Genomic DNA, 54,141 nt, shown 5'->3' with positions numbered 1-54,141 from the left:
CGCGGCGACCGCCTGGTGCCCCGCGGGCGCGAGCGGCGCGCAGCGGCTGGTGATGTAGTAGGTGCCCGGCACGTCCAGTCCGAGCTCCGCGCAGCCGTCCACCGCCACCGGGTCCCAGTAGATCCAGCCGATCAGCCGGTGCGAGGCGAACGACGCCCGCGCGCTGAGCGCCGCCCAGTCGGTCACTCCCCGGCCCCGGTGTCGGGTCCGGTGTCGGCGCTCTCGGATGCCTCGCGCTCGAGCACCAGCCGCACCATCTCGCGCGCCACCATCGGCCCGGCGTTCTGGTTCTGGCCGGTCACCAGGTTGCCGTCGACCACCCAGTGGTTGGCGAGCGGGTCGCGGAACCGCGAGCTCGACTCGAACAGCGCGCCCTTGGCGCGCAGCTCGGTCTCGGGGTGCATCGGCGTCGAGGTGATCCTGAGCTCGCGGACCTGCTTGTCGGTGACCGCGCTCAGCCGGCGGCCCTCGACCAGCGGGCGGCCGTCCGGGGCCGTCGCGTTGAGCAGCCCGAGCGGGCCGTGGCAGACCCCGCCCATCACCAGGTCGGCGGCGGCCGCGGCCGACATCTGCTCGGCCAGCGGCTCGGAGACGCCGAGGTCGAAGGCCGCGCCCCACCCGCCGGCGAGGTAGACGAGGTCGTAGTCGCCCATGTCCAGGTCGCCGACGGGGAGCGAGTCCTCGAGCTTGGAGTGGAGGACGTCGTCGCCCAGGTAGCGGTCGTCGGCCTCGGTGCGCAGCACCGGCTTGAGCGACAGCGGGTCCACCGGGATCCGCCCGCCGAGCGGGCTGGCGACGTCGACGTACATGCCGGCGTCCTCGAAGGCGTAGTAGGGCACGGTCAGCTCGGAGGCGAACACGCCGGTCGGGGTGCCGTCGCTGAGCGTGTCGTGGTTGGTGGCGATGACCAGGGCCCGGCGGCCGGGCGCCTCGAGCGGCGCGGCCTCGGGGTCATCGGGGTGCATGCCGAGGCGCTGCGCCAGCCGGCGCAGCACCCGCTGGGGCGGCCGCGGGCGGACCAGCTCCGGAGCGCCCTGGGGGCGGCGGACGTAGGGCCACGGCCGGTTCCGCTCGGGGACGCTGCGGCGCTGCTCGTCCTTGAGCCGCGCCTGGAGGTGGGCGAGCACGTCGCGGCACTCCGGGTCGTCCCACCGGTTGCGGGACTCGACCGGGTCGGCGTCGAGGTCGTAGAGCTCCCACTCGTCCGGGATCGGCTCGGTGCGGTACTCCGGTCCCGCCGGCCCGTTGGCCGCCAGGTGCCGGCGGCCGGGCTCGGTCCAGGTCGCGGGGTCGTCGAAGGTGCGCACCAGCTTCCAGAGGTGGCCGGCGCCGCCGTGCTCCTCGTCGACCCGGGTGACCACGGCCTCGAAGTTCGACGCGACGTGGGCGGCCACCTGGATCCGCAGGGGGGCCGGCGGCGGCGAGGTGCGTCCGAGCCGACGGGCGAAGCCCGACAGCCCGGTGTCGCCCTCGAGCATGTTGTCGCGGGTGATCAGGTAGACGGCTCGGTCCGGGTCCGCCGTCGCGGGCTTCGCGACCACCGGCATCAGGTCGCGGCCGGGGAGCGGGTGCACCTCGCTGAAGTCGTCACGCAGCTCGCGCGCGACGGCGTCCTGGTCGATGCCGGCCGCGCCGAGCAGGGTCGGGACCAGGTCGACGTGCGACGTGGGGACGCGGACGGTGCCCGGCGCGGTCGGCCGGCTGCCGACCCGGGCCACGAGGAACGGCACCCGGGTCGCCTCGTCGTACAGGTTGAACCACTTCTGGTGCAGGCCGCCGTGGGCGCCGAGCAGGTCGCCGTGGTCGGAGGTCCGGACCAGCACCGCCTCGGTCGAGCCGGCGGTGACCGCCCGGCGCACGCGGTCCAGCGGCCCCTCGGCCTCGGCGTGCAGGCGGTAGTAGAAGTCGCGGTACTCCTGGGCCTTGCTGCGGTAGATCCGGCCGATCGCCGAGGCCGGGCCGTACGCCGAGGGGTAGGACTCACGGAAGGCGATCTGCGCCGCGGGCTTGAGCCCGAGGTCCTCGTTGTACGTCGGCGGCTCGGTGACGTGCGGCGGGTCGAGCGGTCCGGGCTTGATCGGCATCCGGCGCGCCCAGGCCGGGAACAGGACGATGTCGTGCGGGTTGACGAAGCTCGCGACCAGGAGGAACGGCCGCTGCGCGTCCTCGTCGCCCGCGGCCCGGCGGGCGTAGCGGTCCTCGAGCCAGGCCACCACCCGGTCGGCGATGAGCGGGTCGCGGCGCAGGCCGCTGTCGGCGATCGCGGCGCCGTGGGGCTCGGGGCCGACCCAGCCGGAGAAGCCGTAGGGCCCGAGCGGGTCGGCGTCGAGGTAGGCCTGCACGTGGTCGGGGAGCGGCTCGCCGTCCGGGGTATTCGTCTCGACGCGGCGACCCTGGTCGTCGTGCAGGTCGGCGTGGCTGATGTGCCACTTGCCGTCGTAGTGGGTGTCGTAGCCGGCCGCCCGGAACCAGTGGCCGAGCGTGGGCACCTCGCCCTGCGGCAGCCAGCGCATCCGGCTGTCCGCCGCGGTCTTGCCGAGCCCGTCGGTCTGCGTGACGCCGTGCACGTCGGGGAACTGCCCGGTGAAGATCGTCGGCCGGGACGGCACGCACGCCAGGGACCCGGTGTAGTGGCGCTCGAAGGAGACCCCGTGCTCCCGGAACCACCGGGTGCCGGGCAGGGTGCGCTCCCGCCAGGCCTTCAGCTCGGGGCCCTCGTACGGCGGGGCCGCCCGCTCCTCGTCGGTCATCAGGATGACGACGTCCGGACGGACCGCCTTCCGCCTGCTGCTGCGGGTCATGCCTGCCTCCTCGCCACGCACGCCGCCAGGTCGGCGACGAGCTGGTCGTTGGTGCGGCCCAGGCGGACCGCCACGAGCCGGGCCGGCACCGGACGCCGGGTCTCGACCTCGCCGGTCAGCTCGACCGCGGTGCCGGCGCCCTCGGGGCGCAGCACCCAGGTGTTGTGGGCCGCGGTGACGACTGCCGGCAGCCCCTCGATGGTGTAGCCGAGCCGGCGCTCCGGCTCCCAGATGTCGACCGTCTCGCGCAGCGCCGCCCGGCCGACCTGGACCCGCCGGGTCGTGCCGGTCCCGGGCGGGCCGGCGGTCAGCAGGCTGCTCTGGTCGACGGCGCGGGCCCACCGATTGATGTCGGCGAAGCGTGCGAGCGTCGCCCACACGGTCTCGACCGGCGCGGGAACGGTCACTCCTGACGCCGTGGTGGCCATGGCCCGATTCCTATCATTTGTCACTAACCTTGCCAATAGTCGTTGACACCGCCCCCGGGCGTTCCTACCGTCGGCGCATGCCGTCGACCGATCACGAAGGTGCCGTCATCGGCCGCACCTTCGCCGACTCCACGCCCTCCTTCCCCGAGCCGGAGCGGGCCCGGTCCGGCTCGCCGAACGTCGTCTACGTGCTCTACGACGACCTCGGCTGGGCGGACTTCGGCTGCTTCGGGTCGGAGATCGCCACCCCGACGGTAGACCGGCTGGCGGCCGAGGGTCTGCGGTACACGAACTTCCACGTGACGCCGCTGTGCTCGCCCACCCGCGCCTGCCTGCTCACCGGCCGCAACCACCACGCGACCGGGATGGGCATGCTGCCGAACTTCGCGATGGGCTACCCCGGCTACACCGGCCAGCTGCACCACGAGACCGCGACGATCGGCGAGATGGCCCAGTCCCAGGGCTACACCACCCTCGGGGTCGGCAAGTGGCACCTGACACCCATGAACCACTTCACCGGGGCCGGCCCCTTCGACCAGTGGCCCCTCCAGCGCGGCTTCGACCGCTTCTACGGGACCCCCGACGGGATGACCAACCAGTGGCGCCCCGACCTGATCGAGGACAACCACTGGGTCGACGCGCCCGACGACCCCGACTACCACTTCACGCCCGACATCGTCGACCACGCGATCGACTTCGTGCGCGACCACCGCAACGGCGATGCCGAGCGGCCGTTCTTCCTCTACGTCGCGTTCTGCGCGCCGCACTTCCCCCACCACGTCCCGCGCGAGTACGTCGACAAGTACGTCCCGGTGTTCGAGAAGGGCTGGGACGCCACCCGGGCCGACCGTCTGGCCCGCCAGAAGGAGCTCGGCCTCGTCCCGCCCGACACCGAGCTGCCGCCGCCCAACCCGGGCGTCCGCGCGTGGGACGACTACGCCCCCGAGGACCGGGCGGCGATGGTGCGCCTGCAGGCGGCGTACGCCGGCATGGTCGAGCACACCGACGAGCACCTCGGCCGGCTGGTGGCCGCGCTCGAGGCGATGGGCGAGCTCGACAACACGCTCTTCGTGCTCTTCAGCGACAACGGCGCCAGCCAGGAAGGCGGCGAGGTCGGCTCGATGAACGCGATGAAGTTCTTCTTCGGCTACGAGTCGCCCGAGACCGAGCTCCAGGTCGTCAAGGACAACATGGACTCCGTCGGCACGTCACCGGACTTCATCAACACCTACTCGATCGGCTGGTCGATGGCCGGCAACACCCCGCTGAAGCGCTGGAAGCAGGACACCCACGCCGGCGGCGTCCGGTCACCCCTGGTGGTGCGCTACCCCGGCGAGATCCCCGACCCGGGCGGCATCCGCACCCAGTTCCACCACGCCATCGACATCACCCCGACCGCGCTCGACGTGACCGGGATGACGGCGCCCGAGCAGGTCAAGGGCGTCCCGCAGAAGCCGGTCCACGGGCAGAGCCTGCGCTACACCTTCGCCGACGCCGGGGCCCCGACGGTCCGGACCGTGCAGTACTTCGAGATGAACGGCCAGCGGGCGATCTGGCAGGACGGCTGGAAGGCCGTGACCCACCACGAGCCGATGCTGAGCCTGGAGCTGATGCTCACCGGCGACGCGGAGAAGGTCACCGACTTCGACGCCGACCGGTGGGAGCTCTACCACGTCGACGAGGACTGGAACGAGCTCGACGACCGGGCCGCGACCGAGCCGGAGCGGCTGGCCGCGATGGTCGAGCGGTGGTGGGAGGAGGCGGCGCGGTACGACGTGCTCCCGCTCGGCGCCTCGATCAACGGCATGAACGGCCCGCCGATCACCGGTCGGCACGGGCTGCCTCCCGAGGACCAGCCGGCGCACCCGTGAGCCCTTCACCCGGCCGGCGGAGCTGGACGCTCTACCCCGGTCACGCCCGGGTGCCGGACGCCGCGGCGCCGGACGTGCGAGCACGCTCCTACGCGATCGTCGCCACGGCCACCCTGACCCGCCCCGAGGAGGGCGGGGTGCTGCTGGCCCACGGGGACCGGCACGCCGGGTACGTCCTGCGGGTCGCCGACGGCCGGCTCGTGCACGAGTACGCGCAGGACGGCCGGCGCAGCACCGTGACGTCGGCGGACGTCGTACCGCTCGGCCGGCCGGTGCGGCTCGAGGTGCACGTCCGTCGGACGGGTGGCGCCGGTGTCGTGCGGCTGGTGGTCGACGGCCGCGACAGCGGGCACGGCACCATCTCGGCGCTGGCCCGCGCGCGCACCGGCTACACCGGGGTCGACGTCGGGTGCGACCGCGGGCTGACCGTCGGCGACTACGCCGCGCCGGCCCGCTTCACCGGGCGGCTCGACCGGGTCGAGGTGCACGCCGAGGACGACCAGTGGCTGGACCTGGCCGCGGTGTGGGAGATCGAGGGCGCGACCCAGTAGGTCCCCCCGGCGGGCGTCGCGGTCGCGAGTTTTGTCAGCCGGCCGACAAAACTCGCGGCGGGACGACAAAGTTTCGTCGTCCCGCGTCGGATTTCGTCGGCCGGCCGACGAAACTCGCACGGCACGGCACGGCACGGCACCCGAGCGACCGCGACAGTCCCTGACGTTCTCGCCCTCGGATCGGGTGGAACGGGGCGACAGGATCAGGGACTACCGCTCCAGCGCCCGCTCAGCCGATCTCGACGCGCAGCAGGTCGTCGCCCAGGACGACGTCGCCGTCGAAGTGTGCGGCGGCGCGCTCGCGCCACTCGTCCTCGGTGCCGGGCACCAGCGCCGGCACGTAGTGCGTCAGGACCAGGGTGCCGACGCCGGCCCGAGCAGCGGTCTGCGCGGCCTCCTCGACCGAGGAGTGGTAGTCGAGCACGTCCTGGAGCCGCGGGAGGGGCACGTGCTCGAGCACGTCCTTGCGGATCGCGGTGATCACCAGCGCGTCGGCGCCGGCGCAGAGCTCGTCGAGGGTCGCGCACGGCACGGTGTCGCCGGCGAGCACGACCGCGTGGCCGTCGTGCTCGATGCGGTAGGCGAGGGTGGGCTCCACCGGGCGGTGGTCGGTGGCCGCCGCGGTCACCACCACCTCGCCGTCGTCACGCACCGGCCCGGGACCCACCTCGAGCACGTCGACCGGCGGCGGGCCCTCCAGGTCGGCGTGGTGCGTGGTGCGGTAGCGGATGTCGGCGGCCAGCGACGCGAGCACGCCCTCGACCAGGGCACCGGTGCCCGGCGGCCCGACCACCGACAGCGGCGAGGGCGCGAAGGTCGTGATCCACCGCGTCGTCACGAGGTCGCCGACGTCGGTCGTGTGGTCGCTGTGCAGGTGGGTGAGCAGGACGGCGTCGAGCGCGTTGGCCCCGGACCCGGCGCCGGCGAGCCGCATCACGACGCCGCGACCCGCGTCGACCAGGAAGGTCCGGCCACCGGCGCGGACCAGGGTCGCCGGTCCGGCGCGTCCGGGGTCCGGCAGCGGGCTGCCGGTGCCCAGCAGGGTCACCTCGATCATGGCTCCTCCGTCTCGGCCGCGGTCGCCGCCCCGGTGTCGGGGACGGTGTCGGGGACGGGGTCGGGGACGGGGTCGAGGACCGGCTCCGCCTCGGCGGCGACCTCCTCGGCCTCGACCAGCTCGGTCTCCTCCTCGGCCATCGCCTTGCGACGCTTGACCCAGAAGCGCACCGACTGGATGGCGATCAGGACGGCCAGCAGGACCACGACGGCCGGGAAGAAGCGCTCCAGGAAGCGGTTCACCCCCTCGATGTGGTTGCCGGCCTGGATGCCGACGGTCACCCAGACACCGACCCAGATCGCGGCACCGATCATGTTCGCCGCGAGGAACCGCGGCCACTTCATCGGCGTGATGCCCGCGACGAGCCCGTTCAGGTGGCGCAGCAGGGGCAGGAACCGCCCGGCGGCGACGACCTTGCTGCCGTGCCGCTCGTAGAACGCCTCGACCTTGTCCAGCGCGGTGTGCGTCACCCCGAAGCGCCGGCCGAGCTTGAGGGCGAGCGGCCGGCCGCCGTACCTGCCGACCACGAAGGCGGCGTTGTCGCCGATCACCGCGGCGACGAAGCCGAGGACCAGCACCGGGACGAGGTGGAGGTCGCCCGAGACCGTGTAGATGCCGGCCGTGATCAGCGTGGCCTCGCCCGGCATCGGGATGCCGAGGTTCTCGACGAAGACCGCGACGACGACGGCCAGGTAGCCGTAGTCCTCGATGTACGGCGCGACCGTGCCGAAGACGCCCGGGAGGTCGGTGGTGAGCGCGCCGATCATGTCCGTGAGCATGGTGCCCCGTCGGGCCTCCGTCAACGAACTTCTGGCAATTGAGTGCCAAATGTTTCCTGTCACGACGGCTCGGACCCCTCGCGCCGGGACCCCTTCAGCACGTACCCTCCGGCCGTGACCAAGAAGGCTGACGGCCGCACCGCCCGGCGGGACCGCAACAGCGAAGCGGTCCTCGACACCGTCCACGAGATGTTCGTCGAGGGCAACTTCGCCCCGTCGGTCGAGGAGGTCGCGGCCCGGTCCGGGGTGTCCCTGCGCTCGGTCTACCGCTACTTCGAGGACACCGAGGACCTGCTGCGCCGTGCCATCGAGCGGCGGGTCGAGGTCGTCGGGGACCTCTACGCCCTCGAGGGCCTGGGCGAGGGCTCCCGGGAGGAGCGCGTCGAGACGCTCGTCGACCAGCGGCTCCAGCTGCACTCGAAGCTGGCCCCGACGATCCGGGCGGCGATGCTGCGCTCGTCGGACTCCCCCCTGATCGCGGACCAGGTCCGCAACCGTCGCCGGCTCCTGGCCGACCAGGTCGCCGCGCACTTCGAGGTCGAGCTGGCGGTCCTCGACCGGTCCCGCCGCCTCGAGCTGGCCTCCTGCATCGACGCGCTCTGCTCCTTCGAGTCCCTCGAGCTGCTGCGAGTGCGCTCGGGGCTCTCGCCCTCCCGGACGCGGCGGGCGCTGGTGGACGCGGTGACCTCGCTGCTGGACGGCGCTACCGCGAACTAGTGGCACGCCGTGTGCCACAACAACTAGTCTGGAGCCCCACGAGACCCCGCGGCGTGGTCGCCGCCCTGATCCAGGAGCCGCCGTGACCGAGAGCATCCTCCAGGTCGCCGACGACCTGTGGACCGGTGCCCGCCGGATCGAGGACACCCACCCGTTCTCCTTCATGGGCGAGGCGGAGGAGGTGGCCGAGGGCGTGGCCTTCGTCCCGTCGTTCGCCAACGTGGCGGCGATGGCGACCGAGGACGGGCTCGTGCTGGTCGACACCGGCAGCCCGCCGTTCGCCCAGCACAACCACGACACCCTGCGCCGGTGGACCCCGGCCCGCCTGCACACCGCGGTGTTCTCGCACGGCCACATCGACCACGTCTTCGGCGTCGCCCCGTTCGAGGCGGAGGCCGCCGAGCACGGCTGGGCGCCGCCGCGGGTGGTGGCGCACGAGGCCATGCCGGCCCGGTTCGACCGCTACGTGCTGACCGCCGGCTACAACGAGGTGGTCAACCGGCGGCAGTTCGGCCTCGACGACCTGGTCTGGCCGCGCGAGTACCGCTACCCCGACGAGACCTACGCCGACCGCACCGTGCTCGACGTCGGCGGTCTCGAGGTCCGGCTCACCCACGCGCGTGGCGAGACCGACGACCACACCTGGACCTGGGTCCCCGAGCGCAAGCTGCTCTGCTGCGGCGACCTGTTCATCTGGGCCTCCCCCAACGCCGGCAACCCGCAGAAGGTCCAGCGCTACCCGAAGGAGTGGGCCGTCGCGCTCCGCACCATGGCCGGCCTCGGCGCCGAGCTGATGCTGCCCGGGCACGGCGTCCCGGTGGTCGGCGCGGACCGGATCCGCCAGGCGCTCACCGACAGCGCCGAGCTGCTCGAGCACCTGCACGACGAGACCGTCGCGATGATGAACGCCGGCGCCCGCCTCGACGAGATCGTCCACACGGTGCGCGGGCCCCAGCACCTCCTCGAGCGGCCCTACCTGCGTCCGGTGTACGACGAGCCCGAGTTCGTCGTCCGCAACACCTGGCGCCTCTACGGCGGCTGGTGGGACGGCGACCCGTCCCACCTCAAGCCCGCGCCGGCGGGCTCGCTGGCGTCGGAGCTGGCCGCGCTCGCCGGCGGGCCCGGACGGCTCGCCGACCGCGCTGTCGAGCTCCTCGAGGCGGGCGACGACCGGCTCGCCGGGCACCTCGCCGAGCTCGCCGCCCAGGCTGCTCCCGACGACGCCGGGGTCCAGGCCGTGCGCGCCCGGGTGTTCGCGGTCCGCGCCGAGCACGAGGCCTCCACGATGTCCCAGGGCGTGTTCCGCTGGGCCGCGCGCGAGTCCGAGGCGCGCAGCCAGGAGGGGTAGCCCTCGGTCAGGCGGGCGCGGCCCGGCCGAGCCGCAGCAGGCACCAGCCGAGCAGGACGAGCACGATCCCCATGACCGCCACGAACGCCGCGACGCCGAACGCGACGACCGAGGTGAACAGGCTGGCCTGGAGGAAGGACGCCGTCATCACGGTCTGCCGGTTCGGGTCGTCCTGCGGCAGCTCGGCGTAGGTCTTGCCGCCCGCGATCTCCGTGGCGTGCTTGTTGATGGTGTTCGCCTGGGCGTAGGCCGTGAACGGCCCCCGGACGTCCCTGCCCGCGAAGTGGGCGGCGTCGTCCGAGACGGTGATCTTCTGGTCGGCGAGGGTGGCGGAGACGACGGCGTACGTCCCTGCTCCCGCGACGACGAAGAGCGCGCCGAGCACGATGACGATGAACCCGACGACCCGGACGCCCTTGCTGCCGCGCGTGGTGTGCTGTGCAGTGATCTCGCTCATGGCACATCAAAGCACCGGGACCGGCCGTCGTGGCGTCACCCACTCCGGAGCGACCCTCCCGTCCGGGGCTCCGGGAGTGCCAGACTCGGGTCGTGGACGCGAGTGCGTGGGACGAGCGGTACGCCGCCACCGAGCTGGTGTGGTCGGCCGAGCCCAACCGGTTCGTGGCCGAGGAGGTCGCCGGGCTCCCGCCCGGACGCGCGCTGGACCTCGCGGCCGGTGAGGGCCGCAACGCGATCTGGCTGGCCCGGCGCGGCTGGGAGGTGACGGCGGCCGACTTCTCCCAGGTCGCGCTCGACAAGGGCCGGCGGCTCGCCGGGGACACGTCGCTGCGCTGGGTGCACGCCGACGCGACCCGGTGGGACGAGCCGGCGGCGTACGACCTCGTCGTCGTCGCCTACCTGCAGCTGCCGGCCGAGGAGCGACGTGCGGCCGTGCGGGCCGCCTTCGCCTCGCTCGCCCCGGGCGGCACCCTCCTCCTCGTCGCCCACGACTCGACCAACCTCGCCGAGGGCACCGGCGGCCCCCAGGACCCGGCGGTGCTGATGACCGCCGAGGACGTGCTCGACGACCTCGCCGGTGCGGACCTCGAGGTGGTGCGCGCGGAGCGGGTGGCGCGGGTGGTCGGCGACGGGCACGGCGAGGAGCCGGCTCGGACGGCGTGGGACTGCCTGGTCCGCGTGGTGCGCCGCTGACCCGGGGTCAGCGGCGGTGGCTCAGGCCGGGTCCTCAGGACGCCGGTCAGGCTGCTCGACCTGCGGGTCGGCAGCGCGCCGCTCGGCCGGCTGCTCGACCGGGATCTCGACGCGCGGCTCCCGGTCCGAGGGGTCGTAGAGCCCGGCGTCCTCGGCGGCCTGCGCCTTCCGCAGCTGCTTGACCAGGCTGAACCCGAGGAACACCACCGCGAGGCCGAGCGCGATGAAGATCGCGAACGCACCCCAGCCCGCCTTCACGTCCTCGTCCTCGGGCATCTCGTCCGCGAGGGCGACCACGAACGTGGCGAGGTGCGGCACGACGCTCAGCAGCTGCATGTCCCCAGTCTCTCAGAGCGGGTCGGTGATCCCGGCGAACAGGTCGTCCTCCGGGGTCTCGCTGGTGACGTGGCTCTCGACCAGCTCGAAGTCCTCGGTCGGCCAGACCTTCTCCTGCAGCTCGCGCGGCACGGCGAACCAGAAGCCGTCGGGGTCGATCTGGGTGGCGTGCGCGAGCAGCGCCTGGTCCCGGACGCCGAAGTAGTCCGCGCACGGCACCCGGGTGGTGATCCGGGCGTCCCACTCGGGCTCGGGCTTCCACTCCTTGAGCCGCTCCTCCCATGGCGACTCGAGCCCGTGCTCGAGCATCGCCTCGTGGAGGGCCACCATCCGCGGCCGGTTGAACGAGTGGTGGTAGTAGAGCTTCAGCGGCTGCCACGGCTCGCCGAGCTCGGGGTAGCGCTCCGGGTCGGCGGCCGCCCGGAACGCCTCCACCGACACCTCGTGGCACTTGATGTGGTCGGGGTGCGGGTAGCCACCGCGCTCGTCGTACGTCGTGACCACGTGCGGCCGGAACGAGCGGATCAGCCGCACCAGCGGGGCGGCCGCCTCCTCCAGCGGCACCAGCGCGAAGCAGCCCTCCGGCAGCGGCGGCTTCGGGTCGCCCTCGGGCCAGCCCGAGTCGACGAAGCCGAGCCAGTCCTGGCGGACCCCGAGGATGTCGCGGGCCCGCTCCATCTCCTGGCGGCGGATCTCGCTGATGTTCTCGAGGATCTCCGGCCGGTCCATCTTCGGGTTCAGGATCGAGCCGCGCTCGCCGCCGGGGCACGTCGCGACGTGCACGTCGACGCCCTGGGCGACGTACATCGCGGTGCTGGCGGCGCCCTTGCTGGACTCGTCGTCGGGGTGGGCGTGCACGTGCATGAGCCGGAGCCCGGCGCGGGTGGGGTGCTGCGTCACCCGGCAATCCTAGATGCGACGATTCCGGGGTGACCGCCCAGACCGACCTCGCCGACCGGTACGGCGTGGGCAACCCGCGCAAGCGGGTCGCGCTGATCGGTGTCGTCGTCGTGCTCGGCGCGGCGCTGGCCGGCTGGGCCGCGTGGACGGTCTGGGAGCAGTCGAACCCCGAGGTGAGCTCCGAGCTGGTCGCCTACGACATCGTCTCCGAGCACAGCGTGGTCGCCACCGTCGCGGTCGACCTGGCCGACGACGACGTCGAGGCCACCTGCAAGGTGCGCGCCTACGCCGAGGACCACTCGGTCGTGGGCGAGGTCAACTTCACCCCGACGGGCAGCGGGCGCAGCGAGGAGACGATCCGCACCGAGCGTGCGGCGACCGCTGTCGAGCTGATCGGGTGCACCGCGCCCGGTCAGAGTCGCCCGCGCTGACGCTCGACTGCTCGATCCTGGCCGCGGTTGCTAAAGTGGACGGTCTGACCGTCCCCGCTGGGCCGCCGGACGAGCGGCCGCACGCGCTGACGTACGGCCGTTTCACCCACGGCCGCGCGGGGCACCACCACCCGACGAACGACGGATCCGGTCCGTCGTACCTCGAAGCAGCAGGAGCTACCCGATGACGCAGTCGACCGAGCAGGGCACCGTCTGGCTGACCCAGGACGCCCACGACAAGCTCACCGCCGAGCTGGAGCACCTCAAGGGTCCCGGCCGCCAGGAGGTCGTCGCCCGCATCAGCGCCGCTCGCGACGAGGGCGACCTCAAGGAGAACGGCGGCTACCACGCCGCCCGCGAGGAGCAGGGCAAGCTCGAGGGCCGGATCCGCCAGCTCGAGGACATGCTGCGCCGCGCCGAGGTGGGCGAGACGCCGCAGAACGACGGCGTCGTCGAGCCGGGCATGGTCGTCACCTACAAGTTCGTCGGTGACGGCGACGACGAGGTCGAGACGTTCCTGCTGGGTGCCCGCGAGATCGAGCCCGAGGGGCTCACCGTCTACTCCCCGCAGTCGCCGCTCGGCTCGGCCATCAACGGCCACACCAAGGGCGAGACGGTCAGCTACGAGGCGCCCAACGGCAAGCAGCTCGAGGTCGTCATCATGGACGCGGTCCCCTACACGGGCTGAGCGGGCTCGAGGCTGCTTCTCGCCTCACTCGTAGACGCGGTACCCGCGCTCGCGGAGGCGGGACAGGACCTGGAGGGCGTGCGGCTCGCCGCGGGTCTCGAGCTGGAGCCGGACCTCGACCTCGTGGAGGTCCAGCGACGGGGAGATCCGCTCGTGGACGACCTCGAGGACGTTGGCACCTGCGGCCCCGACCTCGGTGAGCAGCTGCGCGAGGCCGCCGGGCAGGTCGGGGATGCAGACCCGCAGGTTGAGGTAGCGGCCGGCCGCGGCCATGCCGTGCCGGATCACCTTGCCGAGCAGCAGCGGGTCGATGTTGCCGCCGGAGAGCACGGCGACGGCCGGCGTCGCGAAGCTCGTCGGGGCGTCGAGGACGGCGGCGACCGCAGCCGCTCCGGCGGGCTCGACCAGCATCTTGGCCCGCTCGAGGACCGCCAGCACCGCCCGGGAGAGCGACTCCTCCGAGACCGTGATGATCTCGTCGACGTGGTCGCGGACCGCGGCGAAGGTGACCTGGCCGGGCAGCCCGACGGCGATGCCGTCGGCCATCGTGCTCATCGACGCGAGCGGCACCGGGTGACCGGCCGCGAGGGACGCGGGGTACGCCGCCGCCTCGGCCGCCTGCACGCCGATCACCCGGACGTCGGGTCGCAGTGCCTTGACCGCGATCGCGATGCCGGCGAGCAGCCCGCCGCCGCCGGTGGGGACCAGCACGCTCCGGAGGTCAGGGGCCTGCTCGACGATCTCGAGCCCGGCGGTGCCCTGGCCGGCCACGATGTCGACGTGGTCGAAGGGGTGGATCAGGACCGCGCCGGTGCGCTCGGAGAACGCCTTCGCCTCCAGCAGCGCATCCTCGAGGTAGCGGCCGTGGAAGACCACCTCGGCGCCGTACCCGCGGGTCGCCTTCTCCTTGGGGATCGGGGCCCCCTCGGGCATGAAGATCGTGGCCGGGATCCCGAGCATCTGCGCGGCCAGCGCGACGCCCTGGGCGTGGTTGCCGGCCGAGGCCGCGACGACGCCGTGGGCGCGCTCGTCCGCGGAGAGCCGGGAGATGCGCACGTAGGCGCCGCGCGCCTTGAACGAGCCGGTGCGCTGGAGGTTCTCGCACTTGAGGTCCACGGTGCCGCCGGCCAGCGCCGAGAGCCAGCGGGAGGCCTCCATCGGCGTCTCGATGGCGACCCCGCGCAGGAGCTCGCGGGCGGCCTCGACGTCGGCCAGGCCGACGGTGGGGATCTCAGTCATCACGACCCTCCTCCGGGGTGTCCACGGTGGCCCCGGTCTCGACGTAGTCCTCCTCCAGCTCCTCCACCGGGTCGTCGCCGGGATCGGTGTTGGCGGCGAGGTGCTGGACGACCGCGTTGAGCGCCGCGGCGAGCGGTACGGCGACCAGCGCCCCGGCGATGCCGGCGACGATGACGCCGCAGCCGATGGCCACGATCACCCCGAGCGGGTGCAGCGAGACCCACCGTCCCATGAGGAACGGCTGGAGGATGTGGCCCTCGATCTGCTGGACCAGGATCACCACGCCGAGCATCAGCAGGGCGGTCACCGGGCCCTGTGCCACCAGCGCCACCAGCACCGCGACGGTGCCGGCGATCGTCGCACCGACCATGGGGACGAACGCGCCGAGGAAGACCAGCACGCCGATCGCGAGCACGAACGGCACGCCCAGCACGGCGGCGCCGATCATGATGCCCGCCGCGTCGGTGGCGGCGACGATCACCGTGGCCCGCACGAACTGGGTGAGCGAGATCCAGGCGACCCGGCCCGAGCTGTCGACGTGCGGCCGGGCGGCACGCGGGGCGATCCGCACCAGCCACGCCCAGATCCGCTCGCCGTCGGCGAGGAAGAAGTAGGTCGAGAAGAGCACGATGAAGAAGCCGGCGAGCACGTGGCCGAGGGCGGTGCCGACCTCGGTGACGTTGGCCAGGTCGACCCGGGAGCCGGTGTTCTTCAGCTCGTCCTGGGCGTTCTGGATGTAGTCGTTGATCTGGGAGTCGCTGGCGTGCAGCGGCCCGGTCTTGAGCCAGTCCTTGATCTGCTCGAGGCCCTCGGACGCCTGGTCGGCGAGGTCCTGCGCGCCGGTCGCGACCTGCTGGCCGGCGAAGGTGAGCAGCGCCGCCACGAAGCCGATCCCGAGGATCACCACGACCAGGGCCGCCAGGCCGCGGGGCAGCCCGACCCGGTGCAGGCCGTCGACGACCGGGACCGCGAGCGCGGAGATCAGCAGGGCGACCGCCAGCGGGATGGCGACCACCGCGAAGAAGGCCACCAGCCAGAGCAGGACGTACGCCGCCGCCGCGATCACCAGGAACCGCCACGCCCACGCGGCGGCCAGGTCGACCCCCCAGGGCACCTGCGCCCGGCTGAAGTTGGAGCGTCCGCCGGTGACGGGCTCGAGCTGCGCGGCCCGGCGGTCCCGGAGGGTGGCCCACTGGTGGGCCAGCCGGGCGGCGATGCCCTCCTCGGTCTCGCCCTGGCCGCCGGGACGCTGGCGCAGGTGGATGATCGGGAGCCGCCGACGAGTGCCTTCCGCCGGCGTCGTCGGGGGTCCGTCGACCGAGGGCTCGCCAGCGTCGTTGCTCACGGCGAGAGGCTATCCCGCGGCCGGTTGGGCCAGCGTCATCGCCAGGCGCCGGGCCGCCTCGGGGTGCTCGGCCGCCAGCAGGCCCGCCGCCGCGAGCACGTAGTCGCTGTCGACGACGACCCGCGGCCGTCGTGGGAGCTGCCAGCCACCCTCGACGTGGTCGCCGGTGCTGTCGCGCAGCACCCGGTCGGCCACGCCCGGCCGGCCGTTGCGCAGCACCCCACCGGAGCCCACCAGGAGGCCCACCTCGCGCAGGTCCTTGCCGGTGCGCTCGACGACGCGGCCGTCGGGGCCGACCACGACCTTCGACCGGCCGGCGTGGCGGCGCAGGGCGGTGCCGACGGCTGCCCGGGCGATGGCCTCGTCGACGTCCGCCTCCGCGGCGTCGGCGGGGAGGAAGCCGGGGTCGTCGTGCCGGCGCCGGGCGGCGTCGGCCAGCTCGGGCAGGTCGGCGACGGTCGTGAGCGCCGACCACCGCATGCCGAGGTCGCCCTCGACCGTGCGGGTGACCCGTGTGGTCGCGACCACCTCGCGGCCGATCGAGTCGGGGTCCAGGTCGACCACCGAGTGCACGTCGGTCGTGGCCCCGCCGACGTCGACCACCACCACGTCACCGGCGGTCTCGGCGAGCAGCTCGACCCCGGTGAGCACCACGTCCGGGGTGGCGCCGCGGACCATCGCGGTGAAGTCGGCACGGCGGCTGAGGTGCTTGCCGCCGATCACGTGGGCGAGGAACACCTCGCGCACCGCCGCCCGGGCCGACTCGGGGGCCAGCACCCCGATGCGCGGCACGACGTTCTCGGCCAGCACGTGGGGCACGCCGCCGAGGACCGTGCCGACCTCGGCCTGTGCCTCGACGTTGCCGGCGACGACGACCGGGCCGGTCCAGCCCCCGGCGACCAGGCCGCGGGCGGCCGCCAGCAGCACCTCGCTGTTGCCGCCGTCGGTCCCACCGGTCAGCAGGACGACGTCGGGCTCGCCGAGGTCGGCGAGGTCACCGCCGGAGGCCACCGCGACCACGGAGACCACCTTCCCGCCACTGGACAGCGCGACGCGGCGGCCGGCCTCGGCGGTCACCAGCTCCTCGGCGCCGACGACGGCGATCCGCAGGCCGCCGCCCGCGCTGGAGCAGGCCAGCACCTCGGCGGTCGCCGCCCGGGGGTCCTGCTCCGCGAGGGCGGCCCGGCAGGCGTCGTACCCGTCGAGGACGTCGCCGGCGCCGTCGGGTCCGGGGAGGGTCGTGCGGTGCGAGGCCGCGGCGACGATCCGGCCCGCGGTCAGGTCGACGAGGGCGGCCTTGGTGAACGTCGACCCGAAGTCGACGCAGACGGCGACCTCGGCCGCGGACGGCCGGGGCTCAGTCAAGTGCCCGCTCGAGGTCGGCGACCAGGTCGTCCGCGGTCTCGATGCCGACGCTGAGCCGGACCAGGTCGGCCGGGACCTCGAGGTCGGTGCCGGCGACGCTCGCGTGCGTCATCCGCCCGGGGTGCTCGATGAGCGACTCGACGCCACCGAGCGACTCCCCGAGGGTGAACACCTCGGTGCGCTCGCAGACCTGGAGCGCGTGCTGCTCACCGCCGGTGACGCGGAAGGACACCATGCCGCCGAACCGCTTCATCTGCCGCTGCGCGACCTCGTGGCCGGGGTGGGTCTCCAGGCCGGGGTAGATCACGTCGCCGACCTTCGGGTGGCTGACCAGGAAGTCGACGACCTTCTCGGCGTTGTCGCAGTGCCGGTCCATGCGCAGCGCCAGCGTCTTGAGGCCGCGCAGCGTCAGCCACGCGTCGAACGGCCCGGCGACCGCGCCCATCGCGTTCTGGTGGAACGTGAGCTTCTCCGCGAGGTCGAGGTCCTTGACCACGAGCGCGCCGCCGACGACGTCGGAGTGGCCACCGCAGTACTTGGTGGTCGAGTGCACCACCACGTCGGCGCCCAGGCTCAGCGGCTGCTGGAGGTACGGCGACGCGAAGGTGTTGTCGACGACGAGGAGCGCGCCCGCGTCGTGGGCGACGGCGGCCAGCGCCGCGATGTCGCCGATGTTGAGCAGCGGGTTGGTGGGCGTCTCGACCCAGACGAGCCTCGTCTCGCCCGGCCGGATCGCGGCGGCGACCCGGTCCACGTCGGAGACCGGCGCCGGGCTGTGCGCGAGGCCCCAGACCTGCTCGACCTTGTCGAAGAGGCGGAAGGTGCCGCCGTAGGCGTCGTCGGGGATCACGACGTGGTCGCCGGGGCGGCACAGGGCGCGGACCAGGGTGTCCTCGGCGGCCAGGCCGGAGGCGAAGGCGAAGCCGCGCTCCCCCTCCTCCAGGGCTGCGATGTTGCCCTCGAGGGCGGTGCGGGTCGGGTTCGCCGAGCGGCTGTACTCGTAGCCGCCGCGCAGGCCGCCGACGCCGTCCTGCTTGTAGGTGCTGGTCGCGTAGATGGGCGGGATCACCGCGCCGGTGGCCGCGTCGGGCTCGTAGCCGGCATGGATCGCACGCGTCTCGAAGCCCGACTTGCTGCGGTGCTGCTGGGTGCTCATTCCCCCGAGGCTAGCGGGGGTCGTCCGCGGGGTGTCGATCGGTGGTTGAGCCTCGGAACCACCCCGCCACGGGAACGGACCGGTGACCAGCGTTGTTACACACTGTGCAACGTCACTCCGACAGAAGGAGAGCCCGTGTTCCTCACCCGCAAGGCCCAGATGGTCGCCCCGGAGCAGACCCTGCCCGGCCGCAGCGAGCGCCGGTTCCCGATCGCCGAGAAGCACAAGGTCCTCGACGCGCCGGTCGTCACCGACGAGGTCCCCGAGGGCTACGAGGTCGCGCTGTTCGGCCTCGGCTGCTTCTGGGGCGCCGAGGAGATCTACTGGCAGGTCCCGGGCGTCTGGTCGACGTCCGTCGGCTACGCCGGCGGCACGACTCCGCACCCGACCTACGAGGAGGTCTGCAGCGGCGCCACGAACCACACCGAGGCCGTGCGGATCGTCTTCGACCCGAGCCGGGTCTCGTACGCCGACCTGGTGAAGACCTTCTTCGAGGTGCACGACCCGACCCAGGGCTTCCGCCAGGGCAACGACGTCGGCACCCAGTACCGCTCGGCGATCTACTGGACCACGCCCGAGCAGGAGCAGGTCGCCCGCGAGCTGACGAAGGTCTACGGCGACGAGCTGAAGCGCCGCCGGCTCGGCGACATCACCACCGAGATCCGGCCCGCCGCCCCGCTCGAGGGCGGGACGCCGTACTTCTACGCCGAGGACCAGCACCAGCAGTACCTCGCGAAGAACCCGTTCGGCTACCGCTGCCACGCCAACACCGGCGTGAAGTTCCCCGCCTCGGCCTGATCCGCACCGACGGGCCCCGCGTCACGGACGCGGGGCCCGTTCGCGCGTCCGCGGGTTCCGCCCGGTGACCGTGCGGGTCGTCGGTCCGTCGGGCCAGGCGGGAGGTTCCCGGCCGGAGGCTGTCGTACCCGGCCGCCACCGTTCGTGGAGTACAAGTAGGGGCGGACATCGGGTCCGTCCGGGCGAGCCGAGGAGCGCACATGACCGAGTACCTCATCTACTTCAACCAGCAGTGGGTCGGCGACCACAGCGAGGAGTGGTTCCGCGGACGCGGCCCGCTCGCGATGGCGGTCGTCAACGAGATGGAGGACGCCGGCGTCCTCGTCTACGCCGGCGGCCTGGTGGAGGAGGTCGAGGAGGCGTTCAGCGCCGACGCGACCAGCGGTGAGCTGCTGATCACCGACGGGCCGTTCGTCGAGACCAAGGAGTTCCTCGGCGGGCTCACCATCGTCAACGTGCCCGACGCGGAGGCCGCCCGGACGTGGGCCGGCAAGATCGCCGAGGCGTGCGGCTGGCCGCAGGAGGTCCGGGAGTTCAAGCCGCGTCTCGACGGTCGCGAGGCCCCGCGGCCCGCCGGCCGGTAGCCGGGAGGTCGACCTAGGCTGGGCTCGTGATCACCTCGGGTCTGGTCAACCTCTACACGCACGACATCGACGCGAGCGTCGCGTTCTACCGCGACCTGCTCGGACTCACCGAGACGTTCCGCACCCCGCGCGAGGGCACGCCGGACCACGTCGAGCTCGCGGCGGGCGGCTTCGTGCTGGGTCTGGGCTCGGTTGCCGCGGCGGCGAGCGTGCACGGCGTCGTGAGCACTCCCGGCGCGCCCGCGATGGCGGTCGTGCTGTGGTGCGACGACGTCGACGCGACGTACGACGCCGCGGCGGCCGCCGCGGCCACGGCCGTCCAGGAGCCACGCGACGCGGGCAACGGCAACCGGACGGCGCTGCTCCGCGACCCGGACGGCACCCTGGTCGAGCTGGTCGCCAAGCGCGACTGAGCACGGCTCCGGGCGATAGCTCGCGCGGGCCTGAGCCGACGTCGGACGAGCGGGTCGCCGGGACCACCGGAGCGGATGACGTCGCGTTGGGGGCGACCCGCCACAATGGACAGGTGACCGACGTCCCTCGCAAGGCCGTGGCGCGGACGGCCAGGCTGGCCGCGCTGCCACTGGGGTACGCCGGGCGCAGCGCGATCGGGTTCGGCAAGCGGATCGGCGGCAAGCCCGCCGAGGCGGTGATGACCGAGATCCAGCAGCGCACCGCCGAGCAGCTCTTCCGCACCCTCGGGGAGCTCAAGGGCGGCGCGATGAAGGTCGGCCAGATGCTCTCGGTGCTGGAGTCCGCCTTCCCCGAGGAGATGGCCGGTCCCTACCGCGACCACCTCACCAGGCTGCAGGACGCCGCTCCCCCGATGCCGACGCAGACCGTGCGCGACATCCTCGAGGACGACCTCGGCCCCGACTGGCGGCAGCGGCTGGTCTGGCTCGACGGCGGACCGACCGCGGCGGCGTCGATCGGCCAGGTCCACCGTGGCCGCTGGGTCGACGGCCGCGACGTCGCGGTCAAGGTGCAGTACCCCGGCGCGGCCGACGCGCTGACCTCCGACCTGCGCCAGCTCTCGCTGCTCGCCCGCACCGCGGCCCCGCTGGTGCCCGGCGTCGACCTTAAGCCGCTGGTGGCCGAGCTCCAGGCGCGGGTGGTCGACGAGCTCGACTACCACCTCGAGGCCGAGGCGCAGCGCACCTTCGCCGAGGCCTTCCGCGGGGACCCGGAGATCGTCGTCCCCGACGTCGTCGAGGTCGGGCGCACCGTCCTGGTCACCGAGTGGCTCGAGAGCCCTGCGTCGATGGCCTCGATCATCGCCGAGGGCACCCAGGCCGAGCGTGACCACTACGGCGAGCTGTTCGTGCGGTTCCTGTTCAGCGGGCCGGTCCGCACCGGGATGCTGCACGCCGACCCGCACCCCGGCAACTACCGGATCCTCCCCGCCGAGGACGGCTCGCCCGGTCGGCTGGGTGTGCTCGACTTCGGCGCCGTCGCCCGGCTCCCCGAGCGCGGGCTGCCCGAGGCGATGGGCCGGCTGCTGCGGATCGGCGCGAACGGCGACCCCGACGAGCTGGTCGAGGGGCTGCGACGGGAGGGCTTCATCAAGGACCGGGTGACCGTCGACAGCGCCCAGGTCCTCGACTACCTGGCGCCGTTCGTCGAGCCGACCAAGGTGGAGCGGTTCCGCTTCAGCCGGGAGTGGATGCGCGCCCAGTTCGCCCGCGTCAACGACCCCCGGGACCCCGCGTTCACGGTCGGCATGAAGCTGAACCTGCCGCCGTCGTACCTGCTCATCCACCGCACCTGGCTGGCCGGGCTGGGCGTGCTGTGCCAGCTCGAGTGCGAGGCGCCGTTCCGGCAGATCCTCACCGAGTCGCTGCCCGGCTTCGCCGGGGACTGAAGAGCCCGATCGGGCCATTGCCCCGGCCGCGGACCAGGCACATGCTGGACGGATGTCACTGTCCGACAGCGCGGTCGCGGTGATGCTCCCGACCGCGGACGCCTCGCGCGCCCAGGAGTTCTACGAAGGCCGGCTCGGGCTGCCCCACGACGGTACGAACGACGCAGGGGAGACCCTGTTCCGCCTGGCGGGGGGCTCGCAGCTGGTGCTGCGGACGCTTCCCGACGCCCATCCCTCCCCCAACACCGCGATGAGCTTCGCGGTCGGCGACATCGCCGCCGAGATCGCCGAGCTCGAGGCGCGCGGGGTCGTCTTCGAGGACTACGACCAGCCGGGCTTCACGACCGTCGACCACGTCTTCGACGACGGCTCGGTCAAGGCGGCGTGGTTCCTCGACCCCGACGGCAACATCCTCTGCCTGCACCAGACGGGCTAGAGGGGCAGGTGCATCACGTGCAGGCCGACCAGGCCGTGCGCGCGTGAGTCGAACGCCTCGGGCACGGTCCCGACGACCTCGAACCCGAGCGAGCGCCAGAGGCGTACGGCGGCGGCGTTGGTCTCGACGACCGCGTTGAACTGGATGGCGCGGTAGCCGGCGTCGCGGTGCCACTGCACGACGTGCTCGCCCAGCGCGCGACCGACGCCACGGCCGCGCGCGGACGGCGCGACCATGAACGACGCGGTGCCGACGTGGCTGCCGCGCCCGGGCCGGTTGGGACCCATGGTGGCGCTGCCGAGCACCCGGCCGTCCTGCTCGAGGACGACGGTCCGGCCCGGCGGGGCCACCGTCCACAGCACCCGTGCCTGCTCGGAGGTGAGGTCGAGCGGGTAGGCGTAGGTCTCACCGCCCTGGACGATCGGGTCGAAGAACTCCCAGACCTGCGGCCAGTCGGCCTCGGTCATCGTCCGGATCACGAGGCCCTGCCCTACTCGCCGACCTGGCCGTCGATCGACTGCCGGATCAGGTCGGCGTGCCCGTTGTGGCGCGCGTACTCCTCGATCAGGTGCAGCAGGATCCAGCGCAGGTTGAAGGGCTCGCCACGACGCGACCGCTTCGCCGCGACGTCGTCGAGCCCGGCACCGGCCAGGACGGCATCGGCGTCGGCGACCATCTCGTCATAGAGCGCCCAGACCTGCTCGGGGGTGTCGTCCTTCGCGCTGTGCCAGTCCCAGTCCCAGTCGGCGTCCCAGTCGACCGACCGCCACGGCTCGCTCAGGCCCTCGCCGAGGAACTTGTCGCGGAGCCAGGAGTTCTCCACGAGGGCGAGGTGCTTGACCATCCCGCCGAGCGTCATGTCCGACGGCGGCAGCGCGGTGTCGAGCTGAGCGGCGTCCAGGCCGCCGGCCTTCATCCGCAGGGTGTCGCGGTGGTACTGCAGGAACGCCAGCAGTAGGTCCCGCTCGTCGCCGGTCGGGGGCGGGTCGGTGCGCTCGGTCGAGGTCATGGCTTCCTCCGGGTGATGCAGTACGTCGTGCCCACCGGGTCGGCCAGCACGGTCCAGTGCTCGTGCCGCCGGACGACGGCGGCGCCGAGCGCGACGTGGCGCTCCGCCTCGGCCGCGCGGTCGTCGCAGCAGAGGTCCAGGTGGGCGCGCACGGCACCGTCCTCGTCGTCCAGGCGCTGGAGCAGCCAGCGCAGCGGCTGCTCGTCCGGCGGGTGCAGCCGGGCGAACTCCCGCGACACCGACGGCTCGTGCTCCCAGCCGGTCAGGGTCTGCCAGAACGCCACCTCGGCGTCGTACGACGCCCGCGGGATGTCGAGGCAGACCTGGTCGACCCGCGACCGGGTGCCGTCGGGCCAGGTGGCCGGGGCCGGCTTCCGCGACGCGGGGTGGGTGACGAAGCAGAAGACGAAGCCGCCCGGCGAGCGCAGCACGACGTAGCCGGCCTCGTGGCGGACCAGCACGTGGGCGCCGAGCTCGACGGCCGCCTCGGCGGCGTAGGTCGGGTTCTCGACGTGCAGGTCGAGGTGGACGCGGCCGTCGCCGTCGCCGAGCTCCTGGACGCGCAGGTAGTCGTCGCCGGCGGGCGGCACGAGGGTGGCGAACTCGCCGCCGCGACCGCGGCGCTCCGAGAGGCCGTAGCCGGTCACGCCCTGCCAGAACTCCACGCCGCGCTCGAACCCGCCAGGGGCGAAGTCGAGGAACGCACTGACCCAGAACGGGGAGGTCGTCACGGGGCCGGCTTGTGGAGGACGGCGCTGGTGGGGGTGATCCGGACGTCGTCGCCCTCGGCGGTGGCCGTGCCGTCGACGAGCAGGGTCATGCCCGGGTTCTCCAGCGGCGGGAAGAGGAGGGTGACCCGCGGGTTCGCGCCGACGTTGCGGACCGAGCCGCCGCCCGGTCCGGCGACCAGCAGCGTGCCGTCCTCCGGTGCCGCCCGCACCGCGACCGCCTTCACCAGGCCGTCGTGGCAGGTCAGCAGGTAGCCGCGGTCGTACTCGGTCAGTCGCTGCGGGACGTCCGCGACGTCGACGGGAACGCTCATCTCGGCGTCCCTGAGGAGGCGCGAGCCCGGCGAGCGGCTTCGTGGGGTGAGGTCATGTCGCGAGGCTATCGACCCAGCGCTCGCCGGCCACCCGGGTTTCGGCCGCACCGCCGGTCAGCTCGGCCACCAGGTGCGCCAGCCGGTCCTCCTGGTCCGGGGCCACGCCGAGCCGCAGGGTGACGTCCGCGCCCCCCGTGGTGTCCAGCACGGCGACGCCCCGCGTCCGCAGCTCGCTCTCGACCCGGCCGGCGTCGGCGTGGTCCAGCGCCAGCAGGTGCTCGCGGACGAGTGCGCGGCGCAGCGTGCCCGCGTCGTCGAGCGCGGCGCGGACGGCGTCGCCGTACGCCCGCACCAGGCCGCCGGCTCCGAGCAGGGTGCCGCCGAACCAGCGGGTGACGACGGCGACCACGTCGCTCACGCCCTCGCCCGCGTGACCCCGGAGCACCTCGAGCATCGGCGCGCCCGCCGTCCCGGCCGGCTCGCCGTCGTCGGAGGAGCGCTCGACCCGGTGGTGCGGTGGCCCGAGGACGAAGGCGGAGCAGTGGTGCCGGGCGTCCCAGTGCTCGCGCCGGAGCGCGTCGACGACCCCGCGGGCGGCGGGCTCGTCCTCGACCCGGCGCAGCGTGCAGAGGAACCGGGAGCGCTTGACCTCGGTCTCGGCTTCGGCGGCCCGGGCGATCGTCAGGTAGGTCGGCACGCCGTCAGCTCCACAGCCCGAGGACCTCGCCGCCGATGCGGACGATGAACGCGGAGACGACGACGATGAAGAACACCCGCACGAAGCGGGTCCCGTGGTGGACGGCGGTGCGGGCTCCAACGTAGCCGCCGACGACGTTGCAGGCGCCCATCACCAGCGCGACGTACCAGACCACCGCGTCGTGGGCGACGAACACGAGGATCGCGGCCAGGTTGGTCGCCCAGTTCGCGAGCCGCGCCTTGGCCGAGGCCTCGAGGAAGCTGTAGCCCATCAGGCCGACGAGCGTGAAGACGAAGAAGCTGCCGGTCCCGGGACCGAGCGCCCCGTCGTAGAAGCCGATCACGAGCCCGGTGAGCATCGCGGCGGCGAGGTGGCGGTGCCCCTGGAAGCGGAGGGCCGTCCGCTCGCCGAGCTCCGGCTTGAGCAGGACGTAGGCGCCGACCACCACCAGCACCACCAGCACGATCGGCTCGAAGAGGTCGCGCGGGATCCGGCTCGCCACGGCGGCGCCGGCGGCCGAGCCGAGGAAGGCGAGCGCCATCAACGGCAGGAACGTCCGGGGGTCCGGCCGGATCCGGCGGTAGTACGTCGACGCGCTCACCGACGTCCCGCAGATCGAGGCGACCTTGTTGGTCGCCAGGATCTCCACCGGGGCCGCGCTCGGCATGCCCAGCAGCAGCGCCGGGAGCTGGATCAGCCCGCCGCCACCGACGACGGCGTCGACGAAGCCGGCCGCGAGCGCAGCGAGTCCGAGCAGGGCCAGCACGGTCGCGGAGGGGTCGTCCATCGCCGCACATTCTGCGCCGTGGGCGGTCCGGCGCTCCAAGTCGGCTCCCAGCGGACCCCAAGCGGTCGGCCGGAGGGTGTTCCCACCGAAGCAAACCCCTACCGAGGAGAACACCATGCACCGCCGCTGGCTGACCCGGGCGCTGATCGCGCTCGCCGTCCCCGCCCTGACCGTCCCTGCGATCGCGTCGTCCGCCACCGCAGCCGCGTACCCGGACGTCCCCACCGTCGACGCCGTCGCGAAGATCTATGCCCACCTCGAGGGCGGCACCGCGACCGAGAGCACGAGCAAGGTCTACGGACCCGGGAAGAACTGCAAGCCCGGGAAGGCGATCAAGGGGGCCGGGGCACGCTCCGCGTCGTACTCGCCGGACTACACCTCCGGCGACCCCGACGTCTACGTGATCGACGGCGACCACCCGATGGTGTCGGTCACCGCGATGCAGTTCCCCAGCACGAAGTCCGCCATCGCCTACCTGCACGGCTACGGCAAGACCGCCTCGCACTGCGGCGGCGGCACCGGCGGCGGGGGCGGCGGCGGGGGCGGCACCTCCTGCGACACCAAGGCCAAGAAGATCAAGTTCGACCTCGGCGACGAGCGGTGGGGCTACCAGTACCGCTCCACCTGCAGGACCGGCGGGCAGACCAGCTCCTCGGTCATCAACACCCTCTTCGTCCGCAAGGGGAAGTACGTCGTCTACGCCATGGCGATGTCAATGGACAGCTCGGCACCGTCGATCCCGGCATCGGTGGACCTCACCGGGCTGGCGCTGAAGAGCGTCTGATCCCCCGTAACGGGTCGTGTGCCTGGCGCCGGTCAAGACCGGTCAGGCACACGACCCCTACAGTCGAGGGCGTGCGGATCGTCTCCCTGCTTCCCTCGACGACCGAGATCCTGTTCGCCATCGGGGCCGGCCCGGACGTGGTCGGCGTGACCTTCGAGTGTGACTTCCCACCCGAGGCACGCACCCGCAGGATCGTCTCGACCTCGGCGATGCCGGAGGGCCTCGGGCCCGCCGAGATCGACGCGTACGTCGCCGGCGCGGTGGCCCGCGGCGAGGACCTCTACCGCCTGTCCGCCGACGCGCTCGCCGAGCTGGACGCGGACCTGGTCGTCACCCAGGACCTGTGCGCGGTGTGTGCCGTGGACGTGTCGGTGGTCGACGACGCCCTCGCCTACCTCGGCTGCCGGGCCGAGGTGCTCACCATCGACCCGCACACGCTCGATGACGTGTTCGCGTCGATCTCCGTGCTCGGGCGGGCCACGAACCACGAGGACGAGTCGGCGGCGCTGGTCGCGTCGCTGCGGCTCCGGCTGGACCGCGTCCGCGAGCGCGTCGCCGGCCGGCCCCGACCGCGGGTGATGCTGCTGGAATGGACCGACCCGCCGTACGCACCCGGGCACTGGGTCCCCGAGATGATCGAGGCCGCGGGGGGTGAGTGCCTGCTGGGCAGGCACGGCGAGAAGTCCCAGCGGGTGCTGTGGGAGACCGTGCTCGATGCGGAGCCCGAGGTCGTGGTCGTCGCGCCGTGCGGTTACGACCTGACCCGCTCGCAGGCGATCGCGGCCGACCTCCAGGCGTCCGGGGTCCTGCCCACCGGGGTCACCGTGCATGCCGTCGACGCGAACGCCTCCTGGGCGCGCCCGGGCACCCGGCTGGTCGACGGGGTCGAGGAGCTGGCCGCGCTGTTGCACCCGCACCGACCGGGCCGCGATCCCGGCCGGGCGGCCTGGCGCACGCCCAGCACCGCGGCCTCGACTGTCGGTGGTGCCGACTAGACACGACCCATGGCTGACATGTCCGTGACCGACGAGGCCGCGCAGTACCTCGAGATGCTGGCTGACCCCGACAGCGAGCCCGGGCTGTACGAGTGCATCGCCTGCTTCGCGCTGCGCCGCGTCGAGGCGGTCGGCTGCGACCGGACCCTGCGGTGGGCGCAGTGGTTCCGCGACGTGAAGTCGCCGACGGCGACGGCGCTCGAGGCGCGGCTGCAGAGGATCGGCGTCTACTGCGACTGCGACCTGGCGGAGAACGGCTACCGGATGAACCGGATGCTGCTGGTCCGTGACCTGCGGACCGACGAGCTGCACGCCCCTGACGAGCTGCCGGACTGCGCCGGCGTGCGTCGTACCTCCACGAGGCCGTGTGCGAACTGGGAGCGCCGACCGCTCCGGGAGTGGCACCCGCACGACCACCGCTGACGGGGCCACTGCCGACGGCGCCGCGGGGACTGCCCGGAGGGCTGCCGCAACTGCCGTCGGGGGCCGATGCCGCCGGGAATGTCATGGGTCGTCGCGGTCCCGACGCCTGGTTCGCATGAGGTTCCGCAGGGCGTCATCCGTCGTGGTCGTCCCGGCCGCCAGGTCGCACGACGTCCTGTGCGGCGAACGGGTCAGTCACCGACCCAGAAGCCGCGACCGCCACCGCCGAACCAGTCGCCGTACCCGCCGCCCCACGACCCGCCACCGGGACCACGCGAGCCGAGGTAGGAGCCGACCACGGCCGCGCCGAGGTCGTCGAGCTCGGGCGCCACGACCCGGCCGTCGACGCGGCGGGCCATCTGGTCGATGAACCGGGCCAGCCCCGGGTCCTCGCCGAGCCGGAAGAACGTCGTCTGCGCACCGAGCCGCCCGGCGTTGTCGAGCTCGCGGACGGCGTACGCGACCGTCAGCGGGTGCGGCGGGTAGGAGAAGTAGACCTCGCCGTCCGGCTCGAGGTGGGAGGTCGGCTCACCATCGGTGACGACGAGGAGCACCGGCTGGGCGTTGGGGTGCCTGCGGAAGTGCCGGTTGGCCAGCAGCAGGGCGTGGTGCAGGTTGGTGCCCTTGTCCCACATCGCGTCGAGCGCGGTGAGGTGCTCGATCTCCATCACCTCGGCGTGCCGGCCGAAGCCGATCAGCTGCAGGTGGTCGCCGCGGAACCGGGACCGGATCAGCGTGTGCAGCGCGAGCGCGGTGCGCTTCATCGGCACCCACCGGCCGTCCATCGCCATCGAGAACGACGTGTCCACGAGCAGCGCGACCGCCGCCTGGGTGCGGGCCTCGGTCTCCTGCACCTCGACGTCGTCGATCGACAGGCGAGGTCCGGAGGGGTCCCCGGCGCGGCGCAGCACGCCGTTGAGCATGGTGCGCGGCACGTGCCAGGGCTCGGTGTCGCCGAAGGCCCACTCGCGGGTGGCGCCGGAGAGGTCGCCGGCCGCCCCCGCCCGCTGGAGCTCGCGCTGCCCCTGCCGGCCTGACATCCGGTCGGCGACGTCGCGGAGCAGCGCCTTCCCCAGCTGGCGCATCGCCTTCGGGGACAGGCGGTACTGGCCGCTGCTGTCCCGCTTGAGGTAGCCCGTGTCGCGCAGTGCCTGCTCGAGCCGCTGCAGGGTCCGGGCGTCGACCGCGGCGTCGTCGCCGAGCTGACGGGCGAGAGCGTCGAGGTCGAGGTCGTCCATCCGCGCGCCGCCGTACGACTGGGAGAGCTGCTCGCCGAGGGCGTCGAGCTCGGCGAGGTCCTGGAAGACGCCGGTGCCGTCACCGAGGCCGAGGCCCTCCTCCCCCGACATCTGCTCCGAACCGCCCCAGTCCTCGCCGGGACGCAGCGCCTGGAGGTTGGAGTCCATCCGCGCGAGCTGGTCCATCAGCTCCGGCGAGCCGAACGCCTGCTGCGAGAGCTGCATCAGCTCCTGGCGCTGCTCGGGCGTCATCGAGTTCAGCATCCGCTGCGCGGCGGCGGCCCGCTGCGCCAGGGAGTCGAGCAGCTCGTCGATGTCCGACGGGTTCTCCGGGAAGAAGTCCCCGTGCTTGTCCATGAACTCCGCGAAGTCCTCCGGGGTGTCCTCGCCGAGGCGGTGCTTCTCGAGCAGCTCGTTGAGGTCGGCGAGCATCTCGTTGACGGCCGCCCGGTCGGCGTCGGTGGCGTTCTCCAGCGCCTGCTTCATGCCCGCGAACCGCTGGTCGAGCAGCTCGCGGCCGAGCAGGTCCTTGATCTTCTCGTAGTCCTCGCGCGCCTCGCGGCTCTGCCAGTCGTACGACGACAGCTCGCTCACCGCCGCCGCGGTGCTCGGCGGCAGGCCCTCGAGCTGCATCTCGCGGAAGGCGCGGTCGGCGTCGTCCATCATCGCGTCGCGGGCCAGCTGCTTGCGCTCCTCGAGCAGCGCGTGGTCGAGGAGCTCGCGCACCTCCTGGAGGGTGCCGTCGAGGTCGTGCCGCTGGGTCAGCTCGCGGCGCCGCTCGGCCACCCGGCGGGCCAGGTCGTCCAGGCCCGTCTGGTCACGTCCGCCACGGCGCAGGAACTCGCGCATCGCGCGCTCGGGCGAGTAGCCGGCCATCACGTCCTCGCCGATGGCGTCGAGCGCCTCGGCCAGGTCGACGGGCGGCGCGAGCGGGTCGCCGCCGTCGTACCGCCTGAAGCGGGTCCGGTCCTTCATCGCGCGCTCACCGCCTGCTCACCGTCACCTCGCCGCGGACCACCCGCGGGATCTCGGCCACCGCCTCCACCTGCTGGACCAGCCGGTCGACGACCGCGTCGTCCTCGGGCGAGTCGACGACGACGTCCCAGCTGATGCTCGCGCTCGACCAGGTGTCGGAGTCGAACTCGCCGGCGGCGTCGACACGCGCGCCGTCGACCCGGACGCCGGGCCGGGCCTCGCGGTAGAGGTCGTTGAGCACGCAGCACGCCACCGCCGTCAGCAGCAAGTGCGCGCCGGTGCCGCCGCCCTCGACGGCGATCCCGGCGTCGGTCCAGGTGTGCGGCACGACGTACGTCGGCGTCACGTCGCCGGCGCGTGAGCCGGCGGCGACGCGGACGTCGACGTGCACGTCACCCATACACGGTCTCCGACCCGTCGGTGTCCTTGCCGATCTTGCGAGCCAGGTAGAGGCCCTCGAGCGCGAGCTCGATGGCGCCGGCGCGCTGGCCGTCGTTGGTCGCGCCCAGCCGGTCGCACACGTCGTCGTACAGCTCGGACTCGCCCAGCACCGGCAGGCCGGTCAGGAAGTCGCGGGCGCTGACCTGCTCGCCGGTCGTCACCATCGCGCCGTTCTCGATGGCCTGCACGAGCAGGCCGAAGTCGAGGCCGCGGAAGTGGCCGCGGACGGTCTCGGCGGTGGCGGTGCGGAGCAGGTGGGTGAGCACCTCGGTCTCGCGACCCTCTTCGCCGGACTCGAACTCGACCTTGCCGCCGAGCACGTCGACCGCGGTCTCGAGGTCGACCGGACGGGCCACCGCCACGTCCTCGCCCTGCACGGTGGCGCGGTGCAGCGCCGCGGCCGCGATGGTCTCGGCGCCCGCGATCGCGAACCGGGCGGAGACCCCGGAGCGCTGGTCGACCGCGCTGGACTCGCGCAGCTGACGGGTGAAGCGGGCCAGGATCTCGATGAGGGCGTCCGGGACGTCGGCGACCAGGGCGGCCTCCTGCCGGATCACCGAGACCTCGTCGTCGAGCTCGGTCGGGTAGTGGGTGCGGATCTCGGCGCCGAAGCGGTCCTTGAGCGGGGTGATGATCCGGCCGCGGTTGGTGTAGTCCTCCGGGTTGGCGCTCGCCACGACGAGCACGTCGAGGGGCAGCCGCAGCACGTAGCCGCGGATCTGGATGTCGCGCTCCTCCATCACGTTGAGCATCGCGACCTGGATCCGCTCGGCGAGGTCGGGCAGCTCGTTGATCGCGACGATGCCGCGGTGGCTGCGCGGGATCAGCCCGAAGTGGATGGTCTCGGGGTCGCCGAGCGAGCGCCCCTCCGCGACCTTCATCGGGTCGACGTCACCGATCAGGTCGGCGACGCTGGTGTCGGGCGTGGCGAGCTTCTCGGAGTACCGCTCGGACCGGTGCCGCCACGAGACGCGGAGGTCGTCGCCGTACGACGCGGCCGCGGCCTGCGAGGTGTGCGTGATCGGCTCGTAGGGGTGCTCGCCGAGCTCGGACCCGGAGATCACCGGCGTCCACTCGTCGAGCAGCCCGGCCAGGGTGCGCAGCAGCCGGGTCTTGCCCTGGCCGCGCTCGCCGAGCAGCACGACGTCGTGCCCGGCGATGAGGGCGCGCTCGAGCTGCGGGATGACGGTGTCCTCGAAGCCGTGCAGGCCGGGCCAGGGGTCCCGGCCCTCGCGCAGTGCGGCGAGCAGGTTGTCGCGCACCTCCTCGCGCAGCGACTTCTGGACGTGGCCGGAGGCACGCAGCTCTCCGACCGTGCTGATCTGCGGTGGTGTGGCGGGAGCAGTCACGTCGTCCACGCTACTCACGCCTCCAACAACCGGGGAAGGTCTCCGGTTCGGTCCGGCGCCGTAGGGTGCTGCTCGTGCCGCTCCAGGAGTCCTGCCCGTGCGGGTCGGGGACGACGTACGACGCCTGCTGCGGCCGGCTGCACCGCGGGTCCGCGCAGGCGTCGACCGCCGAGGAGCTGATGCGGTCGCGCTACGCGGCCTACGTCGTGGGCGACCTCGACCACGTCTTCCGCACCTGGCACCCCCGCACCCGCCCCGACGACCTCTCCCCCGACCCGGGCCTCACCTGGACCGGGCTGCGGATCCTGGGCTCGGGCGAGGACTGGGTCGAGTTCGTCGCGTCGTACGAGCGCGGCGGCCGGCCCGGCGAGATGCGCGAGCGCAGCCGGTTCGAGCGCCGTGCCGGCCGGTGGGTGTACGTCGACGGGGAGGTCGCGTGACGGCCGCTGCGCCGGGCCGTGGGCGGGATCGCCTCAGGTTCACCATGGTCTGCAGGTGAACCCGCACCTCCCACGGTGGGCAGCGCGAGGGAAGTGCAGGCTCGGCTGCATCCCATGGTGAACCTGAGGCGGCTGAACCTGAGGCGGCCGAACCTGAGGCGGTCCGGGCTCAGCGCTCGTCGGTGAACCGCGGCTCGCGGCCCTCACGCCGGGCCAGCGTGGCCTCCTCGAAGTTGCCGGTCAGCAGCCGCAGGTAGAGCTGGCCGATGCCCTCCGAGGACAGGTAGGTCTCCAGCGAGGTGGCCGCCTGGCCGGCGTGCAGCGACTTCTTCGTCAGCTCGGTCCCCGGCTGCGAGAAGCCCGCGATCCGCCGACCGATCCCGATGGCGGCGGCCACCACGTCGTCGTGGACCGACGAGACGAGGCCGATGCGCTCGGCCTCCTCGGCCCCGACGTCCCGGCCGGTGAGCATGATGTCGGCGGCGCGGGTCGACCCGACCGCGCGCGGCAGCAGGAACGAGAGCCCCAGCTCGCTCGCGGTCAGCCCGTTGTTGATGCCGGCCGCGCGGAAGTACGCCGACGGCGCGGCGATCCGCAGGTCGCAGGCGAGCGTGAGGCAGAGCCCGCCACCGACGGCCGCGCCGTTCACCGCAGCCACCACGGGCTGGTGCAGCCGACGGATGGTCAGCACCACCTCCTCGAGCGCCTCCATGGCCCGGAGCGCGTAGGTCGGGCGGGTCACGCCCGCCACCCCGGGCGGCACCCCGGCCGACTCCTGGTCGGCGCCGGAGCAGAACCCGGCACCGGCGCCGGTGACGACCACGGCCCGCACCGCGTTGTCCCGGCCGAGGTCGGCCAGGGCGTCGCGGAACGGCACCATCACGTCGTACGCCATCGCGTTCATCCGCTCGGGCCGGTTCAGGGTGACGACGGCGACGGCCGGGTCGGGGCGGTCGACGAGGACGAAGGGCATGGCGCCGGAGTTTGCCAGAACGGGCGCCGGATTTGCCTAATGATTCTAGGTAACTGCATAGTGCTGTTATGCCCCGCGCCGGACTCACCGCCGACCGCCTCGCCCGGGCCGGCGCCGAGCTGGCCGACGAGGTGGGGTTCGAGCACGTGACCGTGTCGGCGCTCGCGCGGCGCTTCGACGTCACCGTGCCGAGCCTCTACTCGCACGTGCGTGGCTCGCACGACCTGCTGACCCGGGTCGCCCTGCTCGCGCTGGGCGAGCTCGCGGACCGCGCCGACGAGGCGCTGGCCGGCCGCGCCGGGAAGGACGCGCTCGCGGCGCTCGGCGACGTGCACCGCGACTACGCCCGAGCCCACCCGGGCCGGTACGACGCCGCGCGCTACCGGCTCGACCCGGAGGCCGCCGCCGCCAGCGCCGGCGTCCGGCTCGCGCAGCAGATGCGCGCGGTGCTGCGCGGCTACGACCTCGACGACCCCGACCAGACCCACGCCGTCCGACTGCTGGGCAGCACGTTCCACGGCTTCGTCAGCCTGGAGCTGGCCGGCGCCTTCGACCACAGCGAGCCGAGCACCCAGACGAGCTGGGACCGCATCATCGACTCCCTCGACCTCCTGCTGAGGAGCTGGACATGACCCTCACCCCGGTCCCGATCACTGCCGACCTGGTGCGCGGCGCGCTCGAGCTGGAGCGCACCGAGCGCGGTCTGCAGCCGCACCGGCTGCCGGCCCGAGCCCGGGCCCAGTGCGCCGACCCGCAGCTGGCGATGGCCGAGAGCCAGCCGTCCGGCGTCCGCCTGGCGCTGCGCACCGCGGCCACCGCGCTCGAGCTCGACGTGCTCGTCACGAGGCGCGAGTACGCCGGCGCGCCGCTGCGCCCCGACGGCCGGTTCGACCTCGTCGCCGACGGGCGGCTCGTCGCGTCCACCAGCGCCACCGGCGGCGAGACCTGGCTGATCGACATGACCACCGGGGCCGTCGACCTGCGGCCCGGACCGGTCGGCACGCTGCGGTTCGACGGCCTGTCCGCGGGCGAGAAGGACCTCGAGCTCTGGCTGCCCCACGACGAGGGCGTGGTCCTGGTCGGGCTCCGCGCCGACGCCCCGGTCGGGCCGCTGCCGGACCGCGGCCGCCGTACCTGGGTCCACCACGGCAGCTCGATCAGCCACGGCTCCGCCGCCACCCACCCCACCGGCACCTGGCCCGCCGTCGCCGCGGGGCTGGCCGGCGTCGAGCTGGTCAACCTCGGCTTCGCCGGGAGCGCCCTGCTCGACCCGTTCACGGCGCGGACCGTGCGCGACACCCCGGCCGACCTGATCAGCGTCAAGATCGGCATCAACCTGGTCAACGTCGACCTGATGCGGCTGCGCGCCTTCGGTCCCGCCGTGCACGGCTTCCTCGACACGATCCGGGAGGGGCACCCGACGACGCCGCTGCTGGTCGTCTCGCCGATCCTCTGCCCGGTGCAGGAGCGGACGCCGGGGCCGTCCGCGCCCGACTTCTCCCACCTCGCCGAGGGCCGGCTGCGGTTCGTCGCGCTCGGCGACCCCGCCGAGACCGCCATGGGCAAGCTCACCCTCGAGGTGATCCGCGAGGAGCTGGCCCGGATCGTCGCCGAGCGCGCAGCCGACGACCCGCACCTGGCCTACCTCGACGGGCGCCGGCTCTACGGCGAGGCCGACCACGCCGAGCTGCCGCTGCCCGACGACCTGCACCCCGACGCCGCGACGCACCGGCTGATCGGCGAGCGGTTCGCGGCGCTGGCGTTCGAGGGGCCGTTCGCCGTCGAGTGACGCGGACCGGCCCTCGGGCCGGGTGGGTCAGGGCCGTCTCATGCCTCTCGACGGTCCAGGTCGGGCTCCGGGACGACCGCCACGATGCTGCTCGACTGCTCGGTGACGATGGACGAGATCCGACCGTGGACCAGGCCGGTGACCCAGCCACGCACCCGAGTGCCGACGACGACGAGCTCGGCCTCCTCGCCGAGGCGCACCAGGGTCCGGTCCACCATGCCGCGGGCGAGGACCGTCGCGACCTCGACGTCGGGGTACTGCTCGGCCATCCCCGACACGGTCTCGGCCAGCAGCAGCCGCTCGGCGTCGTACCCCTCCTCGTCGGGCCCGACCTCGCCGGAGGAGGCCCGCGCGTCCCAGATGCAGTGCACGACGCGCAGCGGCAGCCGGCGCAGGGAGGCCTGCCGGTAGGCGAACGCCAGGGCGTGGGTCGAGGTACCGGCCTCGTCGACGCCGACGAGCACGCCGCGGCGGGACACGGACTCCGCGACCGGGCGGAGCACCACGACCGGGCAGGCCGGCTGGCGGGAGAGGGCGTGCGCCACCGACCCGAGCAGCAGGCTGGCGACCGGGCCGCGCCCGCGCGAGCCCACGACCAGCATCGCGGCCCCCGGTGCCACCTCCAGCAGCGCGTCGCGCGGGTCGAGCTCGGCGACCACCCCGCGCACCGTGACGTCCGGGGCCAGCTCGGCGACCCGGTCGGCGGCGGCCTGGAGCAGCTGCTCGGCCTCCTGCCGGATGCCCTCGACGGCCGCGGCGCTGTCGACCCCGGCCTGGTCCATCCACAGCATCGTGGTGGTCCCGACCGTCCCGGTGGCGTGCAGGAGCGTGAGGTCCCGGCCCTCGAGCCGGGCCTGCTCGGCCGCCCACGCGACGGCGCGGTCGGAGGTCGCTGAGCCGTCGACGCCGACGACGATGGTGTGGGCGGGCACGTCCGTCATGCCCCGACCCTGCCAGGTTCAGCGGGTGCCGGCGAGGGGGACGACGGCGACCGGGCACTCGGCGTGCTCGACGACGGCGTCGGTGACCGACCCGTGCAGGATCGTGCTGGCCGTGGTGCGGTGGTGGGCGCCGACCACGACCAGGTCCATCCGCCGCGACTCCTGGGCGATCACGTCGCCCGGGCTGCCGTGGACGAGCCGGGTGCTGGTCCGGACCTCGGGGAACTTCTCCGCGAACCCGGCGACGGCCTCCGCCAGCTCCACCCCGGCCAGGTCACCGCCCCCGCTGTGGACGACCGTCAGGGGCAGGTCGCGCAGCGACGCCTGCCGGTAGGCGAACTCCAGCACCGGCCGGGACCGGTCGCTCGCGTCCGCACCGACCAGCACGCCGTTGCGCACCAGGCCCGGGTGGCTGGGCCGCACGACGACGACCGGGCACGGCGCGTGGCGCGACACCGCGACCCCGACCGAGCCGAGCAGCAGGCTGCTCACCGGTCCGCGGCCGCGCGAGCCGACGACGACGGCCGCCGCCCGTTCCGCGAGGTCGAGGAGCGTCACGCGGGCGTCGGACATCCAGAGGGCGTGGTGCACCGTCTGGTACGGCGACACCGCGGCGACGCGCTCGCGACCGCGCTCGAGCAGCGCCAGCGCGTCGCTCTGCAGCGCACCGAGGACGGCACGGTGGTCGGCGCCCTCGGGGTCCATCCACACCGACCCGGCCGGGTCGAGGCCGTGCGCGAGCGTCAGCTGACGGCGCTCGCGACCGGCGTAGTCGATCGCCCAGTCCAGGGCCTGCTCGGAGGACGGGGAGCCGTCCAGCCCGACGACGACGGTGCCTGGAGGGATGACGGTGGTCTCCATGTGACCACGGTGCGCGGTGCGACCTACTCCGGAGTACCGCCGAAGGCCTCCGGTTTCGGGACCATGGACCCTGCATCACGCTCACGTCGCGGCCCACCATGGACGACAAACCGAACCCGTCCGAGGAGCATGCCGTGAACGAGGCGATCGACCTGACCCGGGCCGAGTGCGAGCACCTGCTCCGCACCGGCGTCGGCGGACGGATCGCGCTCTCCGCGCCCGACGGCCCGCACATCGTGCCGGTCAACTACTCCGTCGTCGACGACGCGGTGATCGTCCGGACCTCGCCGTACAGCGTGCTCGGCACCTACGGCCGGGACAGTGTGCTCGCCTTCGAGGTCGACCAGTTCGACCACGAGCGGCAGCGCGGCTGGAGCGTGGTGGCGCGGGGCCGCGGCGAGGTCGTCAACGACCCCGAGGAGCTCGACCACATCCGGTCCACCTGGGAGCCGCGGCCGTGGGCGGCCGGGGCGCGCACCCTGTACGTGCGGCTGCGCTGGACCGAGGTCAGCGGACGCCGGATCGGCGGCGCCTGGGACCTCGACGTGACCCTCCCCGTGCGCCGGAGTGTCTAGGCCCTCGGTGGGGAAGGCTGGCGGCGTGACCGACGGCGACGACCACGCCCTCCCGGCATCCACCCGCGCCCTCCTCGAGGCGGTCACGGCGATCTCCTCCGACCTCGACCTCAACGCCGTGCTCACCCGGATCGTCGAGGCCGCCACCCAGATCACCGGGGCTCGGTACGGCGCGCTCGGCGTGCTCGGCCACGACGCGTTCCTGGTCGAGTTCGTGACCACGGGCGTGACGGCCGCGGAACGGGCCGCCATCGGCGACCTGCCGCACGGTCACGGCATCCTCGGGCTGCTCATCCAGGAGCCCGCCACGCTGCGCCTGGACGACCTGGCCCAGCACCCACGGTCAGCGGGGTTCCCCGCCCACCACCCGGCGATGCGCAGCTTCCTCGGGGTGCCCGTCCGGATCCGCGGCACGGTGTTCGGCAACCTCTACCTCACCGAGAAGGAGGGCGGGGCGAGCTTCACCGAGCAGGACGAGGCGCTCGTCGAGGCGCTCGCGAACGCCGCCGGGTACGTGATCGAGAACGCCCGGGCGTACGGGCTCAGCGAGCGCCGGCGACGGTGGCTGGAGTCCTCGGCCACCCTCTCGGAGGCCCTGCAGCCTCCGATCGACCTCGAGCAGGGGCTCGCCGAGGTGACCCGGACGGTCCGGTCGACGACCGGCGCCCGGGCGACGGCGGTGCTGCACCTCGAGGAGGGGACCGCGGTGCACACGGTCGCCGCCGAGGCCGACACGGCGGCCGCGGTGGAGGCCGCCCTGGTGGCGCTCGAGGACCGGCCGTGGCCGCGCCTGGACGCCGACCCCGTCGACGTGCACCTCGCGGGCTTCGTGGCCACGCTGATCCCGCTGCGCACGCACCTGGTCAGCGCCGGCCTGCTGGTCATCCTCAACGACCCCGACGCGCCCCGGATGCCGTCGGAGGAGCGGCTGCTGCTGGCGTCGTTCGCCGACCAGGCGGGGCTCGCCCTCGACCGCGCCCAGGCGATCGAGAACCGCGCGGAGCTCGCGGTCACCTCCGACCGCGAGCGGATCGCGCGCGACCTGCACGACGTCGTCATCCAGCGGCTGTTCGCCACCGGCCTCCAGCTGCAGGGCACCGCGCTCGGCGCCGGTCCCGAGCTCGCGGCTCGCATCGACGAGGCCGTCGAGGCGCTGGACGCCACGATCAAGGACATCCGCGGGACGATCTTCGAGCTGCAGCACCATGGTCGGGGCCCGTCGCTGCGTGCCGACCTGCGGCGGCTGACCCGCGAGTACGCCCCGCTGCTGAAGTTCGACCCGGTCGTGCACACCGTCGGCCCGGTCGACAGCGCGGTGCCGCGCGAGATCCGGGACCAGCTGCTGCCGGTGCTGCGCGAGGCGCTGTCCAACCTGGCCCGGCACGCGGCGGCCGACCACGGCGACATCACGGTCGAGGTCGACGGCGACGAGGTGCGGCTCACCGTCGTCGACGACGGCATCGGCATCGCCCCCGACGTCGCCGAGAGCGGGCTGCGCAACGCCCGCCGCCGGGCCTCCTCGCTCGGCGGCTCGCTCCAGCTGACCCCCCGTCACCCGCGCGGCACGTCGTTCGTCTGGCGGGTTCCGCTGCGGTGACGATCCGCTCGCTGCCGTCCCCCTCGGGACGTCATGCGGGGTGGCTGCCCCGGCGACCGGACCGGATGACGTCCCGGCGGCGGGTCCGGGGGACGTCATGCGAGGTGGCTGCCCCGACGACCGGACCGCATGACGTCCCGGCAGGGCCGGTGGGACGTCATCCGAGGTGGCTGCACCGGCGACCGGACCGGATGACGTCCCGGCGGCGGGTCCGGGGGACGTCATCCGAGGTGGCTGCCCCGGCGACCGGACCGCATGACGTCCGGCAGGGGCCGACGGTCAGCGCAGCAGCTTGCTGGCCAGCACCGCGGCCTGGGTGCGGCGCTCGAGGCCGAGTTTGGCGAGGATGCTGGAGACGTAGTTCTTGACCGTCTTCTCGGCGAGGAACATCCGCTCCCCGATCTGGCGGTTGGTGAGGCCCTCGGCGATGTAGCCGAGCAGCTTCATCTCCTGCTCGGTGAGGTCGGCCAGCTCCGGCGCGGTCGTCGGTGGGTTCCGGACCCGCTCGAGAACCTTGGCGGTGAGGCTGGGGTCGATCAGGGAGTTGCCCGCAGCCACCTGGCGCACGGCCGAGACCAGGTCGCTGCCCTTGATCTCCTTGAGCACGTAGCCGGACGCGCCGGCCATGATCGCGGCGAACAGCGCCTCGTCGTCGTCGTACGACGTCAGGATCAGTCCTCGGATCGACGGGTCGACCGCGCGGACCGTCCGGCACACCTCGATGCCCGACCCGTCGGGCAGCCGGGCGTCCAGGACGGCGACGTCGGGGCGCAGCGCCGGGATCCGGCTGGCGGCCTCGGTCGCGGTGCTCGACTCGCCGACCACCTCGATGTCGCCGGACGCCTCCAGGAGCGCCTTGAGCCCCTGCCGGACGACCTCGTGGTCGTCCAGGAGGTACACGCGGATCGGGGTGCTCTCGGCCACGGGTCTATTCCTACCAGCAAGCCGGCCGGATGGGCGGCTCCAGGGCCGTTCCGGTCCGGTGCGGCGCACCTCCCTGAGCGCGGCCGTGACCTGGTCGTGACCTCGTCGTGACCAGGTTCCGGGCCGGTCAGCGCAGGCTGAGCACCCGGTCGACCCGGTCCAGCCCCGCCTCGGCGTGCGTGATCCACACGACCGTGCGGTCGTGGTCGGCGTCGAGCACCTCGGCGGCGAGCTCGTCCGCCGTGGCCCCGTCGAGGTGGGCCGCCGGCTCGTCGAGCACCAGCACCGGCTGGTCGGCGAGCAGCGACCGCGCGATGGCGATCCGGGCCCGCTCGCCCCCCGAGACCTGCGCGTGGCCGTCGCCGAGCCAGCTGTCCAGCCCGTCGGGCAGCGAGTCCAGCCAGCCGCCGAGCCGGGCCTGGCGCAGGGCCTCGGCCACCTCGGCGTCGCTCGCCGCGGGACGGGCCAGCCGGACGTTCTCGGCCAGCGTGGTCGCGAAGACGTGGGGGTCGTCGTCGACCAGCCCGACCGTGCCGCGGACGTCGTCGAAGGACAGCTCCGTGAGCGGGTGGCTGCCCAGGCGTACGGCGCCCCGCACCGGGTCCACGAAGCGCAGCAGCAGCGCCGCCAGCGTGCTCTTGCCGGAGCCGGTCGGGCCGACCACCGCCACCCGCTCGCCGGGGCTCAGCTCCAGGTCGAGGTCGTCGAGGACCACGCGACCGTCCCACGCGGCGCTGACGCCGTCGAGGGAGATGACGTCGCCGTCGGCCGGCACCGGGCTGGTCGGCTCGGCGACCGCCGGGACCCGCGAGGTCAGCGCCTCGAGCCGGTCCTCCGCGGCCCGGGTGCGGGCCGAGAGCGCACCGGCGTCGGCGAGCTGGCCCGCGACCTCCCCGAGCGCGAGCGGGAGGAGCACGAGCAGCGCGAGCATCGGTCCGGACAGCGTGCCGTCGGCGACCACGGGCGCCAGCAGCAGCGCGGCCGCCGCGACCGCGAGGCCGGAGCACATCAGGACCAGCGCGCGCCCGGTCGCCAGCCAGGTGGCGGCCGCGACGGTCCGCCGGCCGAGCTCGGCACTCTCGGCGCCGACCGCGGCCAGGGCCCGGTCCTCGGCCTGCCACATCGCGAGCTCGCTGGCGGTCTGGGTGGCGTCCACGACCGCGTCGGAGAGCCGGGCCCGGGTGGCCACGGCGCCCTGCTCCGCGCGGGTGGCACCCCGGCGGGCGAGCAGGTAGCCGGCCCCCGCGGCGACGCACACCAGCGTGACCCCGACGAGGGACTGCGGGGCGGCGAGCGCGGCCACCACGGCCGCGATGCCGGCGGTGATCGCGAAGCCGCGCACCGGCATCCGGACCCGCAGCTCGCGGTCGAGCACGCTGTCGACGTCGTCGACGACGGCGGCCAGCACGTCACCGCGTCGCCGGCCGAGCGCACCCGGCGTCAGCGGCACCACGGCGTCGTACACCTCCACCCGGCGGGCGGCGAGCATCCGCAGCACGACGTCGTGGGACTGCAGCCGCTCGACGTAGCGGAGCGCGGGCCGGGCGATGCCGAAGGTGCGCACCGCGACGATCGCCACCAGCAGCAGCAGGATCTGCGGCTGGTAGGACGCCTTGACGATCAGCCAGCCCGCCGTGGCCGTCAGCGCCACCCCCGACGCGGACGCGAGCCCGCCGAGGACGGTGGGGAGGCCGAGGCCGCGCCGACCCCCGTCCGGCGCGGCCTCGGGCGCGGCGGGCCGCGCAGGAACGGTGGCGACCGGGGAGACCGGTCGGGCGGCGACGTACGGCGCCGGCGGCGGGAGCGACACGACGTGGTCGGCGGCGGCGACCAGCGCGGGTCGGTGGGCGACCACGACCACCCCGCTGGTGCGGCCGAGGTCGCGGACGACGTCGGTGATGACCTGCTCGGTGCCGCTGTCGAGGTGGGCGGTCGGCTCGTCGAGCAGCACCCACGGCCGGTCGGCCAGGACGACGCGGGCCAGCGCGAGCCGGGCCCGCTCGCCGGCGGACAGCGTGGTGCCGTCCTCGCCGAGCAGCAGCCCGAGGTCGACGTCGAGGGCGACCCGGCGCAGCGCGTCGCGCAGCTGCTCGTCGGTCGCGTCCGGACGGGCCAGGCGCAGGTTGTCGGCGATGCTCCCGGCGACGAACACCGGGCGCTGGGGCAGCCAGGCGATCTGGTCGCGGGCGGGGCCCTGCACCGTGCCGGAGGTGGGCTCCAGGAGCCCGGCGAGGACGGCGAGCAGGGTGGACTTGCCGCAGCCGGACGGGCCGGTGACCGCGGTCACGCCACGCTCGGGCACCGTCAGGGAGACGTCGTCGAGGGCCGGGACGGTGCGGCCCGGGCGCAGCACGCCGACGTGCTCGACGCGCAGCGGCCCGGGTCGGCGGAGCGGGCCGGTGCCCTCGGTGTCGACGAGGTCGCTGGCCGCCTCGAAGGTGGCGACGCCCTCGGACGCGGCGTGGAACTCGGCCCCCACGCGCCGCAGCGGCCAGAACGCCTCCGGCGCGAGCAGCAGCACCACGAGCGCGGTCTGGAGGTCGAGGTCGCCCTGCGAGAGCCGGATGCCGACGGTGACGGCGACCAGGGCGACCGAGAGGGTCGCGACCAGCTCGAGGACCGCGGAGGACGCGAACGCGACCCGCAGCGTCTGCATGGTGCGGCGGCGGTAGCGGTCGGTCGTGGACCGGATGGTGCCGGACTGGGCGTCCGCGCGGCGGAACGCGACGAGGGTCGGCAGGCCACGCATCACGTCCAGGAAGTGGCCCGACAGCGAGGCCATGGCGCGCCACTGGGAGCGGGCCGAGTCCTGCGTGGCCATCCCGACCAGGATCCCGAACACCGGGATCAGCGGCAGCGTGCACAGCACGATCAGGGCGCTCGTCGGGTCGAGCACCGCGATCGCGACCAGGGTCAGGAAGGGCAGCACCCCGGCGAGCACGAGCGCCGGGAAGTAGCGGGTGAGGTAGGGCTCGGCGGCGGACGCACCGCGGGTCGCGAGGCCGGCGAGCTCGCCGGTGGACCGCCCCGCTCCACCGTCGCGGAGGATGGCGTGCACGACCCGCCGGCGTACGTCCGTGCCGACGACGGCCGCCGCCCGGGCCGCGAAGACGTCGCTCACCCAGCCGACCAGCGCGCGGGCGGCGAAGAGGGCGGCCACCACCCCGGCCCAGGTCACCACGGCACCGTCGTGCAGCGAGGCCAGGACCAGCTCGGTGACCGCCCAGGCCTGCCCGATGAGGAGCAGGCAGCTCACCAGACCCGCGGCGAGCACCACCCCGAGAGGGCGGTGCGCCGGCATCAGCTGCCGGCGCACCCGCGGGTCGGTGGGCCTCATCCGTGTCCCCGGAGGAACGGCGGACGCGCGCTGCGGTGGGTCACGCCACCGCCTCGAGCTCGGCGTCCGGGATGTGGTGCTCGGCGATCCGCTTGCGGAACACCCAGTAGGTCCAGGCCTGGTAGCCCAGGACGATCGGGGTGAAGATCACGGCGACGATGGTCATCACCGTGAGCGTGTAGTGCGACGAGGACGCGTTGCTGGTCGTCAGCGAGTAGAGCGCGCTGGTCGACGAGGGCATCACGTCGGGGAACAGGGCCACGAACAGGCCCGCGACCGCGAGGCCGATCGTGGCGAACGTCCCGATGAAGGCCCACCCCTCCCGGGCCATCCGCGCCATCGCGATGCCGCCGACCAGGCAGAGCGCTGCGAGGACGAAGAACACCGCGGAGCCGGTGTTGCCGGTCAGGATCTGCGTCCACACCAGGAACACGACCGCAGCCACCGCCGCACCGAGGCCCAGCTTCACGCTCAGCGCCCGCGAGCGCTCCCGGAGGTCACCCTCGGTCTTGAGCGCCAGGAACATCGCGCCGTGCGTCATGAACAGCAGCAGCGTGACGATGCCGCCGAGCAGGCCGAACGGGTTCAGCAGCGTGAACAGGGTGCCCGTGAACTCCTTGTCCGCGTCGATCGGCACGCCGCGCACGATGTTCGCGAACGCGACGCCCCAGAGCAGGGCCGGCACGTAGGAGCCGATGACGATCGCCCGGTCCCACCACGAGTGCCACGCGGCCTCAGGACGCTGGTGGCGGTACTCGAAGGCCAGGCCGCGGACGATCAGGGCCAGCAGGATGAGCAGCAGCGGCAGGAAGAACCCGCTGAACAGCGTGGCGTACCACTCCGGGAACGCCGCGAAGGTCGCGCCGCCGGCGGTGAGGACCCAGACCTCGTTGCCGTCCCAGACCGGGCCGATCGTGTTGATCATGACCCGGCGCTGCTTGTCGCTCTTGGGGAGGATCGGCAGCAGCATGCCGACGCCGAAGTCGAACCCCTCGAGGGTGAAGTAGCCGATCCAGAGGACGGCGATCAGGATGAACCAGACGGTGGAGAGCTCCATGACTGCCTTCCTCTCAGTACGCGAACGCGAGCGGTCGGTCCTCGTCGTCACTGTCGCGTGACGGGTCCGGAGGCTCTTGGAACGGGTCGGCGCCACGCTTGGCGAAGCGCAGGATCAGGCCGATCTCGACGACCGCGAGGACGGCGTACAGCAGCGTCAGCGTGATCACCGAGATCCACGCCTCGAGGGCGCTGACTCCCGGCGAGACGCCGTTGGAGGTCGTCATCAGGCCGAAGACGATCCAGGGCTGGCGGCCCATCTCGGTGAAGATCCAGCCGAAGGCGTTGCCCAGCGTCATCGCGATGGGCGTCCAGATCGCCATCCGGGCGAACCACTTGGAGGTCGGCGCCCGGCCCTTGCGGGTCAGGAACAGGATCAGTGCACCGAAGAGCGCGGCCAGGAAGCCGAAGCCGATCATGTAGCGGAAGGACCAGTAGGTGACCGGGATGACCGGCGAGTAGTTGCCGCTCGGGTCGTAGTAGCGCGCGCCCGGGTCCTGCCCGAACTCCTGCTGGTACTTCTCGCGGAGCTGGTTGATGCCCTGGACCTCGCCGCTGGTGCTTCCGGTGGCCAGGAAGGAGAGCAGGCCGGGGATCTTGATCGCGAACTTCTCGGACTGACCGTCCGGCGTACCGATCGTGAAGATCGAGAACCCGGCGTTCGAGCTCTCGGTGTCGTACAGACCCTCGGCCGCCGCCATCTTCATCGGCTGGACCTCGGTCATGATCTTGCCCTGGGCGTCGCCCGTGACCGCGACGAGCACGCCGGCGGCCAGCATCACCCAGGCGCCGAGCCGCAGGCCCTTGTGGTAGAGCGCCTTGTCCTGCTCGTGCTTCTTCGAGACGTAGAGCCAGGCGCAGACACCGACGATGAACGAGCCGGCGGTCATGTAGGCCGCCGTGATCACGTGCGGGAAGGTGACGAGCTGGACCTTGTTGAACATCACGGCCCAGAAGTCGACGAGCTGGGCGCGGCCGTTGACCGCGCTGTAGCGGTAGCCGACCGGGTGCTGCATCCAGGAGTTCGCCGCCAGGATGAACCAGGCGCTGAACAGCGTGCCGATGTGCACCAGCCACATGCAGGCGGCGTGGAGCCCGCGTGGCAGCTTGTCCCAGCCGAAGATCCACAGTCCGAGGAACGTCGACTCGAGGAAGAACGCCAGCAGCGCCTCGACCGCCAGCGGGGCGCCGAAGACGTCGCCCACGAAGCGGGAGTAGTCCGACCAGTTCATGCCGAACTGGAACTCCTGCACGATCCCGGTCACGACACCGATCGCGAAGTTGATGAGGAAGAGCTTGCCGAAGAACTTCGTCAGCCGGAGCCACTCCGGGTTCTTCGTACGCAGCCAGATCGTCTCCATGACGGCGATGAGCGCCGTGAGCCCGATCGTGAGCGGGACGAACAGGAAGTGGTAGACGGTCGTGATGCCGAACTGCCACCTGGCGATGTCGAGGACGCTGTCCACGAGGGGACCTCTCTCAGATTCCGAGACCGGACTGCTAGCGCAGCCAACCTAGGAAGAATCGTGCGCGCCCCGGACCGGTCGAGGGTCCCCCGGATCGGGCCAAAGGTCCCGACGGAGTGGTACGCCGGCCCTGGGATGAGGCCCAGGTCACACGCGCCTCAGACGCTGAGCAGCACCGACGACCCGTGTCCGAAGAGGCCCTGGTTGGCGGTGATGCCGACGCGGGCGCCCTCGACCTGCCGGCCGGTCGCCTGGCCGCGCAGCTGCCAGGTCACCTCGCACACCTGGGCGAGCGCCTGCGCCGGGACCGCCTCGCCGAAGCAGGCGAGCCCGCCCGACGGGTTCACCGGGATCCGGCCCCCGAGGGTGGTCTCCCCCGCGCGGAGCAGGGCCTCGGCCTCCCCGCGCTTGCAGAGCTGGAGGTCCTCCATCCAGTCGAGCTCGAGGGCGGTCGAGAGGTCGTAGACCTCGGCGAGCGACACGTCGGCCGGGTCGATGCCGGCCTGCTCGTACGCCGCCTGCCCGATGGACTCCTTGAAGGTGCGCTCGGGCTCCGCGACCGCCGTGCTCGCGTCGGTCGACAGGTTCGGCATGTCGAGCACGGTGTTCGGGAAGGTCGGCGTGACCGTCGAGATCGCGTTGACCCGGACCGGGCGGTCCACGCCGTGCCGGCGGGCGTACTCGGTGCTGGTGACCAGCACCGCGGCCGCCCCGTCGGAGGTGGCGCAGATGTCGAGCAGGTGCAGCGGGTCGCACACCACCGCGCTCGTCAGCACGTCCTCGACGCCGACCTCCTTGCGGTAGCGGGCGTTCGGGTTCTCCAGACCGTGCCGCGCGTTCTTCACCTTGACCCGGGCGAAGTCCTCGGCCGTCGCGCCGTAGAGGTCCATCCGGCGCCGCGCGTACATCGCGAAGTACGCCGGGTTGGTCATCCCCAGCAGCCGGAACCGGAGCCAGTCCGGGTCGTCCCACCGCTCCCCCGCGTTGGGCGCGAGGAACCCCTTGGGGGTGGTGTCCGCACCGACGACCAGCGCCACCTCGGAGAGGCCGGCGAGGATCCGGGCGCGGGCGGTGTCGAGCGCCTGGGCGCCGGTCGCGCACGCCGCGTACGACGTCGCGACGGTCGCCCCGTTCCAGCCGAGTGCCTGCGCGAACGTGGCCCCCGCGACGTACCCGCCGTAGCCGTTGCGGACCGTCTCGCCGCCGACGACGAGGTCGACGTCCTGCCAGGCGACGCCGGCGTCGGCGAGGGCGGCCCGGGCCGCGTGCACGCCGTACTCGACGAAGCTGCGGCCCCACTTGCCCCAGGGATGCATGCCGACGCCGAGGACGGCGACGTCGTGGGCGCTCACTGGTCCGCCTCCTCGCCCATCTCGGTGACGGGCTTCCAGCGCCACACGGTGCGGTCGCCGGAGTCGTCGGTGTAGAGGGTCTCGACGACGAGCTCGACCTCGCCGCCCACCCGCAGGTCGCGGACGCCGTACCCGTCGGCGACCTGGCCGACGACGACCAGGCCCTCGGCCAGCTCGACGGCCGCGAGGGCGAACGGCTCGTAGAGGTCGGTGCGGGCGACGTACGGCGGGGGCGGCTGGTACTGCGCGTCGGTGTAGGACCACACGGTCCCCCGGCGGGACAGCGCGGCCTGCTCGAGGTCGGTGCCGTCGCAGGCGGGGTTGCGGCACGGGCCGGGCGTCGGCGGGAAGAACACCGTGCCGCACGTCGCGCAGCGGCTGCCGAGCAGTGTCGGCTCCGGCCCGGTCGTGAACCAGCCCTCGATCGCCGGCATCGCGGTCATCCGCCCTCCTGAGAACTAGAACGTGTTCTCACTATAGGCCGCACGGTGGTCGAGGTGCGAGGAGCGGTGGTCTCGAGGCTCAGGCGCCAGAGCGCCTTCACACCTCAACCACCGGGTTGTTGCGGTGGTCGAGGTGCGAGGAGCGGTGGTGTCGAGGCTCAGGCGCCAGAGCGCCTTCACACCTCAACCACCGTGTTGTCACGGTGGTCGAGGTGCGAGGAGCGGCGGTCTCGAGGCTCAGGCGCCAGAGCGCCTTCACACCTCAACCACCGTGTTGTTGCGGTGGTTGAGGTGCGAGGAGCGCTAGCGACGAGCCTCGAAACCACCCTCCCCCGGGCCACGCCGCTGCTTCACCGCCGTTCGGCGGGAGAGATCCGGCAGCGCGTCGTAGTCCCCGCGGATCAGGGCCTCACGCTTCTCCCGGTTCCACCCCTGCACCCGCTTCTCGAAGAGGAACGCCTCCTCGATCGAGTCGAACCAACAGCTCCAGACGAGGACCACCGGCCGGCGACGACGCGTGTATGCGGCACCCTGATCGGCAGTGTTGTGCTGCCAGACGCGCGCATCGACGTCCCACGTGCTCCCGACGTAGTAGGAGTCGTCGGCGCAGCGGACGATGTAGGTGTACGGCATCGCTCCAGCCTCGGCGTCTGACCGCGGCGCATCAACGGGTCGATCCGGGCCTGTGGACGAGCGCTGATTTCGAGGCTCAGGCCTGGCGGCGTTCACACCTCAACCACCGCGCCGTCAGCCGCGCGCGAGGTAGGCCAGCAGGTCGTGCCGGGTGACGACGCCGACGGGCTTGCCGTCCTCGTGCACGAGCAGCGCGTCCGCGCCCTCCAGCGCCGCGACGGCGGCCGAGGACGGCTCGGAGGAGCCGATCGTGGGCAGCGGCGGCGCCATGTGCTCGCTGACGCTGTCGGTCAGGCGGGCGGTGCCGGTGAAGAGCAGGTCGAGCAGGGTCCGCTCGGAGACCGAGCCGACGACCTCGGCGGCGACCACGGGCGGCTCGGCGCGCACGACCGGCATCTGCGAGACGTTGTACTCCTGGAGGATCGCCACGGCCTCGGCGATGGTCTCGTTCGGGTGCGTGTGCACCAGGTCGGGCAGCCGCCCGTCCTTGCCGCGCAGCACCTCGCCGACGGTCTGCACCGGGCGCTCGACGCCGTCGACCGGGAAGCCGTACTGCGCGAGCCAGTCGTCGTTGAAGACCTTGGTCAGGTAGCCGCGACCGGAGTCCGGGAGCAGCACGACGATGACGGCGTTCTCCCCCTCCGGCGTGCCCTCGAGCTCGTGCGCGAGCTGGACCGCCGCGTGCACGGCCATGCCGGACGAGCCGCCGACCAGCAGCGCCTCCTCGCGGGCCAGCCGCCGGGTGGTGGCGAACGAGTCGGCGTCGGAGACCTCGATGATCCGGTCCGCGACGCTGCGGTCGTAGGCCTCCGGCCAGAAGTCCTCCCCCACGCCCTCGACGAGGTACGGGCGGCCGGTGCCGCCGGAGTAGACCGAGCCGGCCGGGTCCGCGCCGATGACCTGGACGTCGGGGTTCTGCTCCTTCAGGTAGCGGCCGGTGCCGCTGATGGTGCCGCCGGTGCCGACGCCCGCGACGAAGTGCGTGATCCGACCCTCCGTCTGCGCCCAGATCTCGGGACCGGTCGTCTCGTAGTGCGACCGCGGGTTGTTCGGGTTGGAGTACTGGTCGGGCTTCCAGGCCCCCGGCTGCGACGCGAGCCGGTCGGACACGTTGTAGTAGGAGTCCGGGTGCTCCGGCTCGACCGCGGTCGGGCAGACGACCACCTCGGCGCCGTACGCACGCAGCACGTTGCGCTTGTCCTCGCTGACCTTGTCCGGGCAGACGAAGACGCACTGGTAGCCCTTCTGCTGCGCCACCATCGCGAGGCCGACACCGGTGTTGCCGGAGGTCGGCTCGACGATCGTGCCGCCGGGCTGGAGCTCCCCGGAGGCCTCCGCGGCCTCGATCATCCGGGTCGCGATGCGGTCCTTCACGGAGCCGCCGGGGTTGAGGTACTCCACCTTGGCGAGGACGATCGGTCCGGTCGCACCTTCGAGGGAGCCCATGGACGTCGAGAGCCTGAGCAGCGGGGTGTTGCCGATCAGCTCGAGCAGGGAGTTCACGTACTGCATGGCGCCAATCTAGAGGCGCTCCTCACACCCGGGGAAAACCGCGCGCGTGCCCGGCGGTCGACATCCGTAGAGTGACGGCGTGGGGAAAGCAGCAGCAGCTCGGAAGCTCGCGTCTGCCGCCGCGTACGGCGGCGGCGGTCTGTCGGTGCTCGGGGCGAGCCTCTACGGGCTGCTGCGCGCCGAGGCGGTGATGGCGCGCCGCTCGATCGGCCCCACCGACGGCGAGCCGCCCGACCCGACCGGCTGGTACGGCCGGGGCCGACCCGGACCCGCCGTCAAGGTCGCCCTCCTGGGTGACTCCAGCGCGGCCGGGTACGGCGTGCACCGGGTCGAGGAGACGCCGGGGGCGCAGCTCGCCAGCGGGGTGGCCGAGCGCGCGGACCGGCGCGTGCACCTGCGCGACTTCGCGGTCGTCGGCGCGAAGTCCTCCGACCTGGCCGCCCAGGTCGACCGGGCGCTCCCGATGCGGCCGGACGTCGCGGTCATCCTCGTCGGCGCCAACGACGTCACCCACACCGTGCTGCCCGCGGCCTCGGTCCGGCACCTCGTCGAGTCGGTCCGCCGGCTGCGCGAGGGCGGTGCCGCGGTGCTCGTCGGCACCTGCCCCGACCTCGGCACGATCCAGCCGATCATGCCGCCGCTGAAGCAGGTGGCCCGACTGTGGTCGCGCCGCCTCGCCGCGGCCCAGACGATCGCGGTCGTCGAGGAGGGCGGCCGGACGGTCTCGCTGGCCTCGATCCTCGGTCCGGAGTTCGCGGCCGCACCGGCGCTGCTCTTCGGGCCGGACCGGTTCCACCCCTCGGCGCAGGGCTACAAGTCCCTCGCCCAGGTGCTGCTGCCCTCGACGCTGGCGGCGCTCGGCCTGATGCCCGAGGACGAGGCCGAGCCGGAGGCCTACCGCGGCGAGGGAGTGCTGCCGGTGACCACGGCCGCGATCCAGGCCGTCAACGTCGCGGGCACCGAGCTCGACGGCACCGAGGTCGCCGGGGCACGGCGCGGGGTGCGTGGTCTCTGGGTCGAGCTGCGGCACCGCCGCCGGCACCCCGACACCGAGGCCGAGGGACCGGAGGACGACGACTCCCACGACGACGATCTCGAGCCCGCGACGAGGTAGGCGAGACCCCACCCCGCCGGCGGCCCAGCAGCGCGGAGGCGCCCTGTCCTCCTGTCCAGACCGCCACCTCCGCGTGCGATCCGCGTGCCAGCATCTCGGTCGTTGAGTGCACGGCATCACTCGGCGACCGGAGGGGAAGCACATGAGGACGAAGCTCGCCGCTGCGGCCGTCGCCCTGCTGATGGGTCTGGTCGGACTCCTGGCGCCGGCCTGGACCGCGAGCGTGACGACCGGTGGGTCGCCCGCGCACACGTCGGCGGCGACGATCACGCCGCTCGAGGGTCACTACTCCGGTCGTGACGCCCACGGCCACCACATCCGGTTCAACTACCGGGACGGCGGTCACCGCATCAACCGACATCGGTGGGGCCGTCGCAACCGCGCATGATCGCCGACGCCTACCACTGCTCGTGGGGTGAGTGGACGAGCGCCACCGACGTCTCCGGCGCGTGGAACTCGGGCACGCACGGCGGCTACCGCCACTTCACCGCGCACTGGGTCCGAGGCTGGCGGACACGCAGAACGGCGCCATCCTCGCGGTGTCGATCGCCGGATCCCGCAGCAGGTTGAGGTAGCAGATCCAGACCCGGGCTGACGGTGAGGGCGAACGCGCTCGGCGGGGATCCCGTTGGCGATGCCCTGCTCGACGAAGTCGAAGTCGAGCACCAGCATGAAGACGCCGAGCACCAGGCCGGCGACCGCGAACAGCAGGCCCATCGCGCCGTCGCCGAAGATGCCGAGGTCGACGCCGAAGAGGCTCAGCACCACGCCGACCAGGCTGATGCCGACCATGCCGAACATGGCCGCGATGACCATGGTGCGGAACTTGTTGCCGACCTTGATGTCGAAGAAGCGGTAGACCGCGAGCGTCCCGGCGAAGGCGCCGAAGGTGCCGATGACCGCCGCCATCACGACGCCGGGGTACCACATGTTGAACATCTTGCTGATCGCGCCGAGCGCGACTCCCTCGAAGGCGCAGAACGCCAGCACCAGGGCCGGGCTGATCACCCGCTTGAAGGAGTTGACCATCGACAGCGCGAAGGCGCCGAGCGAGCCGATCGTCAGGGCGATCAGCCCTCTGACGTCGGCCTGGGTCGAGTTCGTGTCGACGTCCGGGCTCATCACCCAGGTGATCGCGGCGGTGATGATCACGACCGCGAGGGCGATCCCGGTCTTGGTCACGACCGAGTCGATCGTCATCGGGCGCTGGACGGTCGTGGGGGCGCTCGGGCCACCGGGCGTGCCCGTGCCCCAGGTCGCGGGGTCGGTGTAACCGGGCTGGCCGTAGCCGGGCTGCGGCGCGCCGTTGCCGGCGTAGGTCTGGTTGCCGTAGGCATTCGCGCCCGGGGTGTTGAACTCCTCCGAGCGGCGGAACACCGGGTTGTTGCTCTGCATTGGTCTCTCCTCGAGGCCGTGGTCGTGAGCCCAGTCTAGGTGGGTTCACAGGTTCCAACGGTCGGCAGGACCTGGACGTTCCCGCACGCGGGGTCCCCGAGTGCGCCAGAATCACCGCCAATGGAACAGGTCGTCTTCATCCTCGTCGTCACCGGGCGCTTCCTGCTCCCGCTGCTGATCCCGCGCTACCCGCTGCCGGCGATCATCGCCTGTCTGATCCTCGACGGCGTCGACCAGACGATCTTCCAGATGTTCGGCTACGACCCGCCGAACTACCAGTCCTACGACAAGGCGATGGACATCTTCTACCTGTCCGTCGCCTACCTGTCCGCGATGCGCAGCTGGGACAACCTGCACGCGTTCGCGGTGGCGCGGTTCCTGTTCTACTACCGGTTGGTGGGGGCGTTCCTCTTCGAGATGACGCACGAGCGGATGATCATGCTCCTCTTCCCCAACACCTTCGAGTACTTCTTCATCGCCTACGAGGTCGTGCGGCTCTACTGGAACACCGCCACGATCCGGATGCGGAGCTGGATCGTGACCGCGGCAGCCATCTGGATCTTCATCAAGCTGCAGCAGGAGTACTGGCTGCACGTCGCGGAGATGGACGTCACCGACACGCTCCGCGACTACCCGTGGACGCGCTGGGCGCTGGTCATCGGGATCCTGGCGATCCTCGGCGTCCTCTGGTTCGTGGTCCGGCCGCGGCTCCCCGCCCCCGACCACGCGCTCCGGTTCCACTCCGACCCGCTTCCCGAGTCCGTCGACACGGCCACCGAGCGGGCGGCGATCCGGATCGCCGGCGGCTGGGTGTGGTCCTGGATGACGCTCGAGAAGATCGTGCTGGTCGGCCTGGTCTCGATCATCTACGGGCAGATCCTGCCCGGGGTGTCGCGGGTCCCCTTCCAGATGTTCGTCGGGATCGGCACGGTCGTGTTCCTCAACGCCGCCATCACGCTGGCGTTCTCGCGGCGGCGCTGGACGCCCCGGAGGTGCTGCGTACGTTCGGGCTGCGGCTGCTGGTCAACGTCGCGCTCGTCGTGCTGGTGAAGTTCGTGCTCGGCATCAGCCTGCTCGGCGCCGACACCTTCTTCTTCCTGTGCATGATCAGCCTGATCACGACCCTGCACGACCGCTACCAGCCGGCGTACGCCTGGCGTCAGAAGGTCGCGGCGAACCTCGCGGTGGCCCGCCTGCCGATGCGGTAGTCGCGGACCTGGTCCGCGTCGGGGTTGTCCCGCAGCAGGCCGTCCCAGTCCGAGAGGCGCTCGAGCTCGTAGCCCTGGGTGCGCGCGAGCAGGCCGAGGGCGGACAGGGTCGGCCGGCCGGTCAGCACGGTGTCGCCCCACGTGTAGGCGTCGGCCACCGCGTTGCCCTCCCGCTCGACCCGCTCGTCGGCCAGCCGGACGAGCGTGTCCGCGCTGCGGTGCTGGCTCTCGGTGTCGACGACGAGGTGGCGGCCCCGGTCCCCCGGACCGCGAAGAGCTCGGTGTGCCGCTGCGTGTGGTAGAGGAAGCCCAGGCAGAGCACCACGTCGACCTCGGTCCGGTCCGCGGCGAGCACCTCGAACACGTCGCCCTCGACGAACCGGCACCGCGACTCGTCGACGTCGTACGACGCCAGCGTGGCCCGCGCGCTGGCGACCAGCTCGGGCCGCGCCTCGATGCCGACCACCGACGCCGCGCCCGCCTGCACGGCCGCCATCGACCACCGGCCGTCGTGGCTGGCCACGTCGAGCACCCGGGCGCCCGCGAACAGGTCGGCGTTCGCCGTGAAGATCGCCTCGTGCCGCAGGTTCAGCCGCCAGGCGTAGGAGGAGGTGTGGCTGGTGCCGTAGAAGGCCGGGAACCGGTCGAAGAAGCCGGTCCCGAGCCGGAGGCTGCCCGCCGGCGCGGTCGACGGTCCGCCCGCCGGCTGGTCCGCGGGCCGGTCCGGTGCAGGCGCCGCTGCGGGTGCGGGTGCGGCGCGTCGAGGCCGAGTCCACCGAGGCATGGCTCACCGTACCCGGCGCGGTGTGCCCCTGCGTCCCAGGTCACACGCCGATGCAGACTGGCCCCCGGCACCGTCGGGCACTGAGCACCCATGAGCAACGACGAAGCAGCAGAAGCCCGCAAGGGAGTGTTCACGAGCGTTGCCGGCAAGGCCAAGGA

The 54,141-nt window shown here is 73.0% G+C and carries 60 protein-coding genes (2 of these 60 running past the window's edge); 25 read left to right on the top strand and 35 right to left on the bottom strand.

Annotated elements, in window-relative coordinates:
* The 3 genes in view from ACILQ5_RS04595 to ACILQ5_RS04585 are tightly spaced (each overlapping or abutting the next) and all read right to left on the bottom strand, a layout consistent with a single transcriptional unit that may run on beyond the window.
* On the bottom strand, positions 1–186 hold the 5' end (the start) of the coding sequence (locus ACILQ5_RS04595; protein ID WP_395656791.1) for an SCO6745 family protein. The gene continues 708 nt to the left of window position 1, outside the view; only the first 186 of its 894 coding nucleotides appear in the window; its start codon is at positions 184–186; the stop codon falls past the left edge of the window.
* On the bottom strand, positions 183–2,801 hold the full coding sequence (locus tag ACILQ5_RS04590) for a sulfatase-like hydrolase/transferase (protein ID WP_395656790.1): 2,619 nt from the start codon (positions 2,799–2,801) through the stop codon (positions 183–185). Before ACILQ5_RS04590 ends, ACILQ5_RS04595 begins: the two co-directional genes overlap by 4 nt.
* On the bottom strand, positions 2,798–3,229 hold the full coding sequence (locus tag ACILQ5_RS04585) for an SRPBCC family protein (RefSeq protein WP_395656789.1): 432 nt from the start codon (positions 3,227–3,229) through the stop codon (positions 2,798–2,800). Before ACILQ5_RS04585 ends, ACILQ5_RS04590 begins: the two co-directional genes overlap by 4 nt.
* Before the next feature lie 77 nt (positions 3,230–3,306).
* On the opposite strand from ACILQ5_RS04585, the gene ACILQ5_RS04580 reads away from it, so the two are divergent.
* Together ACILQ5_RS04580 and ACILQ5_RS04575 are read left to right on the top strand one after the other, a co-directional pair.
* A complete protein-coding gene (locus ACILQ5_RS04580; protein WP_395656788.1) occupies positions 3,307–5,100 on the top strand; it encodes an arylsulfatase in 1,794 nt (597 codons plus the stop codon).
* Complete coding sequence (locus tag ACILQ5_RS04575) at positions 5,097–5,651, top strand: hypothetical protein (RefSeq protein WP_395656787.1); 555 nt, start codon at positions 5,097–5,099, stop codon at positions 5,649–5,651. The genes ACILQ5_RS04580 and ACILQ5_RS04575 overlap by 4 nt, the downstream gene beginning before the upstream one ends.
* Before the next feature lie 229 nt (positions 5,652–5,880).
* On the opposite strand, the gene ACILQ5_RS04570 is transcribed toward ACILQ5_RS04575, so the two are convergent.
* Positions 5,881–6,708, bottom strand: coding sequence for a ribonuclease Z (locus ACILQ5_RS04570; protein WP_395656786.1), 828 nt, complete (start codon positions 6,706–6,708; stop codon positions 5,881–5,883).
* Complete coding sequence (locus tag ACILQ5_RS04565; RefSeq protein ID WP_395656785.1) at positions 6,705–7,487, bottom strand: DedA family protein; 783 nt, start codon at positions 7,485–7,487, stop codon at positions 6,705–6,707. Before ACILQ5_RS04565 ends, ACILQ5_RS04570 begins: the two co-directional genes overlap by 4 nt.
* 114 nt (positions 7,488–7,601) lie before the next feature.
* Between ACILQ5_RS04565 and ACILQ5_RS04560 the strand changes: the two genes are divergently transcribed.
* Together ACILQ5_RS04560 and ACILQ5_RS04555 are read left to right on the top strand one after the other, a co-directional pair.
* Positions 7,602–8,204: a TetR/AcrR family transcriptional regulator gene (locus ACILQ5_RS04560; protein WP_395656784.1), complete on the top strand. Its 603-nt coding sequence runs from the start codon at positions 7,602–7,604 to the stop codon at positions 8,202–8,204.
* Between the two features lie 82 nt (positions 8,205–8,286).
* Complete coding sequence (locus ACILQ5_RS04555; protein ID WP_395656783.1) at positions 8,287–9,552, top strand: alkyl sulfatase dimerization domain-containing protein; 1,266 nt, start codon at positions 8,287–8,289, stop codon at positions 9,550–9,552.
* A 7-nt stretch (positions 9,553–9,559) separates the two neighbouring features.
* On the opposite strand, the gene ACILQ5_RS04550 is transcribed toward ACILQ5_RS04555, so the two are convergent.
* Positions 9,560–10,009 (bottom strand): aromatic ring-opening dioxygenase LigA, encoded by a 450-nt coding sequence (locus ACILQ5_RS04550; protein WP_395656782.1) that lies wholly within the window; start codon positions 10,007–10,009, stop codon positions 9,560–9,562.
* Between the two features lie 92 nt (positions 10,010–10,101).
* On the opposite strand from ACILQ5_RS04550, the gene ACILQ5_RS04545 reads away from it, so the two are divergent.
* The gene (locus ACILQ5_RS04545; RefSeq protein WP_395656781.1) at positions 10,102–10,704 is read left to right on the top strand and encodes a class I SAM-dependent methyltransferase; all 603 of its coding nucleotides are present in this window, start codon (positions 10,102–10,104) and stop codon (positions 10,702–10,704) included.
* Positions 10,705–10,725: 21 nt separating this feature from the next.
* Here the strand turns inward: ACILQ5_RS04545 and ACILQ5_RS04540 are convergent, their stop codons facing one another.
* Positions 10,726–11,040 (bottom strand): hypothetical protein, encoded by a 315-nt coding sequence (locus ACILQ5_RS04540; protein WP_395656780.1) that lies wholly within the window; start codon positions 11,038–11,040, stop codon positions 10,726–10,728.
* A 12-nt stretch (positions 11,041–11,052) separates the two neighbouring features.
* Positions 11,053–11,904 carry a mycothiol conjugate amidase Mca gene (gene mca, locus ACILQ5_RS04535; protein ID WP_395656949.1) on the bottom strand — a complete coding sequence of 284 codons (852 nt, stop codon included), beginning with the start codon at positions 11,902–11,904 and terminating at the stop codon, positions 11,053–11,055.
* Positions 11,905–11,969: 65 nt separating this feature from the next.
* Here mca and ACILQ5_RS04530 point away from each other — a divergent pair, with 65 nt between their 5' ends.
* Both ACILQ5_RS04530 and greA read left to right on the top strand, forming a co-directional pair.
* Positions 11,970–12,371: a DUF4307 domain-containing protein gene (locus tag ACILQ5_RS04530; RefSeq protein ID WP_395656779.1), complete on the top strand. Its 402-nt coding sequence runs from the start codon at positions 11,970–11,972 to the stop codon at positions 12,369–12,371.
* Between the two features lie 184 nt (positions 12,372–12,555).
* The gene (gene greA, locus ACILQ5_RS04525; RefSeq protein WP_395656778.1) at positions 12,556–13,059 is read left to right on the top strand and encodes a transcription elongation factor GreA; all 504 of its coding nucleotides are present in this window, start codon (positions 12,556–12,558) and stop codon (positions 13,057–13,059) included.
* 24 nt (positions 13,060–13,083) lie between these two features.
* On the opposite strand, the gene ilvA is transcribed toward greA, so the two are convergent.
* From ilvA to ACILQ5_RS04505, 4 genes are read right to left on the bottom strand one after another with little or no spacing between them, the layout of a single operon-like run.
* Positions 13,084–14,298 carry a threonine ammonia-lyase gene (gene ilvA, locus ACILQ5_RS04520; protein WP_395656777.1) on the bottom strand — a complete coding sequence of 405 codons (1,215 nt, stop codon included), beginning with the start codon at positions 14,296–14,298 and terminating at the stop codon, positions 13,084–13,086.
* Entirely contained in the window at positions 14,291–15,643 is a 1,353-nt protein-coding gene (locus ACILQ5_RS04515; protein ID WP_395656776.1) for an AI-2E family transporter, read from the bottom strand. Before ACILQ5_RS04515 ends, ilvA begins: the two co-directional genes overlap by 8 nt.
* Positions 15,644–15,652: 9 nt before the next feature.
* A complete protein-coding gene (locus ACILQ5_RS04510; RefSeq protein ID WP_395656775.1) occupies positions 15,653–17,008 on the bottom strand; it encodes a glutamate mutase L in 1,356 nt (451 codons plus the stop codon).
* Positions 17,001–18,164 carry a cystathionine gamma-synthase gene (locus tag ACILQ5_RS04505; protein WP_395656774.1) on the bottom strand — a complete coding sequence of 388 codons (1,164 nt, stop codon included), beginning with the start codon at positions 18,162–18,164 and terminating at the stop codon, positions 17,001–17,003. The genes ACILQ5_RS04510 and ACILQ5_RS04505 overlap by 8 nt, the downstream gene beginning before the upstream one ends.
* Before the next feature lie 135 nt (positions 18,165–18,299).
* Here ACILQ5_RS04505 and msrA point away from each other — a divergent pair, with 135 nt between their 5' ends.
* The 5 genes from msrA to ACILQ5_RS04480 all read left to right on the top strand — a co-directional run bounded on the left by msrA (position 18,300) and on the right by ACILQ5_RS04480 (position 21,843).
* On the top strand, positions 18,300–18,962 hold the full coding sequence (gene msrA, locus ACILQ5_RS04500) for a peptide-methionine (S)-S-oxide reductase MsrA (protein WP_395656773.1): 663 nt from the start codon (positions 18,300–18,302) through the stop codon (positions 18,960–18,962).
* 200 nt (positions 18,963–19,162) lie between these two features.
* Positions 19,163–19,546 carry a YciI family protein gene (locus ACILQ5_RS04495; RefSeq protein WP_395656772.1) on the top strand — a complete coding sequence of 128 codons (384 nt, stop codon included), beginning with the start codon at positions 19,163–19,165 and terminating at the stop codon, positions 19,544–19,546.
* 26 nt (positions 19,547–19,572) lie between these two features.
* Positions 19,573–19,959, top strand: coding sequence for a VOC family protein (locus ACILQ5_RS04490; RefSeq protein WP_395656771.1), 387 nt, complete (start codon positions 19,573–19,575; stop codon positions 19,957–19,959).
* A 113-nt stretch (positions 19,960–20,072) separates the two neighbouring features.
* A complete protein-coding gene (locus tag ACILQ5_RS04485; protein WP_395656770.1) occupies positions 20,073–21,407 on the top strand; it encodes an ABC1 kinase family protein in 1,335 nt (444 codons plus the stop codon).
* Positions 21,408–21,459: 52 nt separating this feature from the next.
* Positions 21,460–21,843, top strand: a complete 384-nt coding sequence (locus ACILQ5_RS04480; RefSeq protein ID WP_395656769.1) for a VOC family protein — start codon at positions 21,460–21,462, stop codon at positions 21,841–21,843.
* On the opposite strand, the gene ACILQ5_RS04475 is transcribed toward ACILQ5_RS04480, so the two are convergent.
* The 6 genes from ACILQ5_RS04475 to ACILQ5_RS04450 are packed head-to-tail and all read right to left on the bottom strand — an operon-like array spanning position 21,840 to position 25,378.
* Positions 21,840–22,322, bottom strand: a complete 483-nt coding sequence (locus tag ACILQ5_RS04475; RefSeq protein WP_395656768.1) for a GNAT family N-acetyltransferase — start codon at positions 22,320–22,322, stop codon at positions 21,840–21,842. The two genes, ACILQ5_RS04480 and ACILQ5_RS04475, sit on opposite strands and share 4 nt — an antisense overlap.
* An 11-nt stretch (positions 22,323–22,333) precedes the next feature.
* Positions 22,334–22,852 carry a DinB family protein gene (locus tag ACILQ5_RS04470; RefSeq protein ID WP_395656767.1) on the bottom strand — a complete coding sequence of 173 codons (519 nt, stop codon included), beginning with the start codon at positions 22,850–22,852 and terminating at the stop codon, positions 22,334–22,336.
* Positions 22,849–23,583 (bottom strand): VOC family protein, encoded by a 735-nt coding sequence (locus tag ACILQ5_RS04465; protein ID WP_395656766.1) that lies wholly within the window; start codon positions 23,581–23,583, stop codon positions 22,849–22,851. Before ACILQ5_RS04465 ends, ACILQ5_RS04470 begins: the two co-directional genes overlap by 4 nt.
* On the bottom strand, positions 23,580–23,894 hold the full coding sequence (locus ACILQ5_RS04460; RefSeq protein WP_395656765.1) for a pyridoxamine 5'-phosphate oxidase family protein: 315 nt from the start codon (positions 23,892–23,894) through the stop codon (positions 23,580–23,582). Before ACILQ5_RS04460 ends, ACILQ5_RS04465 begins: the two co-directional genes overlap by 4 nt.
* Before the next feature lie 52 nt (positions 23,895–23,946).
* Positions 23,947–24,591, bottom strand: a complete 645-nt coding sequence (locus ACILQ5_RS04455) for an IMPACT family protein (protein WP_395656764.1) — start codon at positions 24,589–24,591, stop codon at positions 23,947–23,949.
* A 4-nt stretch (positions 24,592–24,595) separates the two neighbouring features.
* Complete coding sequence (locus ACILQ5_RS04450) at positions 24,596–25,378, bottom strand: sulfite exporter TauE/SafE family protein (protein WP_395656763.1); 783 nt, start codon at positions 25,376–25,378, stop codon at positions 24,596–24,598.
* A 115-nt stretch (positions 25,379–25,493) separates the two neighbouring features.
* Between ACILQ5_RS04450 and ACILQ5_RS04445 the strand changes: the two genes are divergently transcribed.
* The 3 genes from ACILQ5_RS04445 to ACILQ5_RS04435 all read left to right on the top strand — a co-directional run bounded on the left by ACILQ5_RS04445 (position 25,494) and on the right by ACILQ5_RS04435 (position 27,580).
* The gene (locus ACILQ5_RS04445; RefSeq protein ID WP_395656762.1) at positions 25,494–26,162 is read left to right on the top strand and encodes a hypothetical protein; all 669 of its coding nucleotides are present in this window, start codon (positions 25,494–25,496) and stop codon (positions 26,160–26,162) included.
* Positions 26,163–26,233: 71 nt separating this feature from the next.
* Positions 26,234–27,157, top strand: a complete 924-nt coding sequence (locus ACILQ5_RS04440) for a cobalamin-binding protein (protein WP_395656761.1) — start codon at positions 26,234–26,236, stop codon at positions 27,155–27,157.
* 9 nt (positions 27,158–27,166) lie between these two features.
* Positions 27,167–27,580, top strand: coding sequence for a DUF2695 domain-containing protein (locus tag ACILQ5_RS04435; protein WP_395656760.1), 414 nt, complete (start codon positions 27,167–27,169; stop codon positions 27,578–27,580).
* A 191-nt stretch (positions 27,581–27,771) separates the two neighbouring features.
* Here the strand turns inward: ACILQ5_RS04435 and ACILQ5_RS04430 are convergent, their stop codons facing one another.
* The 3 genes from ACILQ5_RS04430 to ACILQ5_RS04420 are packed head-to-tail and all read right to left on the bottom strand — an operon-like array spanning position 27,772 to position 31,583.
* Complete coding sequence (locus ACILQ5_RS04430; protein WP_395656759.1) at positions 27,772–29,793, bottom strand: VWA domain-containing protein; 2,022 nt, start codon at positions 29,791–29,793, stop codon at positions 27,772–27,774.
* A 7-nt stretch (positions 29,794–29,800) separates the two neighbouring features.
* Positions 29,801–30,193 carry an OsmC family protein gene (locus ACILQ5_RS04425; protein WP_395656758.1) on the bottom strand — a complete coding sequence of 131 codons (393 nt, stop codon included), beginning with the start codon at positions 30,191–30,193 and terminating at the stop codon, positions 29,801–29,803.
* Entirely contained in the window at positions 30,186–31,583 is a 1,398-nt protein-coding gene (locus ACILQ5_RS04420; RefSeq protein WP_395656757.1) for a magnesium chelatase, read from the bottom strand. Before ACILQ5_RS04420 ends, ACILQ5_RS04425 begins: the two co-directional genes overlap by 8 nt.
* A gap of 74 nt (positions 31,584–31,657) precedes the next feature.
* Here ACILQ5_RS04420 and ACILQ5_RS04415 point away from each other — a divergent pair, with 74 nt between their 5' ends.
* Entirely contained in the window at positions 31,658–32,023 is a 366-nt protein-coding gene (locus ACILQ5_RS04415) for a YchJ family protein (RefSeq protein ID WP_395656756.1), read from the top strand.
* Between the two features lie 169 nt (positions 32,024–32,192).
* On the opposite strand, the gene ACILQ5_RS04410 is transcribed toward ACILQ5_RS04415, so the two are convergent.
* Positions 32,193–32,996: an enoyl-CoA hydratase gene (locus ACILQ5_RS04410; protein ID WP_395656755.1), complete on the bottom strand. Its 804-nt coding sequence runs from the start codon at positions 32,994–32,996 to the stop codon at positions 32,193–32,195.
* A 68-nt stretch (positions 32,997–33,064) separates the two neighbouring features.
* Between ACILQ5_RS04410 and ACILQ5_RS04405 the strand changes: the two genes are divergently transcribed.
* Entirely contained in the window at positions 33,065–33,628 is a 564-nt protein-coding gene (locus ACILQ5_RS04405; protein ID WP_395656754.1) for a TetR/AcrR family transcriptional regulator, read from the top strand.
* Positions 33,625–34,785 (top strand): GDSL-type esterase/lipase family protein, encoded by a 1,161-nt coding sequence (locus ACILQ5_RS04400; protein ID WP_395656753.1) that lies wholly within the window; start codon positions 33,625–33,627, stop codon positions 34,783–34,785. Before ACILQ5_RS04405 ends, ACILQ5_RS04400 begins: the two co-directional genes overlap by 4 nt.
* Positions 34,786–34,823: 38 nt before the next feature.
* On the opposite strand, the gene ACILQ5_RS04395 is transcribed toward ACILQ5_RS04400, so the two are convergent.
* The gene (locus ACILQ5_RS04395) at positions 34,824–35,726 is read right to left on the bottom strand and encodes a universal stress protein (RefSeq protein ID WP_395656752.1); all 903 of its coding nucleotides are present in this window, start codon (positions 35,724–35,726) and stop codon (positions 34,824–34,826) included.
* 18 nt (positions 35,727–35,744) lie between these two features.
* A complete protein-coding gene (locus ACILQ5_RS04390) occupies positions 35,745–36,587 on the bottom strand; it encodes a universal stress protein (protein WP_395656751.1) in 843 nt (280 codons plus the stop codon).
* 134 nt (positions 36,588–36,721) lie between these two features.
* Between ACILQ5_RS04390 and ACILQ5_RS04385 the strand changes: the two genes are divergently transcribed.
* Both ACILQ5_RS04385 and ACILQ5_RS04380 read left to right on the top strand, forming a co-directional pair.
* A complete protein-coding gene (locus ACILQ5_RS04385; protein WP_395656750.1) occupies positions 36,722–37,162 on the top strand; it encodes a pyridoxamine 5'-phosphate oxidase family protein in 441 nt (146 codons plus the stop codon).
* Between the two features lie 25 nt (positions 37,163–37,187).
* A complete protein-coding gene (locus ACILQ5_RS04380; RefSeq protein ID WP_395656749.1) occupies positions 37,188–38,759 on the top strand; it encodes a GAF domain-containing protein in 1,572 nt (523 codons plus the stop codon).
* A 279-nt stretch (positions 38,760–39,038) separates the two neighbouring features.
* On the opposite strand, the gene ACILQ5_RS04375 is transcribed toward ACILQ5_RS04380, so the two are convergent.
* The 8 genes from ACILQ5_RS04375 to ACILQ5_RS04340 form a co-directional block, all read right to left on the bottom strand.
* Positions 39,039–39,683: a response regulator gene (locus ACILQ5_RS04375; RefSeq protein WP_395656748.1), complete on the bottom strand. Its 645-nt coding sequence runs from the start codon at positions 39,681–39,683 to the stop codon at positions 39,039–39,041.
* A 127-nt stretch (positions 39,684–39,810) separates the two neighbouring features.
* Entirely contained in the window at positions 39,811–43,020 is a 3,210-nt protein-coding gene (cydD, locus tag ACILQ5_RS04370; RefSeq protein WP_395656747.1) for a thiol reductant ABC exporter subunit CydD, read from the bottom strand.
* A 40-nt stretch (positions 43,021–43,060) separates the two neighbouring features.
* Positions 43,061–44,077, bottom strand: a complete 1,017-nt coding sequence (gene cydB, locus ACILQ5_RS04365) for a cytochrome d ubiquinol oxidase subunit II (RefSeq protein WP_395656746.1) — start codon at positions 44,075–44,077, stop codon at positions 43,061–43,063.
* Positions 44,078–44,090: 13 nt separating this feature from the next.
* On the bottom strand, positions 44,091–45,542 hold the full coding sequence (locus ACILQ5_RS04360; protein WP_395656745.1) for a cytochrome ubiquinol oxidase subunit I: 1,452 nt from the start codon (positions 45,540–45,542) through the stop codon (positions 44,091–44,093).
* Between the two features lie 158 nt (positions 45,543–45,700).
* Positions 45,701–46,894, bottom strand: coding sequence for a lipid-transfer protein (locus tag ACILQ5_RS04355; RefSeq protein WP_395656744.1), 1,194 nt, complete (start codon positions 46,892–46,894; stop codon positions 45,701–45,703).
* Positions 46,891–47,337, bottom strand: coding sequence for a Zn-ribbon domain-containing OB-fold protein (locus ACILQ5_RS04350; protein WP_395656743.1), 447 nt, complete (start codon positions 47,335–47,337; stop codon positions 46,891–46,893). The genes ACILQ5_RS04355 and ACILQ5_RS04350 overlap by 4 nt, the downstream gene beginning before the upstream one ends.
* Before the next feature lie 303 nt (positions 47,338–47,640).
* Positions 47,641–47,970 (bottom strand): GIY-YIG nuclease family protein, encoded by a 330-nt coding sequence (locus ACILQ5_RS04345; protein WP_395656742.1) that lies wholly within the window; start codon positions 47,968–47,970, stop codon positions 47,641–47,643.
* A 114-nt stretch (positions 47,971–48,084) separates the two neighbouring features.
* Positions 48,085–49,482, bottom strand: coding sequence for a cystathionine beta-synthase (locus tag ACILQ5_RS04340; RefSeq protein ID WP_395656741.1), 1,398 nt, complete (start codon positions 49,480–49,482; stop codon positions 48,085–48,087).
* A gap of 79 nt (positions 49,483–49,561) precedes the next feature.
* Between ACILQ5_RS04340 and ACILQ5_RS04335 the strand changes: the two genes are divergently transcribed.
* A complete protein-coding gene (locus ACILQ5_RS04335) occupies positions 49,562–50,596 on the top strand; it encodes an SGNH/GDSL hydrolase family protein (protein WP_395656740.1) in 1,035 nt (344 codons plus the stop codon).
* 142 nt (positions 50,597–50,738) lie between these two features.
* A complete protein-coding gene (locus ACILQ5_RS04330; protein ID WP_395656739.1) occupies positions 50,739–50,984 on the top strand; it encodes a hypothetical protein in 246 nt (81 codons plus the stop codon).
* Here the strand turns inward: ACILQ5_RS04330 and ACILQ5_RS04325 are convergent.
* Entirely contained in the window at positions 50,939–51,991 is a 1,053-nt protein-coding gene (locus ACILQ5_RS04325) for a Bax inhibitor-1/YccA family protein (protein WP_395656738.1), read from the bottom strand. The genes ACILQ5_RS04330 and ACILQ5_RS04325 overlap by 46 nt on opposite strands.
* A gap of 120 nt (positions 51,992–52,111) precedes the next feature.
* On the opposite strand from ACILQ5_RS04325, the gene ACILQ5_RS04320 reads away from it, so the two are divergent.
* Complete coding sequence (locus ACILQ5_RS04320) at positions 52,112–53,041, top strand: hypothetical protein (RefSeq protein WP_395656737.1); 930 nt, start codon at positions 52,112–52,114, stop codon at positions 53,039–53,041.
* Positions 52,984–53,199, top strand: a complete 216-nt coding sequence (locus tag ACILQ5_RS04315; RefSeq protein ID WP_395656736.1) for a hypothetical protein — start codon at positions 52,984–52,986, stop codon at positions 53,197–53,199. Before ACILQ5_RS04320 ends, ACILQ5_RS04315 begins: the two co-directional genes overlap by 58 nt.
* On the opposite strand, the gene ACILQ5_RS04310 is transcribed toward ACILQ5_RS04315, so the two are convergent.
* Both ACILQ5_RS04310 and ACILQ5_RS04305 read right to left on the bottom strand, forming a co-directional pair.
* Positions 53,151–53,357: a hypothetical protein gene (locus ACILQ5_RS04310; RefSeq protein WP_395656735.1), complete on the bottom strand. Its 207-nt coding sequence runs from the start codon at positions 53,355–53,357 to the stop codon at positions 53,151–53,153. The genes ACILQ5_RS04315 and ACILQ5_RS04310 overlap by 49 nt on opposite strands.
* The gene (locus tag ACILQ5_RS04305) at positions 53,321–53,983 is read right to left on the bottom strand and encodes a class I SAM-dependent methyltransferase (protein WP_395656734.1); all 663 of its coding nucleotides are present in this window, start codon (positions 53,981–53,983) and stop codon (positions 53,321–53,323) included. The genes ACILQ5_RS04310 and ACILQ5_RS04305 overlap by 37 nt, the downstream gene beginning before the upstream one ends.
* 90 nt (positions 53,984–54,073) lie before the next feature.
* Between ACILQ5_RS04305 and ACILQ5_RS04300 the strand changes: the two genes are divergently transcribed.
* Positions 54,074–54,141: the start of a hypothetical protein gene (locus ACILQ5_RS04300; protein ID WP_395656733.1), read on the top strand. It continues 463 nt past the right edge of the window; 68 of the gene's 531 nt are visible here — the first part of the coding sequence; the start codon lies at positions 54,074–54,076; the stop codon falls past the right edge of the window.

This window comes from Nocardioides sp. (genome assembly GCF_044226305.1).
GTDB lineage: Bacteria > Actinomycetota > Actinomycetes > Propionibacteriales > Nocardioidaceae > Nocardioides.
Note: the sequence above shows the minus strand (reverse complement) of the source record. Positions and strands in the feature narration are given on the sequence as shown.

What these genes read in the sequence shown, in the direction of transcription:
- ACILQ5_RS04585 (WP_395656789.1), bottom strand. Translation starts at nt 3,229, where the DNA reads ATGGCCACCACGGCGTCAGGAGTGACCGTTCCCGCGCCGGTCGAGACC.
- ACILQ5_RS04350 (WP_395656743.1), bottom strand. Translation starts at nt 47,337, where the DNA reads ATGACCGCGATGCCGGCGATCGAGGGCTGGTTCACGACCGGGCCGGAG.
- ACILQ5_RS04570 (WP_395656786.1), bottom strand. Translation starts at nt 6,708, where the DNA reads ATGATCGAGGTGACCCTGCTGGGCACCGGCAGCCCGCTGCCGGACCCC.
- cydB (WP_395656746.1), bottom strand. Translation starts at nt 44,077, where the DNA reads ATGGAGCTCTCCACCGTCTGGTTCATCCTGATCGCCGTCCTCTGGATC.
- ACILQ5_RS04450 (WP_395656763.1), bottom strand. Translation starts at nt 25,378, where the DNA reads ATGGACGACCCCTCCGCGACCGTGCTGGCCCTGCTCGGACTCGCTGCG.
- ACILQ5_RS04410 (WP_395656755.1), bottom strand. Translation starts at nt 32,996, where the DNA reads ATGCCCTTCGTCCTCGTCGACCGCCCCGACCCGGCCGTCGCCGTCGTC.
- ACILQ5_RS04425 (WP_395656758.1), bottom strand. Translation starts at nt 30,193, where the DNA reads ATGGGTGACGTGCACGTCGACGTCCGCGTCGCCGCCGGCTCACGCGCC.
- ACILQ5_RS04430 (WP_395656759.1), bottom strand. Translation starts at nt 29,793, where the DNA reads ATGAAGGACCGGACCCGCTTCAGGCGGTACGACGGCGGCGACCCGCTC.
- ACILQ5_RS04565 (WP_395656785.1), bottom strand. Translation starts at nt 7,487, where the DNA reads ATGCTCACGGACATGATCGGCGCGCTCACCACCGACCTCCCGGGCGTC.
- ACILQ5_RS04590 (WP_395656790.1), bottom strand. Translation starts at nt 2,801, where the DNA reads ATGACCCGCAGCAGCAGGCGGAAGGCGGTCCGTCCGGACGTCGTCATC.
- ACILQ5_RS04405 (WP_395656754.1), top strand. Translation starts at nt 33,065, where the DNA reads ATGCCCCGCGCCGGACTCACCGCCGACCGCCTCGCCCGGGCCGGCGCC.
- ACILQ5_RS04330 (WP_395656739.1), top strand. Translation starts at nt 50,739, where the DNA reads ATGAGGACGAAGCTCGCCGCTGCGGCCGTCGCCCTGCTGATGGGTCTG.
- ACILQ5_RS04505 (WP_395656774.1), bottom strand. Translation starts at nt 18,164, where the DNA reads ATGAGCACCCAGCAGCACCGCAGCAAGTCGGGCTTCGAGACGCGTGCG.
- ACILQ5_RS04305 (WP_395656734.1), bottom strand. Translation starts at nt 53,983, where the DNA reads ATGCCTCGGTGGACTCGGCCTCGACGCGCCGCACCCGCACCCGCAGCG.
- ACILQ5_RS04390 (WP_395656751.1), bottom strand. Translation starts at nt 36,587, where the DNA reads ATGGAGACCACCGTCATCCCTCCAGGCACCGTCGTCGTCGGGCTGGAC.
- ACILQ5_RS04395 (WP_395656752.1), bottom strand. Translation starts at nt 35,726, where the DNA reads ATGACGGACGTGCCCGCCCACACCATCGTCGTCGGCGTCGACGGCTCA.
- greA (WP_395656778.1), top strand. Translation starts at nt 12,556, where the DNA reads ATGACGCAGTCGACCGAGCAGGGCACCGTCTGGCTGACCCAGGACGCC.
- ACILQ5_RS04325 (WP_395656738.1), bottom strand. Translation starts at nt 51,991, where the DNA reads ATGCAGAGCAACAACCCGGTGTTCCGCCGCTCGGAGGAGTTCAACACC.
- ACILQ5_RS04345 (WP_395656742.1), bottom strand. Translation starts at nt 47,970, where the DNA reads ATGCCGTACACCTACATCGTCCGCTGCGCCGACGACTCCTACTACGTC.
- cydD (WP_395656747.1), bottom strand. Translation starts at nt 43,020, where the DNA reads ATGAGGCCCACCGACCCGCGGGTGCGCCGGCAGCTGATGCCGGCGCAC.
- ACILQ5_RS04340 (WP_395656741.1), bottom strand. Translation starts at nt 49,482, where the DNA reads ATGCAGTACGTGAACTCCCTGCTCGAGCTGATCGGCAACACCCCGCTG.
- ACILQ5_RS04495 (WP_395656772.1), top strand. Translation starts at nt 19,163, where the DNA reads ATGACCGAGTACCTCATCTACTTCAACCAGCAGTGGGTCGGCGACCAC.
- ACILQ5_RS04400 (WP_395656753.1), top strand. Translation starts at nt 33,625, where the DNA reads ATGACCCTCACCCCGGTCCCGATCACTGCCGACCTGGTGCGCGGCGCG.
- ACILQ5_RS04540 (WP_395656780.1), bottom strand. Translation starts at nt 11,040, where the DNA reads ATGCAGCTGCTGAGCGTCGTGCCGCACCTCGCCACGTTCGTGGTCGCC.
- ACILQ5_RS04550 (WP_395656782.1), bottom strand. Translation starts at nt 10,009, where the DNA reads ATGAGCGAGATCACTGCACAGCACACCACGCGCGGCAGCAAGGGCGTC.
- ACILQ5_RS04320 (WP_395656737.1), top strand. Translation starts at nt 52,112, where the DNA reads ATGGAACAGGTCGTCTTCATCCTCGTCGTCACCGGGCGCTTCCTGCTC.
- ilvA (WP_395656777.1), bottom strand. Translation starts at nt 14,298, where the DNA reads ATGACTGAGATCCCCACCGTCGGCCTGGCCGACGTCGAGGCCGCCCGC.
- ACILQ5_RS04480 (WP_395656769.1), top strand. Translation starts at nt 21,460, where the DNA reads ATGTCACTGTCCGACAGCGCGGTCGCGGTGATGCTCCCGACCGCGGAC.
- ACILQ5_RS04435 (WP_395656760.1), top strand. Translation starts at nt 27,167, where the DNA reads ATGGCTGACATGTCCGTGACCGACGAGGCCGCGCAGTACCTCGAGATG.
- ACILQ5_RS04580 (WP_395656788.1), top strand. Translation starts at nt 3,307, where the DNA reads ATGCCGTCGACCGATCACGAAGGTGCCGTCATCGGCCGCACCTTCGCC.
- mca (WP_395656949.1), bottom strand. Translation starts at nt 11,904, where the DNA reads ATGCACGTGCACGCCCACCCCGACGACGAGTCCAGCAAGGGCGCCGCC.
- ACILQ5_RS04445 (WP_395656762.1), top strand. Translation starts at nt 25,494, where the DNA reads ATGCACCGCCGCTGGCTGACCCGGGCGCTGATCGCGCTCGCCGTCCCC.
- ACILQ5_RS04460 (WP_395656765.1), bottom strand. Translation starts at nt 23,894, where the DNA reads ATGAGCGTTCCCGTCGACGTCGCGGACGTCCCGCAGCGACTGACCGAG.
- ACILQ5_RS04470 (WP_395656767.1), bottom strand. Translation starts at nt 22,852, where the DNA reads ATGACCTCGACCGAGCGCACCGACCCGCCCCCGACCGGCGACGAGCGG.